Here is a 56,841-nt window from a genome sequence, read left to right as displayed (position 1 = left end):
GCTCGCCGCGTGGCTCGCGGGCACAGTGATCACGCTCCTCGACCAGGCAAGACACGACCAGCTGAAATTGCACCCAGGTCCAATGCCGTGCAGAGCTGCGTCAAGCGATACTCCTGCCACAGCAGTGCTTGAACTTGCGCCCGGTGCGCATCATGCACGGGCAGGGCGCGTTCCTCCGCGGGCGCGCCACGGCCAACGGCACAGTGCCGCCCACGGTCTGCCCGGAATCCATCGCCTGCAACAGGTAGGACATGTCGTCAGCGGCCATCCCCTGGAGGTTTCGGCCGACCACGATGATCAGCGTTCCCTCGCGGGCGGCCCGATACCAGTGGGGGAAGAAATTGAGTGGCATGCCGCGCAGCAAGGCCCCCGACGGTCCGGAGACAGAGAGCCTGTTGTCCTCCAGGCGGGCCTGAACGTCGCTGTCGCGAACTGCGGCGATGGTTCTGAGGTCCAGCACGTCGTCGTCCTTCAGGCCGTCGAGAACGCTCCGGAGATCGGTGAACCCGGCGGCGAGGTGGCTGTCTAGGACCAAGTCTTGGATAGGTCCACCGTCCACCGAACCCCATCCGCCGTAGCAGTCGACAAGGACGCCCGCCCTGTCACCTCCGAACAGAATGCACTCGACCTCGGAGGTGATCTTGGGTGCCTTTGGAGTCCTCCCGCCGAGCTGGATCACCTGGGACACGACACAGTGCGGGTGGGCCAGGCGCACCACCACGTGGTCGATCTCCGGGTGACGCAGCAGCAGCAATTCAGCCTCGCCGGTCTCGTCGATCACCAGGTTGCACCCTTCGCAGGTCTGTCGAGAGCTGGCGAGCCGGGCGAGCATTCGTGTGACGTCCCGGTCGGCCAGTTCCCGCCGGACCGACGATGCGATCTTGATGCGCCTCCTGTCCGGAGCGATCGTCGGCTGCGGGTCATGGCCAACAGGGGAGGGGAGGCTCCGGCCAGTGGGCTGCAGCCGGGTCCGAATGGATTCCAAGACGCGGCGGTCTCGCAGCTTCTGCGTGCCGAGCAGCTCTTCGATCGTGGGCTCAGTAGCGTCCGGTTCGCCGTCCGCGTGAAGATGGGCGAGCTCAAGGAGGGCTTCTCCAGCCTCCGACCAGCCTCCGATGCGTTGGTGGACACCGAAGGCCTCACGCGTGTGGCGCCGGGCGTCATCGATCTGGCCGAGAGCCTTATAGGAGCGAGCCAGGTTCATCAAGCAAGGCGCCATCAGAGTGTCGTCGTCGAGCTCCTCGATCAAGGCTCGAGCCTGGTTGAATCTTTCGAGGGCCGAGTTGTGTTCGCCCGAATCGGCGCAGCGCACACCGGTATTGACGTGGATGGCTACCTCTAGGGAGCGCATTCCCAGCTGCTGTGCCGACGGCAATAGAAGGTTGAGATCGGCAACGGCCTGCTCCGGATCCTCTCCGTACAGGAGGCACATGGCGGCCTGCGTCTTCGCGGTGAGCAGGACTTGAAGATCCTTTTGAGCTTCAGCGAGATCCTCGGCCTTGCGGTACTCGTTGAGTGCCTCTGGCCACTCCTTGTTGCGGGCGTGCATATTCGCGAGCGCCATTCTGGTACGGAGGACGGCCGCAGCATCGCCGGCGCGGTCGCATGCGTCGAGCGCTCTTGTGATCATGGTCTTGGCCTCCGCGTGGAGGCCACGGCGCGAGTAGAGGATGGCGAGCGCCCGGTCTGCTTGCGCTCTGGTGAGCGGCAATGCGTCATCGGAAGTGATGGAGGCGACCTGCTCCAGCATGCGGGCGCCTTCCTGCCACTGCCCTGAGACAAGGAGGGCTTCCCCCAGGGCAGTCCTCGCTTGCGCCCGGGCATGCTTGTGCTCGGTGTCTTCCAGCAGGGCAACGGCCTCGGTCAGTAGTGCCACGGCATGGCCGATTCGGCCTGTACGCCATACGAATTCGGCATTCTTCTGCAGAGCCTGCGCCAGTACGCCGGGGTTGCCGGTGTGGCGAGCCATGTCCTGAGCTTGCGCAAAGAAGGCTTCCGCTTCGTCCAGATGCCCGGCGCCCCCATGGTAGGACGCCAGGTAGGCCAGCGCCTGGGACGCATGGTCGTAGTCGCCGGTACCTGTCGCCAGCCGCGCGCATTCGCCCAGGTGTGCGGCAGCCGTGTCGATCTCTGCCCGCTCGGCGGCCTGACTGCCCAGACGGTACAGCGCCCGCACCTGGCCCTGGACATCTCCGGTGTCCCGGTAGATCGCCAGCGCTGCCTCGAGCGGATCTACGGGTGCAGAGTCCGGCCGGTCCTGCGGCGGCGTCTCGGCGAGTGCCATCAGGGCCGTAGCCTCCCACGCCCGGCTTCCCACCCCACGAGCCCGTTCGATGTCCTGAGCGGCCTGCTGCGCAGCCTCGGCCATACGGCCGCCAGCACGTAGGAGTGCGCCGAGCGCGCCGCGGTTCCACAGTTCCGCAGCGGTGCCGACCTTCAAAAGGCCGCGGCTGTTGCGCAGGTAGTGCTCGGCCCGGCGCACCTGACCGACGGCGAGGTAGGCCTGGCCCAGGTTGCCAAGGGCCTGGGCCAGCACCTGCTGGGAGTCGGTGATGCGCCAGTACGGCAGTCCGTGGCGCAAGTAGGGAATGGCGTCGCGGGCACGTCCAAGGTTGATGAGCAGGGAGCCCATCGCTAGCTCCGCGAGGTGCATCAGGTGCGGGTCGTCGGCGTCGTGGGCGGTCTGGGCTGCCTGGTGGTACAGGTCGGCGGCCCGCTGGCTGTCGCCGAGGTGGGCGGCGGCCATGGCGAGGTTGTGCAGGGCTGTTGCCGTCCACTCAGGGTTGTCGGACCGGGTGCCAGCTTCGAAGACGCACTGGTAGACACGGTCGATGTCACTCCAGTGGCTGCCATGCCACAGAGCGGCAGTGTGGTTGGCCGCGAGTGTGACGAGCGGCCCCCAGACCTGGTGGTCCCGGGCCAGTTCGGCTAGAGCGACCGCACCTGGCCGGTCGGCGTTCAGCTGCTGCAGGGCCTCCGGGTTGCTCGGCGCCGGGACGGTGGCTTCCTTGTCGGTAAAACCGATCGATTCCGTGGCCGACTGTGCGCGGGCGGCCGTCATCAGACAGGCATGCCGAATAACGGTATCGCGGCACTCCATCGTGGCCGGGGCGGACTTGAGGCGGGCGAAGCGGTGCAGGATCTCGTGAAAGACGTAGCGGTCTTCGTCAACCTGCTCAATGAGACTCAGCTCGAACAGTTCGTCAAGGAGTTCTGCCACGGCGTCGAGGCGGATATCGGCTAGTTGCTCCGATGAGGCATTGGCTGCGGCAGCGACGTCGACGGTGATGGACATGTGCGGCAGGATTCCGAGCACCGTGAACAGGTGCGCTTGCTCCAAGTCCAGAGCAGCGAAGCTTCGCTCAATCACAGGTTCGATCGCGGTCCGGCCGGCCCGCAAGGCCCGCAGTCCGTGGTCAGGACTCGCGATGTCCTGGATGAACCGGTCTGGGTCAACCTTCGGGCGCCTTGCCAGGTGGGCGGCCGCGATGTGCAGCGCGAGGGGATGTCCACCGCAGGCCTGGGCGAGATCCGATGCTTGAGCGTCAGTCAGCCTCGACGGCCCGGCGACGGCCCTCACAAGCGCCGAGCTGTGCTCGGTCGGCAGGGGACCGAGTTCGACGCAGTGGACGAGCCCGGCAAGGCCGCTGAGCTTAGCCCTGCTTGTGCACACTAGCGCGAAGGGGCCATCCATCTGCAGCACCTCCAACAACGCCTCCTCCGAGACGATGTCGTCCACCAGCAGTATGGCCCTACGGTCGGCCAGCGTTGCGCGCAGGAGCGCGCGACGCTGGCCACGCTCCTTGGGGAGCGGATCGCTGGCGGGCCGCAGAGCCTGAAGGAGCATCGACACCAGGTCGACCTCGGACCCTTCGCCGGCGGCCAGGACCAGATCGAGGTGGTACTGCCCGTCGGGGTAGTGCTCCTCCACCAAGTGCGCCAGCCTCAGAGCCAGACAACTCTTCCCAATACCCGGCCCGCCGGTGACCAGCACTGAGCGTCCGCTATCGGGATCGGGCGCTTGGAGGACTGCCAATGCTTCCGCGAGCGCTTCCTCACGCCCAATCAGCTGCCGCAGCTCTCGCGGCAGACCGTTGCCAGCTGGCGGTCCGGACGGCGTTCGAGACGCATCCAACTCCTGAAGCAATTGCGCGGGGATCACGATGTTCCCGTTCTCGAACACGTGGATGTCGCGGCCTGCCTGGTAGACCCTTCCTTGGTCGTGAGCATGGGCCTGCATGATCCTTCGGCCCCCGGCATCAGTCACGGCAAAGCCCTCCCCAGCGGTCCAACCCAACATCGGTGCATGTGTCCCGACTTCAGCATACGAAGCGTCCGTACGACCCCGATGTCCGTGCCATCAACTACCGTCAGACTGATTGTGACTCAGATGTTCTCAAGGGCAGGGCCGTTGCAGGCTCAGAGAGAGGAGGCGTGATGCTGCAGGAACTGATTCTGGCTGGCGGGACGACAGTGGTGGGAGCCATGGCGACCGATTCCTGGGCGGCCGCCCGGGAAGGTGTGGCACGGCTCTTCCGGCACCGCGGTCAAGAGCGGCAGTCGGCGATCGAGACGCAGTTGGAGAGCAACGCGGCGCTGGTCGCGCGGGCTGAGGACGTCGAGCGGACCAGGCGGAGCCTGGTTCCGCTGTGGGTGCTGGAACTGGAGTCCCTGCTGGCGGAGTACCCCGAGGCCGTCGCCGAACTCCGTACGCTGATCAGCGAAATCGAGGCGACCCGGGCGGCCCCGCAGGAGACCTGGGTGCAGACCAACGTCGCGCGGGACAACGGGCGGGTGTTCGCGTCCATGGGCGGCAACGTGATCGTGCACGAGGCGCCGATCAGCGGGCATTCGTCCCTCACCCGCGAGGCAAGGAGGGACGAGGGCACCGAGGAGACGCGATGAGCAGCCCGGGTGCCGACGGCCGGCCTGCGGACGGGCCCAATGCCCGGCAGACGCTCCGGGTGGAGCACGGGTTCGGCTACGCGGCCGTGGCCGCCGACCTGCACGTCTTTCCCGACCGAGGCCCGGTCTACCAGCTCGCCGAGTACCGTCCGCCCTCGACGGCCGAGGACGCGGCCTGGCTGACCGCGCAGCCCAGCCGCCTGCTCAACGCCCGCTTCGAGATCGTGGACTTCACTGGACGGGCACGGGAGCAGGCCGAGCTGGCCGCCTGGCGCGACAGCGGCGACCTGCGGATCTCCGCCACCTGGCTGCACGGGCCAGGTGGGCAGGGCAAGTCACGGCTGGCCGCCAGGTTCGCCGCCGAGAGCGCCGCGGCCGGCTGGAAGGTCGTCACGGCCGCCCACGGCCCCGGCGCGGTCCTGTCGGATCGTGGCAGCCAGGATCTGCGGTCGACCGGCGCCCGGGGCCTGCTGCTGGTCGTCGACTACGCGGACCGCTGGCCGCTCTCCCATCTGGCCTGGCTGTTCAGCAACAAGATGCTGGATCAACCGGTGCCGACCCGGGTACTACTGCTGGCCCGGTCGGTCGTCCCCTGGCCCGCCGTCCGCGCCGCGCTGGAGGACCTGCGGGCCGAGAGCCGGGAGCACGAGCTGCGGCCGCTCGACGAACAGGCCGATCCCGGGGCGCGCGAAGCCATGTTCACCGTGGCCCGCGACTGCTTCGCCACCCGCTACGGGCTTGCCGACCCAGCGGTCATCGGCCCGCCCGGTGACCTGCAGCGGCCCGAGTTCGGGCTGGTCCTCGCCCTGCACATGGCCGCCCTGGTGGCGGTCGACGCCCACGTCCACGGGCACCGGCCGCCGAGAGACATGCGAGGGCTCTCCGCCTACCTGCTGAACCGCGAACGCAGGCACTGGACGCGGCTCTACGAGAACCGCCTGGAGGGGCTGGATTACCAGACCCCGCCGAGCACGATGGACCAGGTGGTATTCACCGCGGTACTCACCGGCCCGACCACCCACCCGGGCGGCACCGCCGTGCTGACCCGGCTCGGCCTGGAGCAGCCCACACGGCTGCTGGCCGACCACGCCAGCTGCTACCCGGCCACGACCGCGGGCATGGTGCTGGAAGCGCTCTATCCCGACCGGCTGGCCGAGGACTTCCTCGCCCTGAGCCTTCCCGGGCACGGGCTCAGCGACCATCCCGCCGCCCCGTGGGCGGCAGCGACCGCCGCTGCGCTCATCGGCCGGGAGCAGGACGGCTCGGTTCCCGCACACCTCACCCGGGCGCTGACCTTCCTTGCCGCGGCCGCCGCGCCGGATCGCTGGCCACATGCCGCCGAGCACCTCGAACGGATCCTGCGCGCCGACCCGGCACTCGCCGTCGCGGGCGGCAACGCCGTGCTGACCGCGGTTGCCCAACTCGACCTCGCTCCCGCGGTCCTGGAGGGCATCAACCGTCACCTTCCCGCGCTCGGCCAAGTCGATCTCGACGCGGGGATCGCCAGCTTCACTGCGCGCCTTACCGCCCATCGACTCGCGGTGACCGGTGATCCGATCGAACATGCGCAGCTGTACCAGAACCTCGGGTTCCGGATGTCGCGAGCGGGCCAGTGGGAAGAGGCCGTGACGGTCACCGAGCAGGCGGTGGAACTCTTCCGGCGGCTGACCACCACCGATCCCGGGGCACACGAGGCGGATCTAGCCATGGCCCTGGTCGACCTCAGTGCGCACACATTCCGCTCGGGGCGTTCGCCGGCAAGCCGGCACGCGGCCGAAGAAGCGGTCGGAATCTTCCGCCGGCTGGCCACCGTCGATCCCGCCGCGTACGAGCCGGGGCTCGCCGTCTCCCTCTCTCATCTGAGTCAGGGCTTCTCCGACGCACGACGGGCCGAGGACGCCCTGGCCGCCACCCACCGGGCCGTCGGTATCTTCCAGCGGCTAGCGGTGGCCGACCCGGCCGCATACGAGCCAGGCGTCGCCATGGCGCTGGCCAATGTGGGCGCGTTCTCGTGGCGACTGCGCCGCTGGCATGACGCCTTGGCCGCCACGGAGCGGGCGGTGGAGCTCTTGCGGCGGCTGGTGGTGACAGCGCCCACGGCTCGTGTGTCCGGTCTGGCCCGGCCCTTGGCAGCGGACGAGTCCGACCTGGCGACAGCGCTGGCCAACCTGAGCGTCTTCCTGTGGGGAAACCGCCGCCGGACCGAGGCGGTCAGCGCGCTCCAGGAGGCGACCGAGATCAGCCGACGCCTCGCCGCGGCTACTCCTGCCGCACATGAACCCGACCATGCCCGAATGTCGCTCAGTCTCGGCACCTATCTGTCACGGTTGCAGAGCTGGCCGTGGGCTCTGGCCGCTACCGAAGAGGCCGCGGAGATCTACCGACGCCTCGCGGCCGCCGACGCCACCGAGTACGAGCACAGTCTTGCCAAGGCCCTGCAGGCGTCGGCCTGGGCACGAGTCGGCGGCGGAGCCGACCTGCGTCCGGCACTGCACGCGGCCGACGAAGCCGTGCGCATCTACCAACGACTCGCGGCGGAGCAGCCAACCGACTTCCGTGACCGGTTGGCGGCCGCCCAGGAGGCGCAGGAGGCCGTCCGCGCCGGGATCGAGGGGAAGCCCGTCAAGGTCAGCACGCGTTGGACGATGGAGGAGCACTGGATGACCCTCCTGAACCAGGACGAGGTCTGGCAGGACGGACAGGACCAGCGTCACCGCCTTGATGACATGCCTCCGCGGTACTGCGACAACGTGCTGAAGTTCATCCTGCGACAGGCCGACGCTCTCTTCGAAATGCTCCTCGACGGCCTCTTGGTCGCTCCCGAGTCACTCGGCTGGGAGGACGGGGACGATTCCGCGGCCTGGCTGAGCCGACAACCGCTCGTGACCGCCCTTCGGCGCCGCACCGAGGGCAAGCCCGCCCGATCCGAGCTGTGCTACTGCGGATACAGGATCCAGCCTGGCTGGAGTCATGAATACTGCTACCCCGGCATCATCGTGGACTGAAACCAAGCCACAGGCGGCGACAGCACAGTTGCCCAACCGTGATGGCAGGAGGCACACGAGGTCCGGGGTGGGCTGGCATCGGCCCTGTCGCTGCGCATTGCTCCGACAACGGAGAACGAGTTCGCTGCTGGTTGCAGTTTTGGTTGCATTCACCCGCGTCCGGCGCCGTTCGGAACCCGGTCAGCAGGCCGCTCCGTCGCAGGTCAGGACGCCTACGGCCGTCCCCGGACAGTCAGGCGAACATTTGGAAAGCGTGTTGGGGCAACCCCTCACGAGACGATCACATGGGACCTGGGGACAAGTGAATCGACGTCAGTACAGTCGCGCCATGACGACGACATTCACCGACGCCTTCTTCCGCACCGCCGAAGGCCATGCCGCCTGGGGAGCCGAGCAACTCGACGAGCTCGGCCGAGTGCTGCCCGGTGGCCCATGGACGGCCGACCTGGCCCAGTGCGTGTACCAGTCCGCCGGCCGCACGATACGGGTTGGCCTCCTCGGCTCGTACGACCTGTCCGAGCAGTCCTGGCTCTGGGGATGGGCCAATCCCGGACTGCGTGGCAGTGCGGTGGTGGCGGCCAGCGAGCGGATCGCCGAGTTCGGGCGTCTCAACGGGGTGCCCGAACTCCAGCACGCCGGCGTGGATCTGTCGGGCTTCGGCGATCCGCGCCAGGCCGCCGAAGCGATTGCCTTCGTCGGGATGGGCGTACTCGGTGCCCCGGGGTACCTCGGTGAATCGGCCGGACCGGAGACCCGGGTCTACTTCGCCCCGGACGACCCTCAGATCCCGCACGCGAAACTGGACTCGATCGCCATGCCGCGCTTCCTGACGACCGGCGCAGGGCTCTTCGGGCACTCCGCCCGCCAGGTGGTCAGCGGCTACTTCGCCCACCACGGCGTGACCGTCGAGGCGGGTGCCGATCGGATCAGCGCCCGCCTGCCCGACGGCAGCACCACCGAGATCACCTTCGATGCACTGGGCCGGATCGCGGCGATCAACTCCACGCTGGGTGGACGCTGAACTGCATCAAGCAGGTCCTCCCCGACCTGTCTGCACTGGCCGGCATCGCGCACGCGGCACCCCTCCCCACGTGATGCATCGAGAGATATACTTACGACGCGAGTTGATATCAGGAGGTGTACCGCATGAGCCGGACCGTGATCGATCTGGACGACGATCTGCTCGCCGACGTGGCTCAGGCTCTCGGCACCAGCACCAAGAAGGAGACGGTCAACACCGCTCTTCGCGAGGTGCTGGAGAACAGACGGCGAGCCCTCGCCCTCACACGGCTTCGCGCGGCGGCCGATGCCGGGGCCTTCGACCTTGAGATCTTCGAAGACAAGAGGAACTACCGTCGGTGAACGCGGCGCAATTCCTGATCGACACCAGCGCGCTCGCGCGTTTCATGCGCGGCGACGCCGAGCAGTACGGCTGGGACCAAGCCGCAGCAGCCGGCTTGATCGCCACCTGCCCCATCACCGAACTTGAGTTCTTCTACAGCGCACGGACGGCCGCCGACCGCGCTCAGGGGATCGAGGACATGCGTTTGGTGTTCGGCTGGGTACCGGTCGACGATCGCGCCTACGACCGCGCCTGGCAGGTCCAGGAGTTGCTGACCAGACGAGGCCAGCATCGCAGCGCCGGAGCCGTCGACCTGATCGTCGCCGCCACAGCCGAACTACAGGGCCTGACCCTCCTGCACCGCGACCGCGACTTCGAGTGCATCGCGAACGTCACGGGACAGGCCCTCCAGTGGTACGGGCCGGAAGCCGGCAAGTGAACGTTGCTGGATCCACTCCACGACTGGCGAAGGATGAGGGCCCTGATCCTGTGACCATCCGGCCGTGACACCGCAGATCACGGGTGCATCGTGGTTGCAGTTCTGGTTGCATTCACCCTCGTCCAGCGCCGTTCGGACCCCAGCCATCGATCTGCTCTACTGCAGGTCAGGACACCCACGCTCACCCCTGAACGGCTGGACGGACAGTTGGAAAGCGTGTTGGCGGCAACCCCTCACGAGTTCGGATCTCGTATCCTCCGCACCCGCCCGCCAGGGCAGATGTTGGCCCCGACCGTTCTGCAGTCGGGGCCAACGCCGTCTCTGGCCTCAGTTGCGGAGCTTCCGCGGCATCTCCGTGGGCGCCTGGACCTCCTCCTCTTCGAGCTTCGGGCCTTGGCGATCGTGGCCACGTTGTGGGTGAGATGGTCGCGCCGCACAGCCTCGTCGAGGGCGACACGGATCGTGCGGTGGCCTGGTGCGCAGTACTGGCGGCGCCTCCGGCGGCCTGCATCTTCCCGGTGGAAGCGCTCCAGGTGCTCGGGGTCCAGCTTTTCCAAGCGGTGCGCACCGAGACCGAGGACGAGGTGCACGCGGATGGCCACGTCGATTTCCAAGCGAGGGCCATCGGCTCTCACGATCTCTCGTCGGCCTCGGGGGCCGTCCAGGGCGTTCCCGGAGGTATCGACGAGATCTCGGGCGCCTGTTTTTGATCAAAGCCTTGACACAGGGGTGAACGAAGCCGTTCGATGTCACTCGCCGTGTTCGATATCGTCGAGTTATGGCGAGCAATGTTCACTTCTGGTAGTTGCTGGTACCTCAGTTCGTCTTCGCCATGGAGCTTCTGTCGGTGAGTCACGGCCTGGCAGCGGGCCGGGGCAGTCGGCGGCCGTCGTCCAGGTGGCAGGCGTGCCAGCGGTCCGGGAGGTTCAGTGGGCTGATTTCAGGGATTGGGGAAGCGGATGGCAGCAAGGACGAATCGGTCTTGGCGGCTGCGGCGGGCAGCCGTGGCGGCGGGGGTTCTGGTGGCGGGGGTCGGCGCGGTCCCGGCCGCGGTCGCTGCCACCCCGACACCGCTGCTCCAGGTTCCGCCCATGGGTTGGAACGCCTGGAACACCTACGGGTGCGGCGCGACCCAGTCGCTGATCGAGTCGGTCGCGGACAGCCTTGTCGCGAACGGCATGCGGGACGCCGGATACCGGTACGTCAACGTCGACGACTGCTGGATGGCCCGTGACGCGAACGGCAATCTGACCGGCAACTCCAACTACCCCGACATGAAGGCCCTCGGCGACTACCTGCACGCGCGGGGCTTCAAGTTCGGCATCTACGAGTCACCGGGTGCCAAGACCTGCGCGGGATACTCCGGTAGCGCCGGGCACGAAGTCAACGACGCCAACACCTTCGCGTCCTGGGGCGTCGACTACCTCAAGTACGACTACTGCGAGAGCGCCTCGTCGCTGTCCGCCCAGGTCGCCGACTTCGCCAAGATGCGCAACGCGCTGAATGCCACCGGCCGGCCGATCGTCTTCAGCATCAACCCGAACAGCGGCAGCAATACCGGGGCGGGCGTCACTCGGGACTGGGGCGACGTCTCCGACCAGGCGCGCAGCACCGAGGACATCGGGAACCAGTGGTGGGGCCAGAGTTGGCCCAACGGCATCGCCAACATCGTCACCGAGAACGCCACGCTGGCTTGGCGGGCCAAGCCGGGCTCGTTCAATGATGCGGACATGCTGGAGGTCGGCAACGGCGGGCTCACCACGACCGAGGAGCAGACCCACTTCGCCATGTGGGCGATGATGGCCGCGCCCCTGATCGCGAGCGCCAACCCGAGCAGCGTGAATGCGACTTCACTGGCACTGCTGAAGAACCCGCGGCTCATCGCGATCGACCAGGACGCGCTGGGCCTTCAGGCGAGGGTCATCGGCGGGAGCCGATTGATCAACTCCTCGGGGTCGCTCGTCCTCGCGAAGCCGCTCAGCAACGGTGACGTCGCGCTCGCGCTCTACAACGGGTCGGACAGCGCGCAGACCCTCAGCACCTCCCTCGCCTCGGTGGGCATCCCCGGCACGGGAACCTGGACCGACCAGTACACCGGCACCGTCGTCCAGAGCAGCGCCGCCGGCATCACCACCCAGGTCCCGGCCCACGGCACCGCGGTGTACCGGGTCACCGCGCCCAGCGCGCCGGCCTCCTGGTACACCGCGCTGATCAACCCCACCGCGGGTGCCCAGAGCTACGAGGCCGAGGACCCCGCCCACTCGATCGTGTCGGGCCGCTGGATCAACAATTCCGGCGCGGTCTTCTCGGCCTGCTCGGTCTGCTCGGGCGGCGAGAAGGTGAGCTGGATCGGCGGAACGAACAAGCTCTACATCAACGGTGTCTATGCCCAGAACGCCGGCACCTACCCGGTCACCGTCCAGTACGTGAACGGGGACGGGGATCGCTACGCCTCGATCTGGACCAACGGCGAGAACCTGCAGAAGGTCTCGTTCCACGGGAACGGCAACTGGAACTCGACCCAGACAGCGACCGTGGAACTGACGCTGAACGCGGGCTACAACACGATCACCTTCGGCAACGAGTACGGCGGTTGGGCCCCCGACATCGACAAGATCTCGGTGCCCGCCACCGGTTGACGTGCAGCGGTTGTAACAGTCTCCGTTTTGGGTCTCGTTCACCCCGGTCCAACGGGGTTCGGAGGACGACCAGGAGACCTCTGCCGCACCCGCCCGCCAGGGCAGCCGAAGGACCCGACCGCACTGCGGCCGGGTCCTTCGCCGTTTCCGTGACTGCAGTTCTTCGTTGCGCCAGCTCCGGATCAGTTGACGGTGAGCACCAACTTCCCCGTGGTCCTCCCGGTTTCACCGAGCTCGTGGGCCTTGGCGGCGTCCGCCAGCGGGAAGACGGCCTCGACGTGGACTTTCAGCTTGCCGGTCTCGACCAACTCCGTGAGGGCCAACAGTGCTTGCCGGTCGGGCTCGACCAGCATGAAGCCCGAGCGGATGGAGCGCGCGGCCGCGGCCGTGGCGAGCGCCTCGGTCTCGCGGGCCGCGAGAGTGATCAACGTGCCACCGTTCCGCAGCACCGACAGCGAGCGCTCCTGGTAGTCCCCGACGATCGGGTCGATCACCACATCCACATCGGAGACCACCGAGGCGAAGTCGACCGCCGTGTAGTCGATCACCTCGTCCGCACCCAGCTCCCGCACGAACTCGTGCTTGCCTACGCTGGCCGTGCCGATGACATACGCGCCGTACGCTTTGGCGACCTGCACCGCCAGGTGCCCCACGCCGCCTGCCGCGGCGTGCACCAGGACTCGCTGCCCCTCCTGCAGGGCCGCCGTGTCCACCAGGGCCTGCCAGGCTGTCAGCGCGGCCAGCGGCAGGGCCGCCGCCTGCACGTGGTCGAGTCCGGCCGGCTTGGGGGCGAAGTGGCGTGCCGGAGCGGCCACGTACTGCGCATAGGCGCCGACCAGCCGCGGAAAGCCCGGCATGCCGTACACCTCGTCACCCGGCCGGAAGAGCGTCACGCCGAGGCCGACGGTCTCCACCACACCCGAGACGTCCCACCCCACGATGCCATCACCAGGGACAAGCAGGACACCGGCCGCCCGGGTCTTCCAGTCCACCGGGTTGACGCCGGCCGCGTGCACCCGGACCAGGATCTCCGTCGGACCGGGTACCGGCCGCTCCCGTTCAACGACCTTCAGGACCTCCGGCCCGCCCGGCTCTTCGAAGGCCACGGCCATCATCTTCTCCGCCATCTGGACTCACTCCCCCGTCTCGTTCGCGGTTGATCAACAGCCTGACGCCACCCAGCAGCCGAAAACGAGTGGCCAGATTGCCAACGAGTGAGAGAATCCGGCCATGCAGCAGGCCATGCACCGCGTCGTCGTCCTCGCCCTCCCCGGCGTCTTCCCCTTCGAACTCGGCATCCCTGCCAAGGCCTTCGGCCTCGCCTACGGCCCGGACGGCGACCGGCTCTACGAGGTGCTCACCTGTACCCCGGACGGTCGGCCGGTGCGCACCAGCGAGGACTTCTCGATCGCCGTCGAGCACGACGCGGGCGTGATCGCCACCGCCGACACCCTGATCGTGGCGGCCATCGATGATCCGATCGGCGGCAGCGACCCGCTCCCCAAGCCGGTCGCTGCTGCTCTGGGCCAACTCCGGCCCGGCACCCGCCTGGTGTCGATCTGCACTGCCTCCTTCGTCCTCGCCGCCGCCGGGCTGCTCGACGGCCGGCCCGCCACCACGCACTGGATTCACGCCGAGCGCTTCCGCGAGCTGTACCCGCGGACCCCGCTCGACCCCGACGTCCTCTACGTGGACGACGACGACGTACTCACCTCGGCCGGCGCCGCCGCCGGGATGGACCTCTGCCTGCACCTGATCCGCCGCGACCACGGCAGCGAGATCGCCAATCAGGTCGCCCGCATATGCGTCGTTCCGCCATGGCGCGACGGCGGACAGGCCCAGTACATTGCCCGACCCGTCCCCGACGCGACCGGCAGCGACACCGCCGGGGCCCGCGAGTGGGCCCTCCGGCAACTCCACCAGCCCATCCAACTCGCCCAGTTGGCCACCCAGGCGGGCATGAGCGTGCGCACCTTCAGCCGTCGCTTCCTCGCCGAGACCGGCCAGACACCCGGCCAGTGGCTCACCGTCCAACGGCTCGAACTCGCCCGCAGGCTACTGGAGTCCAGCGATCTGCCGGTGGACCGGGTCGCCGAGCGCGCCGGGTTCGGCAGCGCCTCCTCGCTGCGCCAGCACCTGGCCGCCGCAATCGGCGTCTCACCCGCCGCGTACCGCCGTACCTTCCAGGGCCGGGACCACTGTCTGGCCGGCCGTCAGCCGGTGAAGGCTGCCGGCTGACCCTGACTCCTCTGTCGGACAGCCACGAGCCGGACGCGATCACCGCAGAGGTGTCCCCCTCGTAGGTGGCGGTCAGCCTGCCGCTCTCGCCGGCGGACGGCCCGTCCACTGTTCGACCCCGACTCATATGGGTGCCCACCTTCGACCAACCGAATGATTTTTCACACCCCTCACCGTCAGCACACCGCGCAGCAGACCCGCCCCTGGAGTCCGCGCACCTACTGTGCGCCGTGACCGCCCTGCAAAACGGGGCTTCCGACTCCAGAAACGGCTGGGCGAATGAGATCAAGGATCCGTGGTCGGCTTCGGGCCTGGGCCACCGTCGGCGTCACGCTCGCGGTCGTGGCCGGTACTGCTGCCGCCGCACCTGCGCGGGACTCTCACAGCGACCTCGGGCCCGACATCACGGCGATCATGAACAAGCCCGCGTACCAGCACGCGCAGTGGGGTCTGCTGGAGATCGACCCCCAGGACGGGCGGGTCATCCACTCCATGTACCCCGACCAGTTCTTCATGCCGGGCTCGACCATCAAGCTGATCACCATCTCCGGTGCCTGGCACGCGCTCGGCCCGGACCACCGCTTCACCACGCCGGTGAACGCGATCGGCCACATCGATGGATCGACGCTCACCGGGAACCTGGCGCTCGTCGCCCAGGGCGACCTCACCATGGGTGGCCGGACCAAGGCGGACGGGTCGGTCGACTTCACCCCCATCGACCACACCTATGCCGACGACGTCCCGGGCGCCACCCTCACGCCGGAGGACCCGCTCGCCGGCCTGGACCAGATCGCCCAGCAGGTCCGCGACTCGGGCATCACCACGGTCGACGGCGATGTCGTCATCGACCCGCGGCTGTTCACGCCCCCGCCGATCACCCCGCAGCCGACGCCGCTCATCATCAACGACAACGTCATCGACCTGCTGAGCACGCCGACCACCCCCGGGCAGCCCGCCCAGCTGAGCTGGCGCCCGCAGGTCGCGCCGTACCAGGTCACCTCCAACGTCCAGACGGTGGCGGCCGGCGGCACCACCGACATCCAGGTCGCCACATCCCCCGACGGCACGGCCATCACGCTCTCCGGCACGATCGCCGCCGACGCCCAGCCCACCCTGAAGAACTCCCAGATCCAGGACCCCAACGCCTTCGGGCGCACAGCCCTGATCGAGGCGCTGGGCCGCGCCGGAGTCACCGTCACCGCCCCACCGACCGGGCCCAACCCGGACAGCACGCTGCCCACCTCGTACAGCGATGATCCCCAGGTGGCCGCCTACGTCTCACCGCCGTACCGCGACTACGCCAAGCTGATCCTGAACGTCAGCCACAACCTGGGCGCCAACCTGGCCCTGTGCAACATCGCCGTGAACATCGGCAGCACGAACTGCTTCGACGCCTTCCCGGTCATCCACGACTTCCTCGCCCAGACCGCGAACGTCGACCCGACCCAGTTCCAGATGGCGGACGGACGCGGCGACGTCCCCGTCGACCGCGTCACGCCCACCGGGCTCAACCAGCTGCTCGCCTACTGGCTGCGCACCCCCGACGCGGACGCGTTCCGCACCTCACTGCCGATCCTCGGAGTGTCCGGCACGGGCGCTCTCTACTGCACCACCGACTGCCCGGCCAAGGGCAAGGTCTTCGCCAAGCCCGGCACCATCATCGGCGGCGACCTGCTCAACCAGGGGATCGCCATCAACGCGCAGACGTACGCGGGCTACCTGCAGGCCGACGACGGCCACCTCTACACCTTCTTCATCGGCGTCAACGGCGCGGCGGCACCGACCATCCAGGGATTCTTCGACACCAACGACGACGTCGACCAGATCGCCGTCATCCTCCAGCAGGAGGCATGCGCGGAACGCGACGCCGCCCGCTCGCAGCACAACGGCGTCAAGTCCGCGAGACGGCCCCTGTCCCGGATCATCCGACCGTCATCAGGGAGGGCACCGACTAGGTGACGGCCGGGCGGTCGGGTGCGAGGGAAGACCGAATGAGGCTCCCCGGCGGTTGAGCGAACTGTCTCGCCTCTCAACCAACCGTCCAGGGAGTCTTGTTGGTCGCCAGGTCCAAGGCGGCCGACGCCGGGTGCAGTTCGGTCGTCCGTGATCTTCCAAACCACGTGAGCGACCGCCGACATGCTTGCCCGTGGCAACCGTGACGAACGGGATTTGGTCGGCGGCCGTCACTCGCATGACCCGTCCAGCACCGTCCGGAGCCAAGCAGCTCGAAGGCCCCGACCGCTTCTGCGGTCGAGGCCTTCGAGCGTTGCCGGCCGCAGCGATGACAGCCGACCGGAAGTGGCTACACCTTGAGGTGGGGGTAGTTCGGGGACCGGTGCTGGAAGGCCAGCACGGCGGGGTTCTGGATGGCACCTTCGCGGATCTCGATGGCACGACGGATGGTCTCGTCCGCCTCCCAGCTGCTGGGACCGTCGAGGACCGAGCGCAAGTGCGGGATCAGCGCCTCACTGTTCTCCCAGGTGGCGGCGTTCCACAGGTAGGAGGGGCTGTGGTCCACGCCGTAGTAGTGCACGTTGTCGCCGACGGTGAACATCGGGTCGGTGAAGGTGGTCGGCCGTGCCCAGCTGAATCCCATGCCCTCGTCGCAGGAGACGTCGATGACGAGGGTGCCCGGCGCCAGCGTGTCGAGGTCCTCGTCGACCAGGAAGGTCAGCGGTGCCCCGGTGTCCTGGAGGACGCAGTTGACGATGATGTCGTGCCCTGAGAGGAACTCCGCCAGTGGGATCCGGCCTTCGTCGGTCAGGGCGTGGCTACGGCGGGGGTCGGCGGTACCGTCCGCCTCGTCGTGATCGAACTGGACGATTCGAGCGGAGTGGATCGGTGAGCTGACGGCGGTCACTCCACGCGCGGTGAGCACGTCGACGTTGTGCACGCCCAGGGAATTCAACGCCGTGACGGCCCCGCGGGCCGTCGCGCCGAAGCCGATCACGACCGCGCGCAACCGTCGGCCGTAGTCACCGGTCGAACCCCGCAGCTGCATGGCGTGCAGCACCGAGGCGTACCCGGCAAGCTCGTTGTTCTTGTGGAAGACGTGCAGGTTGAACGAGCCGTCCCTGGTCCAGTGGTTCATCGCCTCGAAAGCGATGAGCGTCAGCCGACGGTCGATGGCCGTCTGTGTGATCCTCTCCTCCTGGACGCAGTGCGGCCAGCCCCACAGGACCTGCCCCTCGCGCAGCTCGGCGACATCCTCCGGCATCGGCTTGGCCAGTAGGACGACATCGCACTGTGCGATGAGCTCCGTCCGTGGGAGCAACCCGGCGACGAGGGGGGCCAGTTGCTCGTCGGAGACACCGAACTTCTCTCCGTAGCCCAGCTCGAGGTGGATGCGTCCACGGAGGTCGAGGTCAATCCGCTCGAAGTGCGCGGGATGGATCGGCAGTCGGTGCTCGTTTTCCTTGCGTGACTGCGCCATGATTCCGAGATTGAGTTGGTGCAAAGTGCCCCTTTGATTGATTCAGGTGTAGCACGTCGCACCTAATCGCGAGTAGCGCAGCCAGTTGCCCAGAGGCCGGCTCCTACTGGAGCTTCCACTGCTGGTTCCAGGCGTTGTTGCAGGTCCAGACGCCCAGGGCCTTGGCGTCCTCGTCGTAGGTCAGGCAGTCCTGGTCGGTGATCCGGATCTGGTACTGGCCGCCGCCCTGGCTGACGAGCTGCCACTTCTGCTCGCCGGCGCCGGTCCACGGTTTGGCGTCGGCGTCGTAGGTCTTGGTGTTCTCGGTCAGCGCGAGGCCGGACACGGCACTGGTGATCTCGTAGCGGCCGTCGCCCACCGAGGTGAACTGCCAACCGGAGTTCTTGGCACCGCTGTTGCCAGCGAGGATCGAGGGACCCGAGGCGGACCCGGTGACGACCGGGCCCTGGCCGGTCTTCACCTTGGGGTAGACCAGACCGGCGATGGTGCCACCACCACCGCTACCGCCACCCTGGTGCGCCGGGATGCCGGGGGTGGGGTTGCCGCCCACGTTGACGCCCGGGGTCGTACCGGGGTTGGCGGGGATGCCGGGGGTGGGGTTGCCGCCCACGTTGACGCCCGGGGTCGTACCGGGGTTGGCGGGGATGCTCGGGGTCGCGGGGGTGCCGGTGTTGGGGTCGCCCGCGTTGGCCGCCGGCGTCGTGATCTCGCGGGCGGGGAAGTGGATGATCCGCTGGCTGTCGGTACAGGTGATCCGCACGCACGGCCTGCTGTTGGTCACGGTCCGGTCGGAGTCGTTGCCGACGAACGCCCAGTTCCCGTAGCCGCCGTCACCGTTGTTGGTGAAGGTCGAGTCACCCGAGAAGACCCAGATCCGGAAGTCGTCGTAACCGGTCGGGCCGCCCTCCGAGTCGTGGTGCTCCAGCTTGACGGTGGTGTCGACCAGCACCCCGTTCATGTCCGCCACGTAGGGGTTGTGGAACACGGGGCCGCTGCTGTAGAGGTCGGTTCCGTCGTACTTGAACACCATGATGTTGTAACCGGGTGCCGCAGCGCTCAGCTGGCCGGCCATCCCCTGGGTGAATGCTGCGTTGTCGGCCTGCGCGGTGAGGGCCGCGCTGCGGAAGCCTCCGATCATGGCACCGATCGAGTTGATCAGGGCCGAGTCGCAGTTGCCACCGCCCACGCTGTCCTGCCCTGAGCAGTCGTAGGCCGAAGCCTGCTGCGGCACGGCCATCAGCCCGGTCACGGCCAGGGCCGACAGGAGAGTGCCGGCGGCGACGCGTTGGGTGAGCGTGGTCGTCCGACGGGAGGAAGCGCGCATGCTGAAGTGCCCCGATCATTCGGTGTGGTGACGTTCGTCTGCGGAGGAGAGACGGTTCTTCGGAGGCTAGGGCCGCTCACAGCTCCCGCCCAGCGGCCTTGACGGCTCCCTGACGGAGTGCGGTGATCTTCTGCCCGTCCGGGCAACCGCGACCTGCGGGCCCGAGCTGGGACTCGCACTCGTCGTTCTCCGTCTCGGTCGGCCGCACCCAGCCGAGCTGGGCCCGGTCAGGGTGCGGACGCCAGGAGCCGTCGCACCGCCGTCGGCGTGTGGCCCAGGTGCTGGCGCATCGTCCGGGTCAGATGGGCCTGGTCGGCGTAACCGAGGTCGGCGGCGAGGGTGCTGAGACTCCGTTCGCCGGCCGCCAGGCGGTCGAGGGCCCTGCCGATCCGGACGCGGTGGCGGTAGCGAGTCACCGACACACCGAGTTCGTGCGGGAACGCCCGGCTCAGCCGGTAGGGAGAGACGCCGAGCAACTCGGCCAGCGAGAACAGCGTGTCGGAGGCCGGGTCTCCTTCGATGATCGCCTCGCGGGCGGCTGTCACGAGGCCCGGGTCGGGTCGGGCGCACGCTGCGGTGATCGGTGTTCGTCCGGTCACCGTCCGGCCGATGGCGGTCGACAGGAGAGCCAGCAGCTCCTCGGAGAGCGCGTAGTCGACATCACCCAGGTCCGCGGCGGCGAGCAGCCGGCGGTGGGCCAGGTCCAGGCGCGGGTCGACGTAGACCGTGTGCGCGACCGGGCCCGCGACGTCCCCGGCCAGGGAGCGCCACAGCTTCGGCGTCACGCTGATCGCGGTGCAGACATCGCCGCCGGCGGGATGGGCGAAGCACTCCTCCTCGCCCGGGGCCCCCACGTAGGCCAGGGTCGCGTCGATGTCGGCGGGCACGCCGGCGGCCATCCTGCGGAACCGGCCTCGGCGCACGAGCACCACGCGGTAGTCGCTGCGGACTTCCGGCATCGACCAGCGAGCGTGGTCGTCGCGGCAGGCCACCGCGCTGATGCCGAAGTCGGGACACGTGGCGACAGGAACGGCGGTGAGCACCCGTCGAACGCTACGTGGCGGGTCTGACAGCCGCGCAAGGATGTTCAAGACGCCGGCCTGCCGCCGAAAGCATGCTGGCGACGTGCGAGGGGCCGTTCCCTTCGTGCTTCGCCAGTACCGACATTCAGGAGTCATCGGCATGCCCGTTCTCAAGCAGCTCAGCACTGTCGTCCTCGACTGCGCAGATCCGGTCGCGCTCGCCGCGTTCTACCAGAAGGCCACCGGGTGGGAAATCACCTGCAGCGAGCAGGACTTCGTGTCGCTGGGCGACGGCGACAGCACCCCGGTCCAGCTCGCCTTCGTCCGCGTCGAGGGTTACCGGGCGCCGGGCTGGCCCGACGGCGCCAAGTACGTGCACCTCGACTTCACCGTCACCGACCTGGACGGCGCGACCGAGGAACTGCTCGGCTTCGGAGCTTCCCGGCCCGAGTTCCAGCCGGGCGACGGCGGGTGGGTCGTCCTCACCGACCCGGAGGGCCACCCGTTCTGTCTCGCCGCCGACACTTCCGACACCACCGGCAACTGAGCACCCCTCAGGGAGGAGAGCGACCCGTGGCATCGGGTCGCTCCGCCGGTGCTCACCGGTGCTCACCGGTGCTCGCCGTGGTCTGCGTGGGGCTCGTACGCTCCCACGCAGGCCGCGGCGAGGGGGGTGTCAGACGGCGATGCGTCCGCCGTCGACCGGCAGCACGGCACCATGCACGAAGCTGGACCGGTCGGTGGCCAGGTAGACGATGGCCTCGGCCACCTCCTGTGCGGTTCCCGGTCGGTGGGCCGGGGCCTGGGCGGCGAGGGCGTCCAGGGCTTCGGGCATCCCGGCGGTTCCCTCGGTCGCGGTGGGGCCCGGACTGACCGCGTTCACCCGCACTCCGCGCGGGCCGAACTCCGCCGCCCATGCCTTCGTCAGCAGGACCAGGGCGGCCTTGCTCGACCCGTACAGGCTCATGCCGTCCGCGCCGTACTCCGCGACCATCGTGGTGACGTTGACGATCGCGCCACGACCGCGCTCGGCCATGGCGGGGGCGAGCTCGGCGACCAGGAAGTACGGCGCCTTCACGTTCAGCCCGTACACCGCGTCGAAGTCGGCCTCGGCGACGTCGGCGGTCGGTCCGAACGGGAAGGCGCCGGCGTTGTTGACCAGGACGTCGATCTGCCCGACGAGCGCACTGGCCTGCCGGGCCAGCGCGCGGGCGGAAGCCTCGCCCCGCAGGTCGGCCGCTACGAAGTGACCCGCACCGCCGGCCGCCTCGATCTCCTGGACGACCCTCTTGCCGCGCTCGACATCGCGGCCCGACACCACGACGGTCGCTCCGAGCCCGGCGAGCGCCAGCGCGGTCGCCCGGCCGATACCGCTGGTCCCGCCTGTGACCAGCACCGAAGTACCAGAAAGCTCTGACATCACTACCCGCTCCCAGCTCTGTGTGTGCCCGTGAAGGGCCTGCCGGCCCAGCCGCTCCGTAGCGGTGGCGACTCGACCCGGGAGATGTAAGGCGCAGAGCTGCCGAGCACTTCCCCAGCGGTCAGACGCCCGGCCTATACCCCTCATAACTGCCACTTTGAGGTCGCTGACCTGGCTTTCACCGCCCCACGGCTGCCAGGCTCAGGCCTCCTGGGGCTGCTCCAGGGCCGCGATCAGGTGGCCGAGGTCGCGCCGGTGCGAGCCGGCGGGCCAGACCGCCCACGTGCGCCGCACGAGGGGGTGGCCGACCAGCGGCGACCAGGTGACGGTCGCGGGCAGGGGTTGGGACCAGCCAGGGGGAGCGAGGGTGAAGGCCCGGCCGGCGCCGACGGCGGCGAGTTTCACCTCGGCGATCAGGGACTGTCCCGTGGGGGGCTCGGGCCCGAGGTCGATGCCGTGGCTGCGCAGGATGGCGGTGAGGGCGTCGTACCAGGCGGGACTGCCGGAACGCGGGAAGCCGACCCAGTCCAGTCCGGTGAGCGCGTCCAGGCGGATCCCGTCCGGCCCGGCGAGCTTGGCGGCCAACTCCGTGGCCAGCAGCACGCCGAGGCGCTCCGCTACGACGAGCATCGCGTCGAGGTCCTGCCCGGTGGGGCGTTCGCGCAGCAGGCCGAGGTCGAGTTCGCCGCTGCGCAGCGCGGTGAGCTGGTCGGACGTCGACAGGTGGCGGGCCAGGACCCGGGTGACGGGATAGGCGTCGGCGAGGTCGGCCAGGGCGTGGGAGAGCAGCTCGGTGGGCAGTTCCAGCGGGATACCGATGCGCAGGACGCTGCCGTCGGCCGCGGTGTGGGCGGCCATGGCGGCCACGGCCCGGCCGTGGCGGGCCAGTACGGCACGGGCCTCGGTCAGCAGGGTCAGTCCGGCGTCGGTGGGCTGGACACCGGTGCTGCTGCGGACCAGCAGCTGAACACCGAACTCGCGCTCGAGGCCGACCACGGTCTGGGACAGCGCCGGCTGGCTGATGTGCAGCCGGCGCGCCGCCGCGGACAGGCCGCCCTCCTCGACGACCGCCACGAACGCACGCATCTCCCGCAGTTCCATGCGTCCATCGCATCACGGCTGCCACGACCGGCGCCATCACCGCCGGGTGCACCTCCCGCTCCGTCTCCGGCTGCGGCAGCGCGAACCCCTGGCGCGAGGCGCGTGTCCGGGATCACAGGGCGGTTCGCCACCTGGGCGAAATGCCGCGACCGCCGGAACGGTTGGCACCTGCACGCGTTCAATGCACGCGTGCACACCGTCTGGCACCTCCGAGGAGCACCCCCGTGACCGTCCCCGCGTCCTCCGTCTCCCGCTCGGCCGAGATCCTCTCCCGGCCGGTCGCGCTGAACGGCCTGACCGTCCCGAACCGCATCGTGATGGCTCCGATGACGCGCATGTTCTCCCCGGGCGGCGTCCCGGGTGAGGACGTGCGGTCGTACTACGCCCGTCGCGCCGCCGCAGGTGTGGGCCTGATCGTCACCGAGGGGACCTACGTCGGCCACGAGTCGGCCGGGCAGAGCGACCGGGTGCCGCGGTTCCACGGGGAGGAGCAGCTGGCCGGGTGGGCGAAGGTCGCCGAGGACGTGCACGCGGCGGGCGGCACGATCGTGCCGCAGCTGTGGCACATCGGCATGGTGCGCAAGCAGGGCGAGCCGCCCTACGCCGACGCCCCGGCCGTCGGCCCCTCCGGCATCCGCGTCGACGGCACCGAGGGCGCCGGCACGGCGATGACCCGGAGCGATCTGGACGACGTCATCGGCGCGTTCGCCGAGGCCGCCGCGGACGCCGAGCGCATCGGCTTCGACGGTGTCGAGCTGCACGGCGCCCACGGCTACCTCATCGACCAGTTCCTGTGGGCGGGGACGAACCGCCGCACCGACGCCTACGGCGGCGACTCCGTGGCCCGGACGAAGTTCGCGGCGGAGATCGTGGCCGCGGTCCGCGAGCGCGTCTCGGCCGAGTTCCCGGTGATCTTCCGCTACTCGCAGTGGAAGCAGGAGGCCTACGACGCCAGGCTCGCCGAGACCCCCGAGGAGCTGGAGGCGATCCTGGCCCCGCTCGTCGCGGCCGGCGTCGACGCCTTCCACGCCTCCACCCGCCGCTACTGGCTCCCGGAGTTCGAGGGCTCGGACCTGAACCTGGCGGGCTGGACCAAGAAGCTCACCGGCAAGCCCACCATCACCGTCGGTTCGGTCGGCCTCGACGGAGACTTCCTCCGCGGCTTCCAGGGCGAGGGCGCCCCGGTCCTGGGCATCGACAACCTCCTCGACCGCATGGAGCGCGACGAGTTCGACCTGGTCGCCGTCGGCCGCGCCCTGCTCCAGGACCCGCACTGGGCGGCGAAGGTGCTGGGGGAGCGGTTCGAGGAGCTGGCGCCGTACGACGCGGCGGCGCTGAAGACGCTGAGCTAGCGCCGGAAGCGGCCTGTCCGCACGGTGGGAAGCGTCGTCATGCTCTTCGTAGGGCATGACGGCGCTTCGTCATGACACGCGTTAGCGGCCGATCCTGTCCAGCTCGGCGAGTTCCTCGTCGGAGAGCGTGAGTCCCGCGCCGGCGACGTTCTCGCGCAGGTGCGCCGTCGACGAGGTGCCGGGGATCAGCAGGATGTTCGGCGACCGCCGCAGCAGCCAGGCCAGGGCGACCGACATCGGAGTCGTGTCCAAGCGGGCGGCTACGGTCGAGAGCGCCGAGGACTGCAGCGGGTTGAAGCCGCCGAGCGGGAAGAAGGGCACGTAGGCGACGCCCGCTGCGGCGAGCGTGTCGATCAACTCGTCGTCTTGGCGGTAGGCGAGGTTGTACAGGTTCTGCACGCACACGATCGGCGCGATCGCCTGCGCCTCGGCGACCTGTTGCGCCGTCGCGTTGCTCACGCCGAGGTGCCGGATCAGGCCCTGCCGCTGGAGTTCGACGAGCGTCTCGAACGGCTCGGCGAGCGAGCCGGGTTGGGGCCCCTGGGCGTTGCCGATCCGGAGGTTGACCAGGTCCAGCACCTCGAGGCCGAGGGCTTCGAGGTTCTCGTGGACGGAGCGGCGCAGGCTTTCCGGGTCTCGGGCCAGGGGCCAGCCGCCCTGCGGGTCGCGGGTCGCGCCGACCTTGGTCACGATGTGCAGCGATTCGGGGTATGGGTGCAGCGCTTCGCGGATCAGCTGGTTGGTGATGCTCGGCCCGTAGGCGTTGCTGGTGTCGATGTGGGTGATTCCGAGGTCGACGGCCGCACGGAGGACGGCGAGTGCTCCGTCGTGGTCGGCGGGCGGCCCCATGACCCCGGGGCCGGCGAGTTGCATGGCGCCGTAGCCGAACCGGGTGACGGTCAGGTCGCCCAGGGTCCAGGCGCCACCGGGAAGCGAAGTGGAGAGCGTGCTCATGCCGCTGCCTCTCGTGCTTTCGTGTTGGGCTGGATAGTGGTGCCCAACGGTTCCTTGCACCACTATGGATAGGCAGCTTCCTGACGGGAAGTAGGCACTCCGGAGTGCGTAAGTCACCCACGGGTGAGGGGAGCGGGCGATGGCGACGATGACGGCGGCCCAGAAGAGGGCGCAGACCAAGGCGGAATATGACGCTTTTCTGGCGGCATGCCCCAGCCGCAAGCTGCTCGACCGGATCTCCGACAAGTGGGTCACGCTGATCCTGGCCGCGCTGGGCAGCGACGGCTCGCACCAGCCAGGCATCGACTGCGCCGGTGAGCCCCGCTCGATGCGCTACTCGGAGCTGTCCCGCCTGCTGGCCGGCGTCGGCCAGAAGATGCTCACTCAGACGCTGCGCTCGCTGGAGCGTGACGGGCTCATCACCCGCACCGCGACGCCGACCGTGCCCGTCACGGTCTGCTACGAGCTGACCGACCTCGGCCTCTCATTGCACCAGATGATGCGCGGCCTCAAGTCCTGGGCCGAGATGAACATGGACGACGTGCTCGCCAACCGCGCGACGTACGACACCCGCGTCCTCTGAACCAAAGAGTGGGGGCGTCACCGACCGCGCCGAGGGCCGGGGCCGAAATATCTCCGACGAACGTTGAACTCCTCCCGAGCCGCGTGCGTGTTGAGGGTGCGAGCGTCACGAAGACGCACAGAGCGCCTCAAACCACCTCTCTTCTGGGGGAATTCGCCATGCCCAAGCTCACCGACCGCCGCATGCTCACCAGCCGCCGCCTGCTCGCCGCCTCCGGCATCTGCGTCCTGGCCCTTGCCGTCAGCGCCTGCGGCAGCAGTGCGAGCAGCAGCCACACCAGCGGCAACGGTGCGGCGGCCGCGCCCGGCCCCGTCGCGGCCACCGCCCCCGCCACCACGCCTGCCGCCCCCGCCACGCCCGGTGCCGGTGCCGGTGCGTCGGTCCAGCTCGTCGCGGTGAACTCCGCGCAGCTGGGCCCGATCGTGACGGATGCGGCCGGGCGCACCCTGTACCGCTTCGACAAGGACACCAACAAGCCGTCCGCCACCAACTGCACCGACGCCTGCGCGGTGAAGTGGCCGCCCGCCACCGTCGCGGACAAGGTGGAGGTCAACGGCGTCAGTTCGGCGCTGGTCGGCAGCGTCACCCGGCCTGACGGCAGCAAGCAGCTGACGCTGAACGGCTGGCCGCTGTACCGCTTCGCCGGTGACAGCGCGGCCGGCCAGGTCAACGGGCAGGGTGTGGGCGGCACTTGGTTCGCGAGCACGCCGGAGGGCAAGAAGGCCCAGAGCGCCGGACCGGGCTCCGCACCGGCGGCCTTCCCCAACTCCTCGCAGAGCAGCGGCTATTCGGGCGGTAACTCGGGCAGTGGCTCGGGTGGCTACTCGGGCGGTTACTGACGGATGGCCGTCAGCCGGCGGGCCTGCCATCCGGCCGGGCCCGCCGGCTGACCAGCGGTTCGCGCCCCGCGATCGCCTTGCTTCCCGGGCAGGCCCTGGACAGACTGTCGCAGGTGAACCAGCTCCGCCGCCACCCGTCGTTCGGACGCGCCGCACTGCCGACCGGCATCCTGCTCTGCCTGGTGCTGGGGCTGTCCCTGCTCTTCGTGCGCCTGTGGCCGACCGGCTCCCCAGATTCCCAAGGTTCCCCGGGCTCCCCCGACTTCGTCCCGATCGCGGCCGTGGCCACCCAACGGGCCGCCACCCCACCCGGACCGCAGGCGTCCACCGGCTCGTACCGCGAGGACTGCGGTCGCAACCAGGACGGGCACCGCAACGCCGACAACCTGGTGATCTCACCGGGGGTCGTCGGCGGCGCCCACCACGTGCACGACTACGTGGGCAACCTCTCCACCGACGCGCTGTCCACCGACGCGAGCCTGGCCGCCGCCGGGACGAGCTGCGCTGACGGCGACCGGTCAAGCTACTTCTGGCCGGTGCTGCGCCGCACCGACCGGAGCCTGCGCACGGACGGCGAGCACGGCAACGTGGGGGAGATCCTCACGCCGCAGGCGGTGTCGATCGAGTTCCTCGGCAACCCGTGGAGCCAGGTCGTCCCGATGCCCCGCTTCCTGCGGCTGCTGGAGGGGGACCCGACGGCAGCCACCGACGGCGGGGAGCAGGCCCGGGCGCAGTGGGGCTGCGCGGGCTTCCCCGGCCGGTCGACCAGCCGCTACCCGCTCTGCCCGGCCGGCGACCTGCTGACCCGCACCTTCGACTTCCCCAACTGCTGGGACGGGCGCAGCACCGACACGCCGGACCATCGCACCCAGGCGGTGTTCCCGGGCGGCTCGGGCGCCTGCCCGCACGACACCTTCCCGATCCCCCACCTACAGGTGACGGTGAGTTACCAGCCGCCGCCGGGCCAAGCGTTCGCCCTGGACGCCTTCCCGGAACAGCGGCACAGCCCGGTCACCGACCACGGCCTGTTCATCGACGTGATGAGCGACCAGCAGATGGCCGCCGTGGTGGCCTGCCTGAACCAGGACCGCGCCTGTGGTGACGACCGTTGAATCCGTTGAATCCGTTGAACGCGTTGAACGCGTTGAACCCGTCGGCCGCGCCGTACGTGCCTGCTTTGACGGATCCCGACGGAGGAGTGGGCGGATGGCAGGGGCACGATCCAGCGCCCGGTACGGTGCGGCTGACGAGGCGTTGATCCGGACGCTCTACGAGGAACACGGCGGCGCGCTGCTCGCCTACGCGATCCGGTTGACCGGTGACCGGGCGGCCGCGGAGGACGTGGTGCAGGAGACCCTGATCCGCGCCTGGCGGCACCCGGAGGCGCTGACCGAGGCTCGTGGCTCGGTCAGGGGCTGGCTGCTGACGGTGGAACGCAACCTGATCACCGACCGGTTCCGCGCCAGGGCCGCCCGGCCGCCGGAGGTCGCCGAGGTGTCCGAGGCGCTGGCGACGGTGCCGGTGGAGCGCGACCACGCCGACACGGTCGTCGAGTCCATGGCGATGATGGAGGCGCTGGAGCAACTCTCCGCCGACCACCGGGCGGTGCTGCACTCCATCTACTTCCAGGGGCAGTCGGTCGCCGAGGCCGCCGAGCAACTGGGCGTACCCGCGGGAACGGTCAAGTCCCGGGCGCACTACGCGCTACGGGCGCTGAAACAGTCGTACACGGGCAGGCCCAACGGGTGGAAGGGAGCGGTGGCATGAGCAGCGAGCAGCGGGAGCAGCGGGAGCAGCGGGAGCAGCGGGAGCACGGACACGAGCAGAGCGTGGAGTCGCTGGGTGCCTACGCTCTGGGCGCGTTGGAGCCGGCGGAGGCGGCGTCGCTGGAACGGCACCTGCTGAACTGCGAGTCCTGCCGGAACGAGGTGGCCGACATGCGGGATCTCGAGCGGATGCTGGGCGAGGTGCCGCCCGAACTGTTCGTGGACGGGCGCCCCGAGGGCGGTGACCTGCTGCTGCAGCGCACCTTGCGCCAGGCCCGCGCCGAGCGGGGGTCACAGCAGCGGCGGCGCTGGGTGCTGGCCGGTGCGGCCGCCGCGGTCGCGGCCGCGGCGGTGCTGGGTGGCGGTGTCCTGCTGGGCCGGAGCACGGCGCCCACCTCGCAGGCCGTCGCGATCGGCCCCGGGGCGTCGGTCAACCCGGTCCCGTCGAGCAGCGTCTCCCCGCCGCCGCCCGGCACCAGGACGGCCTCGGCGACGGACCCCGCGACGGGCGCGCGGATGACCCTCACCATGACCCCGGCGGCCGGCTGGGTGCGGGTCAGCGCGGCGGTCACCGGGATTCCCGCCGGCCAGCGCTGCCACCTGGTGGTCCACAGCGGTGGCGGGGCGAGCAGCGAGGCGGGCAGCTGGCTGGTCTCCACGGTCGGTGCCACCGCCGGCACCACCCTGGACGGATCGGCGCTGGTCGCACCAGCGGACGTCACGTCCGTGTCGGTGGTGAACGACTCGGGCCAGACGTTCGTCACCGTCCCGCTGTGAGGGCCACGGGACTCCCGCCGGAGCACCCCGCCCCGCCCGGATACTCCCCGCGCGGTACGCCAGGTGCCGCCGCCCGCACGACGCGCCGACCCACCCCCGCGCGGGACGCTCAAGGGAACGGACCCGGTAGGGCCGGGTCGAACCCGAGGAGATGGACCTGATGAACGCGACGACGGCGACAGCCCTGCTGGCCGACGGCCACTGGCACGGCGGCCCGTGGTTCCTGCTCTTCCCGCTGATCTGGCTGCTCTTCCTGGTCTTCGTCTTCGCGACCCTGCGCCGCACCGCCTGGCGCCGCGGCTGGCGGGGCCCTCACGGCCCCTGGGCCAACGGCGGCTCGCAGGCCTCGCCGCTGGCGGTGCTGGGGGAGCGGTACGCGCGCGGGGAGATCGACGAGGACGAGTACCGGGCACGGAAGGCGACGCTGACGGAGGACGAGCGGGGGGACGGGGGGAAGTAGGCGGCGTCCTCGGCCCCCACACGTGGGGGCCGAGGACGATCCCTACGACCCACCGTGGTGCCGCACAAGCTCCGATAAGCGGAACCTGTACCTACCGAAACGATTACTTTCCGTTACAATCGATCCCATGGAAACCCTGGATGTCGACCGCTCCGACGCCGCCTACCGCGCCTGGCTCAAGGAGGCGGTCCGCCGTGTGCAGGCCGATGCCAACCGCTCGGCCGACACGCACCTGCTGCGCTTCCCGCTCCCGGCCGAGTGGGGGATCGACCTGTATCTCAAGGACGAGTCCACCCATCCCACCGGCAGCCTGAAGCACCGGTTGGCGCGTTCGCTCTTCCTCTACGGGCTGTGCAACGGGTGGGTCCGGCCCGGCAAGCCGGTGATCGAGGCGTCCAGTGGTTCCACGGCGGTCTCCGAGGCGTACTTCGCGAAGCTGATCGGGGTGCCGTTCATCGCGGTGATGGCCAAGACCACCAGCCAGGCGAAGATCGACCTGATCGAGTTCCACGGCGGCAGCTGCCACCTGGTGGACGATCCCAGCGAGGTCTACGAGACCTCGAGTCGGCTCGCCGCCGAGACCGGTGGGCACTACATGGACCAGTTCACCTACGCCGAGCGGGCCACCGACTGGCGCGGCAACAACAACATCGCGGAGTCGATCTTCGCCCAGCTGCGCCTGGAGCCGCACCCCGAGCCGGCCTGGATCGTGGCGACGGCCGGCACCGGCGGCACCTCGGCAACCATCGCGCGCTACGTGCGGTACCAGCAGTACGACACCCGGATCTGCGTGGCCGACCCGGAGAACTCGTGCTTCTTCGACGGCTGGGTCAACCACGACCCGGAGGCGGTCTGTGAGCGCGGTTCGCGGATCGAGGGGATCGGTCGGCCGCGGATGGAGCCCAGCTTCGTGCCAGGGGCGATCGACCGGATGATGCGGGTTCCTGACGCCGCGTCGATCGCCGCGATCCGGGTGCTGGAGCGGGTGCTCGGCAAGCGCGCGGGGGCCTCCAGCGGTACCGGGCTGTGGAGCGCGCTCGCCATCGTGGCGGAGATGCGCGGGCGGGGCGAGCGCGGCAGCGTGGTCACCCTGATCTGCGATCCGGGTGACCGGTACCTGGACAAGTACTACGCCGACTCCTGGGTCGCCGCCCAGGGCCTGGACCTCGGCCCCTACGAGCGGGACCTGGAGGCGTTCCTGAGCGGAGCGAGCGGTGCTCGGCTGACTCGTCCGGGTGCTGCCGGGTCTGTCTGAACGACTGTCAGACCTCGGTGGCGGCGCGGGCGATGTCGCCGAGGAGGGCGGCCAGTTCGGCGGGCGCGGACAGGAAGGGGGAGTGGCCGGTGTCGAGTCGTTCGACGCGGGTGGCACGTGCGGACATCTGCTCCTGCCGCGCGGGCGGGAGTGCCTGGTCACGTTCGCAGACCACGTAGGTGGAGGGCACGGTCCGCCACGCCGCACGGGTCACCGGCTGCTGGAACGACCGCACGCTCTGCTCGACGAGCCGGCCGACGGCGTGCTCGGCCTGGTCGTCGGGCAGGTCCCCGTACAGCGAGGCGCGGGGGTCGTCGAAGATCCCGGGGTTGGTGCGGGTGAGGTCCTCTTCCTCGGGCCCGGAGATGGCGTGGCCGTGGATGCCGCCGAGGGAGTCGCCCTCCGCCGGCAGGTAGGCCGCGAGGTACACCAGGTGGGCGATGTCCGCCTGCTCGACGGCCGCCTGGGTGACCGGGAAGCCGCCGTACGAGTGGGCGACGACGACGACCGGGCCTTCCAGCTGCCGCAGCTGCGCCGTTATCTCCTCGGCGTCGTCGTACATGCCGGCGGTGGGCGTGCGCTGCGGGCCGGCGCTGGGCAGGTCGACCGTGTGGGACCGCCAGCCGCCGGCTGCGAGGGCCTCCCGCAGAGCGGTCCAGCAAGTGGACCGGTGCCAGGCGCCGTGGACGAGGAGGAAGGACGGGCGGACCGGGGCGGTCGACATGCTGCTGCTCCTGGTGGCGTGACGAACTGAACGGCCGAACCGGTGGGCCGCTCCAGCGAGTCTGGGCCGCCTGCGGCGATTCAGTAAGTCGGAGCCCTTTTTGTGCGCGGATCCGACATCCTGGACGCCAGGAAGACGAATCTCGACACATTCACCCCCGCCCCCGGGTGGCGCTCTAGTGCAGCAACTCCTGCCAGTTGGCGGGGACCTTGCCCCGCGGGCCCGGCGTCGGCTGGTCGGCAGGATGGGAGGTCGGCGGACTCAGGGGCGGGCCCTCGTAGTACTCGCCGGTCTCCACGTTCCAGAACCAGTCCTCGCCGGGTTCGAAGCTGGTCAGGAAGGGGTGTCCGGTCGAGCGCGCGTGGTTCGTCGCGTGCTGGCCGGGTGACGAGTCGCAGCAGCCGATGTGCCCGCAGGCCGCGCACCGGCGCAGGTGCAGCCACCACCCCTGACCGTCACCGCCCAGGCACTCCGCGCAGCCGTCGCCGCTCGGTGTGGCGCTCGGGTCGATGCCCGGGATCCGGTACTCCGTCATCGCTGCCTCCTCGGTCCTCGGCCGTCCTCACCAGCCTGACCCGGCGGGAGAATTGGTGCCAGCCCGGCGGCGCGCGAGGCCGCCCGTCCGCGGCCTACGCTGGGATGCAGGGGGCAGAGCTGCCTGGGAGCTGCGATGGCGACGGCAAGATGGTTCTTCGAGCCCAGCCACACCGGCGCGGAGTTCCGTGCCAGACACATGATGGTCACCTACGTGCGCGGTCAGTTCAAGAACGTGCACGGCTTCCTGGAGGTCGACCCGGAGGAGCCGGAGAAAGCCCTGGTCGAGGCGACGATCGACGCGACCCAGGTCTACACCGGCGCGCCCGAGCGTGACGCACACCTGCGCAGCGCCGACTTCTTCGACGTCGAGCACCACCCGACCTGGAGGTTCGTCGGGTCGCGAGTCCACCAGGTGAGCGCGAGCGGGTTCGAGGTCACCGGCGATCTCACCATCCGCGGCGTGACGCGACCCGTCGTCCTGGAGGTGAGCTATCTGGGCCAGTGGGACACGCCCTGGTGGGAGGGTGAGCAGAACCTCGGACCCAGGCGGCGTGCCGGGTTCACGGCCAAGACCCGGATCAACCGTCACGACTTCGGCGTGAGTTGGAACGACGGCCTCGACCGGGGCGGCGTGGTGGTCAGCGATACGGTCGACGTCGCGATCGACATCGAGGCCGTCCTCGAATCCCCCGGGACGACGGCTTCTTCGTCCTCGCCGCCGGCCTGACCGCAGTCAGCGCACGGCCCGGACACCCCCGGCGGTGAGCGGTTGGCCAGGCTCGGGGATGCGCACGGGAGCGGGCCGCGACGGCACCGTGTCGTCCGCCGGCGCGGTGGCGCGCGCGGCCACGCCTTCTCGCGCCACCGAGACGATGAGCTCCCGCAGCCGCTCGACGTACAACCGCATGTTCTTGTCCGCGACGCCGGTGTCTGGATAGCGGCTGGCGAACTGCAGGCCCTCGTGGAGCCTGGTGATCCACGCGCACACCTGGTCGCCGTACGAAACCCGCAGCAGCGAGTACGCCTTCAGGTCCTGCCAGCGCTCCGCTCCCGGGATGCCGCGCGCGTCGACGAACGAGACGATCGAGTACAGGTCCGGAGATGTGGGCCGGAAGTCGGAGCCCAGCAGCTGGAGCACACGGGCGATGGGCATCCTGGACAGCGGACGGTTCGCGCGCAGCGCCGCGCGCACCGTCTCCAACGCGCTGTCGAAATCGGGCGTCCGCGCCACGGGAACCTCGATCGGCGCGCCGCCCACGTACCAGCCCACCGAGTCCGTCCACTGGGAACGCGCCCTGGTGTGGAAGGGCACGACGGTGCGGTACACCTGCTGCCCGGCGTCCTCGCGGACGATGAGAGCGGTGGCCGCGAGGACGCCGCTCAAGCTCCCGCCGTACGGGCGGCAGTACGCCTCGAAGGCGGCCGCATCCGAGGCGTCCACCAGCATCTCGTGCATGAACTTCTGGGTCGGCAGCGGCCCTTCGGGGTCGAGACCGAGGTCGAGGGGGAAGTTCGGCAGCTTCCCGTCACACCGGTTGACGAACTCCCGCCAGCGAGTGACGACCGCGTGCGTGTCGTCGATCTGATCAGCGCTCGCGCGCTCGGTCGCGCAGAAATCGACGTAACTGGCGACCGGTGCCGCGTCCACGGCGCGGCCGTCGAGGCCGGCCGCGTAGAGTTCGTGAATCTCCGCGGTGATCCGCTGGAGCGAGTACGCGTCGACGTTGGTGTGGTCGAACGCCATGTAGACACTCGTGCTGTCGTCCCGGACGGCAGCGGCGAAGATGAAGTTCGGCCAGCTGAGCGCGTCCGCCGCGAGATCGAAGCGGTCCTGTAGGTACTGGGTCAGCCTCGCCGCGTCGGGGAAGTCGCCGATGTCCTCGCGGTGCAGCACGACGGCATCGGCATCCAGCGTGAAGCGTCGCATCTCGTCGCCGACCCAGCGCAACCCGCTGCGCAGCGTCTCGTGTCGAAGCGTCCAGGCCCGCAGCGCGCCTTCGAGGACGTCGAGATCGACCCGTCCCGGGATGTCGAACGCGGTGCCGAGCCAGGTCGGTACGAACAAGCCGGCTTGGCGTACCGCCCGCGCTGTTCGAACGTGGGCTTCCTGCACGTACGCGGGCGGGCGGGAATCGTCCGGCAGACCGGTCGCGACCTCGACGGCCGTCGGATGCAGGGTCCACTCGACGAGACGTCCGGGCCGGATCTCGCAACGCTGGATGTCGGTCACTCGCACGAGGTCTCCGTTCGCATGCCCCGGGACACGGACGGGGTGAGGGCGGACACAGGTGAGCGCGAGGTAGCGGCCGTCGGCCGCGCCGGGAGGTGTCACCGCCACGCGGGTCGCCGTCGATCCACGCCCGGAGGGCATCGCTCAACGGCACAACCAGCCCAACGATCGGATGATCCCGGAGAAACGCCCAGACCGATTCGGGCTGACCTCGCCGGTTCACCACCGGACGGGGGCGCGGCGCCCTAGCCGAGCCCACCGAACGGGCCGCGGCGCCCTGGGGCCTCTCTTACGGATCTTGCCGGGCGCGCGACGCCGGGCATCCCGCCTGGACGCACCGGCGAATCATCCAAGTACGACCCAGTACGAGGACGATCCGCCGGCACGCCCAGCCGGGCGCCCACCGCCGTGCGCTGATCCGACAAGATCCGTAAGAGAGGCCCTAGCCGAGCCCACCGGACGGGGCCAGCACCAGCTCCCGCACCTGCTCCCGAGCCGCCTCGCCCGCCTCGGGCGACAGCGCCGCGTCGGTGACCCAGGTGTCCACCTCGGCCAGCTCGGCGAAGGTCGACAGGCCGACCACGCCCCACTTGGTGTGGTCGGCCACCACCACGACCCGGCGGGCCGAGGCGACGAAGTTCCGGTTGGTCTCCGCCTCGGCCAGGTTCGGGGTGGAGAGCCCGGCCTCGGGGGAGAGGCCGTGGGTGCCGAGGAAGAGCAGGTCGAAGTGGAGCGAGCGGATCGCCCGGTCCGCGACGGGGCCGACCAGCGAGTCCGAGGGGGTGCGCACCCCGCCGGTCAGCACCACGGTGGTGCCGGTCCCCTCGCCCTGGCGCTGGGCCCGCTCGAAGACGTCGGCGACCCGGACCGAGTTGGTCACCACGGTCAGCGGGCCGATCGTCACCAGGTGCTGGGCCAGCGCAAAGGTCGTGGTCCCGCCGGAGAGCGCGATCGCGCTGCCCGGCGTCACCAGCGCGGCGGCCGCCCGGGCGATCTCCTCCTTGGCCGAGAGCTCGAGGGTCGACTTCGCCTCGAAGCCCGGCTCATGGGTGCGGGCCTCCTCGACCGGCACCGCGCCGCCGTGCACCTTCTCGATCGCGCCGACCTTGGCCAGCGCGTCCAGGTCCCGGCGGATCGTCATGTCCGACACGTTCAGCCGTCGGGTCAACTCGTTGACCCGCACTCCGCCGCGCCGTCGTACTTCGTCCAGGATCAGCGCCCGGCGCTGCTCGGCGAGCAGGTTGCTGTTGTCGGCCACGTACGCCGCCCCGCCTTTCGTCGTTCCGTTCTTATAGTCATCCTGCCACGTCGGCTCACCCGCGCGGGAGCGGCAGGTCGGCGGGAACCAGGAGTTGGAGGTCCTCGGTGGACGGGTCCGGCAGCTGGGCCACCCGCATCGCGTGGCGCTCGATCATCGTCTCGAAGACCTGCCGGGCGGTGCGGCCGTTGCCGAAGCTGGGGCCGCGGTGCAGGGTGGCGAAGTGGCCGAGCAGCGCCTGCTCGGTGGCCTCGGCCAGCTGGTACTCGTGTTCCACGGCCTGGGTGCGGGCGATCGCCAGCAACTCGGCGTCGGTGTAGTCGGGGAACGCGATGGTGCGTGAGAAGCGCGACGAGACACCGGGGTTGGAGCTGAGGAAGCGCTCCATCTCGGCCGTGTAGCCGGCCACGATCACCACCACCTCGTCGCGGTGATCCTCCATCAGTTTCACCAGGGTGTCGATCGCCTCCCGGCCGAAGTCCCGGGCGCCGTCCTCGGGGGCCAGCGTGTAGGCCTCGTCGATGAACAGCACCCCGCCCCTGGCCTGGTCGAAGGCGGCCTGGGTGCGGATCGCGGTGGAGCCGATGTGCTCGCCGACCAGGTCCACCCGGGCCACCTCGACCAGGTGGCCGCGCTGCAGCACCCCGAGTGAGGCCAGGATCTCGCCGTAGAGCCGGGCCACCGTGGTCTTGCCGGTGCCGGGGGAGCCGGTGAAGACCAGGTGGCGGCGGAGCGAGGGCGCCTTCAGCCCGGCCTGCCGGCGCCGGCGGCCGACCGAGATCAGGTCGATCAGGGTCCGCACCTCCTGCTTCACGGTGGCCAGCCCGATCAGCGCGTCCAGCTCGGCCAGCGCCTCGTCGGCCGGGCGGCAGTCCGGGATTGGCGTGATCTGCGGCGGGGCGACGAGCGCGGGGGACGAGGTCAGCTGCGCGGTGCGCGGGCCCGGCACGTTCTCCGCCGGGGCGGGCGCCGCAGCGGACCTGGCCGGGGCGGTGCTCGCGGCCGCCACGTCGTCCGAGGTGCAGGCCTCCACCACCGGGCCCGGCTCGGCGAACTCGAAGCCGGCCCGCCCGTTCTGCTCGGCCCGGCAGCGGGTCAGCGCGGTGCGGCAGCCGTCGATCACATGGAAGCCGAAGCCCTTGCCCTGCACCGCCCGGCAGTCCTCGAAGCTGCCCCGGCCCTGCGCCGAGACGTACACCGCCGCTTCGGTGCTGCCGCGCACCACGCAGTCGCGCAGCACCGGATCGGCGCCTTTGGTGACGATCACACCGGTGGCCACGTCCGAGATCTCACAGTCCGTCAGCAGTCCGCCGCTGCCGTGGTCGCGGAACCAGAGCCCGGTGCCCGCCGAGCGCACCTTGCAGCGCTCCAGCGCCACGCTCGCGCCCGAGCTGACCGAGACGGCCGAGCTGCGGATCTCGCTGAACGAGGTGTCGGCGACGGTGGCCCGGGAGTCCCGGTCCAGCACGAAGAGCGCGTCCGGCAGGTTGTGCAGGGTGCAGTCGGTCAGGGCCAGTCGGGCGCCGTCGCTGACCCAGATCGCCGGGTAGTCGCCGGTGCTGTCCTCGATCACGCAGCTGGTCGCGGTGGCGCTGGTTCCGGTGTCCCAGACCGAGAGCGCGCCGCGGCCGAAGGCCCGCACGGTGCTGCGCTCCAGCGTCAGGGTGGCCCGGTCCCGCAGGTCGGCGGCGTTCTCCGGCAGCTCGTGCAGCCGGCAGTCGACCAGGTGCAACTCGGCCTCGGTGTCCAGGGTCAGGCCGTTGCCGGTGACCCGGTGCACCGAGCAGTCGGTCAGCCGGCCCACCGCCCTGGCCTCGGCCTGCACGCCGCTGCCCTTGATCTCGTACAGCTCGCAGCCGGTCAGCTCGGCCAGGGTGCCCGGGTCGGTGAGCAGCACCCCCGCGCCCACCGTGTGGTGCAGCCGGCAGCGGTTCAACCGGGCGGTGGCGCCTTCCAGCACCGCCAGGCCGGCCTGCCCGGCCTCGGTGATCTCGCACTCCTCGAACCGCGCGGTGGCGCCGCCGCGCAGCCGCAGGCCAAGGCCCGACGGATTGCTGACGGTGCATCCGGTCAGCCGTGCCTCGGCCTGGTCGGCCACCTCCACGCCGACCGCCGAGTGGGTGTCCACCCGGCAGCCGATCAAGGTGGCGTCCGCCTCCGGGCCCTCGATCCGCACGGCGGCGGCCGAGCTGTTGAAGCCCTCGATCACCAGGTCGCGCACGGTGGCGGCGGCGGTCACGGTGAGCGGCACACCGGCGGGCGGGTCGATCCGCACGGTGCCGGGGCCCTCGGCGGGCAGCAGCGTGACCGCCTTGTCGAGCAGCACGTTCTCCCGGAACACGCCGGGACGCACCGTGACCGTGTCGCCGGGCTCGGCGGCGGCCAGCGCCTCGGCCAGCGTCTGGTACTCCCCGGCGCGACGCCGCCAGCGCGAGCCGCTGTCCTGCGTGACCCGGACCCTGTGCTCACTCATGACGGTGCTCACTCATGACGCTGCGTCGTCCCGCCTTCCACTGCTCCTGCCGTGCGCCTCACCGTAGCGTGCTTGCCTGGGCCTTCCGCTGCTAAGCGGCTGGGAGCCGCTCGCCCCGGGCCAGCACCGTGACCTGGTCGCCCACCCGCAGGGTGCCGAGCGCGGGCCCGGTCACCAGGTCGGGGCGGTCGGGAATCAGGTTGACGCCGAAGACCGCCTTCTTGTCGAAACGTCGGCGCTTGTTCAGGGTGCGCAGCGGCTCCTGGCCCAGCCGCTCGCCGCTCTCCTGGTCGGTGGTGGTCACGATGCAGCGCCCGCACAGCTTGACGGCGCGGAAGGTCAACTCGCCGACCCTGACCCGGCGCCAGCCCTCCTCCTCCCAGGGCTCGGTGCCGTCGATCACCAGGTTCGGGCGGAACCGCTCGGTGGGCAGGGCGGGCCGCTCGGCCTCGGCCAGCCAGGCGTTCAGCGCGGCCAGCGAGGCGGTGGTGGTCGCCAGCAGCGGGTAGCCGTCGGCCATGCTGACGGTCTCGCCCGGCGCGCCGAAGGCGGGATCGATCCGCCGGGCCAGCGGATCCTCAAGGCAGAGCAGCCGGACCTCGCCCAGCTCGTGCGGGCCCAGCCGCTCGGCGAACCAGAGCTGGGCCTTCGCTTCGGCCTCGACGGCGGCGAACCGGTTGCCCCACACGTCGCCCTCGGCGGGGATGGCGCCGTCCTGCGCCCGGGGCACGGGTATCCGCAGCTCGTCGCCCTCGGGGGAGGTGACCAGCAGGGCGTCGTCGTCGGCGAGTTCGATCCGGTACCGGGCGAGTTCGGGGAGGTCGCGCTGGGTGACGGCCAGGCCGCCCGGGCGGGCGAGCATCCAGCGCCGGTCTCCGCGCAGCCCCCAGGGTTCCACGACGGCGTGCGCGAGGTCCTGCCGGTACATCGATTTGACGGGGTATCGGTGCAGTCCGGTGAGGAGTGGCATGTGCCCATCCTGCCAGCTCGCGAATGCGCTCCTGACCTGCCGCCGCCCGGTCGCCGGTTTCGGGCGAATACGCACGGGCCGCCCGGCACACCGTACTTCGGTGTTCCGGGCGGCCCGTGAATGACCGTCCCCCTGGTTGTCGCCTGCTCAGCAGACCGGCTGCCGCATGGCTCAGTAGGCCTGCCCCTGGTAGGGCTGGCCCTGCTGCGGCGCCTGGCCGAACTGCGGCTGGCCCATGGGCTGCTGCTGACCGAAAGGCTGCTGCTGGCCGAACTGCGGTTGGCCGAACTGCTGCTGACCGGCCGGTTGCTGCTGCCCGGCGTAGCCCTGCGGCGGTTGCGGGGCCGGCGCCTGCTGGCCGCCGAACTGCTGGCCCGGCTGCTGGAAGAACTGCTGCGGCGGCATCGGGCGGACCGGAGCCACCGAGGCGGGCGTCATCGGCCCGCTCGGCCGGAAGGCGCCCGGCTGCTGGTCCCAGGGCTGCGGCGCGGGCGGCTGGGCGTAGCCCTGCTGCTGCATCGGCGCGCCGGGCACCCGAGGACCGGGCACGTACGGCTGGCCGCCGAAACCGGGGCCGGGCTGCGCGCTCTGGTAGCCGGGGCTGCTGGGGCCCGGGCCGAGCGCCAGTCTGGCCGGCGGCAGGGCGGGGAGCAGGCTGGTCGACTCCAGTGCCGAGCCGCCGTAGCCGCCCGCCATACCGGGCGCCGGGGGGAGCGCGGCCGGCACGTTGATCGGCGCGATCTGGGGGACTCCGCGCTCTGCGACCAAGCTGTCGTAGATGGGCGTGCCCGACGAGAAGGACGGAGGGTAGTAACCGACTCCGTCGTAGGAGCGGGGCGAGGTCATGGGGCATACCGTAAGCCCAGAATGCGCCCCTGAGGAGTCTGGGAGGGGTGGCAGTTCGAGTGTTTACGCAACCTTCGCCAAGGCAAACCTGGCGAACGGTCAGAGAACGGACATTTTGCCGATGTTTTTCGGTCAATCTCGGTCATGAGAACGGAGTGAGCCCCCCGCACCGGGGGGCTCACTCCGGCGCACGCCGTCATCGCGCGACACCGGCCTCGGGCCTCTGATCAGCTACGCTGCAGTGCCTGGGCGGGGAAACCCGGCTGCGCGACCACCTCGGCGGTGCAGAACGCGCAGCGCGAGGCGGCGGCCGGAATCCGGCTCAGGCACTGCGGGCAGTCCGCCTTGGCCGACTCGGTCGCCTTCGGCTTCTCCAGCCGCGCCTGCAGCCGACCCACCGGCAGCACCACCGCGAAGTAGATCACCGCGCTCACCAGCACGAAGCTGAGCAGCGCGTTCAGGAACGCGCCGTACGGGAAGCTGGTCCCGGCGATCGCGAAGCTCTCCTTGGTGAAGTCGCCCACCGCACCCATCGCCACCCCGATCAGCGGCGTCAGGAATGCCGTGACGAAGCCGGTGACCACGGCGGTGAAGGCCGCGCCGATGACGATGCCGACGGCCAGGTCGACGACGTTTCCGCGCAGCAGGAAGCTGCGAAAGCCCTTGAACACGGCACTGACTCCAGGGGGATCACGCGGGGCGGTGGCCCGGCCCGCTTTCGGGGCTCATCCTGACCGGGCCGGGGCGTGGTGGTCCACTCAGGATCACCCGCTCTGCCCAATGCTGGTACGGAAGTTGACGTGCCGTCAGGCGATCCGCATACGCACCCGCCGGGTACGGCGGGGAGCAGCGGCGCAAGCGGGCGTGCGGGCGGGTGGTGGTCCTGGCCGCCACCGTGTTGACGGCTGCGGCGCTCGGGTCGGACCGGTTGGGGAGGGACTCTCTCGGTCCCGACCACCGGCGATCCCGACCGAGGCCTGTCGCCCCGCCCTGGTCGGGCGCATACTGATCCGCACGGCGCGTGCCGTGCGACCGGACCTGCGGGGGCCCGGCGCGGCGGGCCGTCGGAGGGGATGGGCGAGTTCTCGATGCCTGGCGTGATCATCGCTGTGGTGGTGCTCGGGGTGCTGTTCCTGGCCAGCAGCGTCCGGGTGGTCCAGCAGTACGAACGTGGTGTGGTGTTCCGGCTCGGGCGGGTGCGCAGCAAGGTGCGCGAGCCAGGGCTGACGGTGCTTCTGCCGGTGGCGGACCGGATGCGCAAGGTCAATGTCCAGGTGATCACCATGCCGGTGCCGGCACAGGAGGGGATCACCAAGGACAACGTCACGGTCCGGGTCGACGCGGTGCTCTACTACCGGGTGGTCGAGCCGGTGCGCGCCACGGTGGACGTGCAGAACTACGCCTTCGCGATGCTGCAGGTCGCGCAGACCTCGCTGCGGTCGATCATCGGCAAGAGCGAGCTGGACGACCTGCTCTCCGGGCGTGAGCAGTTGCACCGGGGCCTGGAACTGATGCTGGAGAGCCCGGCGCTCGGCTGGGGTGTGCACATCGACCGGGTCGAGATCAAGGACGTCGCGCTGCCCGACTCGATGAAGCGCTCGATGGCCCGTCAGGCCGAGGCCGACCGCGAGCGGCGGGCCCGGATCATCACGGCGGACGGCGAGTTCCAGGCCGCCGCCAAGCTGGCCGAGGCGGCGCACACGATGTCCGAGACGCCGGCCGCGATGCAACTGCGGCTGTTGCAGACGGTGGTGGAGGTGGCGGCGGAGAAGAACTCGACGCTGGTGCTGCCGTTCCCGGTGGAGCTGCTGCGGTTCTTCGAGAACGCGGCGGGTCGGGCCGGTGCGGCCGGTGCTCCCCAGGCCGCCGCTGCCCAGGCCGCGGCCGAGGCCGTTGCCGAGCCGGTCGCCGCCGAGGCCGGTCCCGCCGCGGTCGACCAGGCCCCGGTGGCGCCCGCCCTCGAGGCCCGTCCGGATCAGCCGGCTACGCTCGATCGGGCGAACCTGAGCGAGGCAACTGGCCTGTAGCGCAGGGGAACTGGCACGGTGGCGGGCATGAAGCCCGTCACCCGTGCCGTTGTTCTGCTGGTCTCGGTCGCCTGCACGTTCGGCGCCGCCGTCCCCGTCAGCGATGCCGCATCCGCGGACACCGCGTATGTGAACCTGCGTCATCCGCAGCCGGTGCGCGACAAGGCCAAGCGTGAGGTGGTCGAGGTCTTCTGGTACGGCTGCGTGCACTCCCAGCTGCTGGAGCAGCCGCTGGAGCAGTGGGCCGCCCGGCAGCCCGCCGATGTGGTGCTGCGCCGGCTGCCCGCCGTGTGGCCCGGCGAGTCCGACCAGACGGTGGAGCGGGCGCACGCCCGGCTCTACTACACGCTGGAGCGGCTCGGCGAGGTGGACCGGCTGCAGGGCGCCGTCTTCCACGCCGTGCGCGACGAGCACCAGGACCTGACCACCGAGGCGGCCGCCGCCGACTGGGCGGTGAGCCAGCAGGTGGACCGGACCCGCTTCACCACCGCCTACGAGTCGGACCAGGTCGGCCAGGAGGTCGCGCAGGCGCCGAACGACCTGGCGCGCTACGAGATCACCGAGCTGCCGAGCGCCGTGGTGCAGGGGCAGTACCTCACCTCGCCGACCCGGGCGGGCGGGGTCGACGCGATGCCCCAGGTGCTCGACCAGCTGCTCGAGCGGGTGCGGGCCGGGCACTAGGCCCGGTCCGGTCAGTAGGTCCGACCCTTCCAGGCCGCGCCCCGCCCCCGGTAGTGCTGCACCGCGGAGTCCACCGTCATCAGCAGGTAGAGCAGCGCGGTGAACGGAAGCAGCAGCGCGGCCGGGGCGGGCCGGTCGTAGTAGCGGGTCATCGGCAGGTAGGTGGCGGTCATCAGCGCCCAGGCGGCGGCCCCGGTGGCGAGCAGCGGCCAGGCACCGGTGGCCAGCCCCGCGACGGTCGCCACCGGCGGCACCAGGTAGATCAGGGCCAGTCCCAGCACCGTGCCGAGCAGCAGCGGCGGCGAGTGCCGCAACTGCGCGTACGCGCTGCGCGAGACCATCCGCCACAGCGGCGCCAGCCCGGGGTACGGGCGCACGCTCCGCACTGCCAGCGTCTCGGTCCGCTCGGCCAGGCCCAGCCAGGTCCGCCCGCCGGCCCGCTTGACGGCGCGGGCCAGCGAGACGTCGTCGATCACCGCACCGCGGATCGCTGCCACCCCGCCGGCACGTTCCAGCGCCGCCCGGCGCACCAGCGAGCAGCCGCCGGCCGCGGCGGCCGTCCGGCTGCCGGGGTGGTTGCTCCGGCGGAACGGGTAGAGCTGGGCGAAGAAGTAGACGAAGGCCGGCACGATCAGCCGCTCCCAGCCGGTCTCGGTGCGCAGCCGGGCCATCTGCGAGACCAGGTCGAGCCCCTGGGCCTGGGCGCCGGCCACCAGCGCGGCCAGCGTCTGCGGGCCGTGCGCGATGTCGGCGTCGGTGAGCAGCAGCAGTTCCACGTCGCCCGTCTCGCAGGCCAGTTCGACGCCGTGGCGGACCGCCCAGAGCTTGCCGGTCCAGCCGGCCGGCAGCGGCGGCGGGGTGGTGACGGTCAGCGGTAGGCCGTCGGGGATCTCGGCGGCCAGCTCGCGCGCCACCTGCGCCGTGCCGTCGGAGCTGTGGTCGTCCACCAGGATCACCCGGGCCCGCCCGAGGTACTTCTGCCCCAGCAGCCCCGGCAGGCTTAGCGGCAGCACGGCGGCCTCGTCCCGGGCCGGCACCACGATCGCGACCTCCGGCGGCCGATCCGGATCGGTGCGGTCCGGCGGCAGGCGCAGGTCGGTGCGCCAGAAGAGCCCCTGGCAGCAGGTCAGCCAGAGCCAGCAGAGCAGCGACAGTCCGGTCACTCCGGTCAGCACGGTCACTCCGGCAGTCTGCCGCAGCGGCACCGCCTGGGCGGGCAGCCTGGCCGGATCGGCTAGGGTCATATGTCGTGAAGATCGCACTGATTGACTCCGGAATCGGCCTGCTCCCGGCGGCGGCCGCCCTGCGGACCCTGCGTCCGGACGCCGATCTGGTGCTCTCCAGCGACCCCGACGGCATGCCCTGGGGCCCGCGCACCCCCGCCGACCTCACCGAGCACGCACTGGCCTGCGCCCGGGCCGCCGCCGCGCTGGGTCCGGACGCGCTGGTGGTCGCCTGCAACACCGCCTCGGTCCACGCGCTGGCCACGTTGCGCGCCGAGTTGGAGCCCGAGTTGCCGGTGATCGGCACCGTCCCGGCGATCAAGCCGGCCGCCCTGGCCGGCGGCAAGGTCGCGATCTGGGCCACCCCGGCGACCACCGGCAGCGCCTACCAGCGCGGGCTGATCGCGGAGTTCGGCGGCGACGCGGAGATCACCGAGGTCAGCTGCCCGGGCCTGGCCGACGCCGTGGAGCACGCCGACGAGGACGCCCAGCGGGCGGCGATCGCCGCGGCCGCCGCGCTCACGCCGCCCGGGACCACTGACATCGTGCTCGGTTGCACGCACTACGAGCTGGTCGCGGAGCCGATCCGGGCCGCCGTCGCGTCCGTCGCGCACCCGGACCTCGTGCTGCACGGCTCGGCCGACGCCGTCGTGGCCCAGGCGCTGCGCCGGGTGCCCGCCGAGGCCCTGGCCCGCACCGGCGGCGGCACCCTGACCGTGCTGCAGACCGGCCGGGTCAGCCAGCTGCCCACGGCCGCCACCCGCTACCCGCAGGCGCTGGCGCTGCTGACGGCGGGGACCGCGGTCGGCGTGCGCGGCATCAGCGGTTGAGCGCGGGCGGCAGCAGGGGCTGACCGTGCGCGGCATCAGCGGCTGAGCAGGTCCTCGATCGCCCGCAGCACGGCATCCTGGCGCTCCTCGTGCAGCCAGCCGTGCCCGGCATCCGTGACCACCCGGTGCTCGCCGTGCGACACCGACGCGGCCAGCTCGGCGTGCAGCCGCTGCTTGCGCTCGTTCGTCAGGCGAACGACCTCCTCGGACCACATCTGCGACTGGTTGGCGTCCGGGCCCAGCGCGCTGATCACGATCATCGGGACATCGGGCAGCGCCGGCCCGTCCCGGAGCTCGTCGGTGACCACGTCGTAGAGGTTCCTGCTCTCCAGCAACCCGGTCCGCCAGGCGCTGAGGTGATGCTCGATCAGCGGCTCGCGCACCGCCTCCGGCCAGCTCGCGAAGTGCTCGCGCAGCACCTCGCGGGAGCGCTGGACCTGCTCCTCGGTCGCCTCGGGCAGCTCCAGGTCCTTCAGCTCGGCCAGCCGGTCCAGCACCTCCTGCGGCGCGCCGGTGGTGAGGTCCTCGTGGAACGGGTCCAGCAGGAGCAGGCCGGCCACCTCGAGGGGGAAGCGCTGTGCGAAGCGGCGCGCATGGGCGCCGCCCAGCGAGTGGCCGACCAGCAGGTAGGGGCCGGGCAGGCCGGCCACGTGCAGCAGCTCGCGCAGTTCGTCGGCGACCTCGGCGGCGGTGCGGGGCAGTTCGATCCAGTCGCTCCAGCCGGTCCCCGCGCGGTCGTAGAGCACGCTGGTGGTGAGCTCGGCGGTGCGGTGGTGCAGGTTCAGGTAGTCCAGGCCGACCAGGTTGGCGCCCGGGAGGACGACCACGGTCGGGCCGCCGCTGCCGGAGCGGTGCAGCAGTAGCCGCCGGCCCCCGACCTCGTACCGGCGTCCCAACGGCGGTGTCTCCAGTGGCGAGTCCAGTGGTGCCTCTGACATGGGTCCTCCCCGTGATGAACGGTCTCAACTTTGAGAAAGGTATCGAAGGTGAGACCGTGTGTCCATGGACACCGTGGACCTGCTCCTGCATCCCGTGCGGCTGCGCCTCGTGCACGCCCTGTCGGGCGGGCGGACGCTGACCACGTCTCAGCTGTGCGCCCTGCTGCCCGATGTCTCGAAGGCCACCGTGTACCGGCACGTCGGACTGCTCGCCGAGGGCGGCCTGCTGGAGGTGGCCGAGGAGCACCGGGTGCGCGGCGCGGTCGAACGCGAGTACCGGCTGCGCCGGGAGCGGGCGGTGATCGGGGCCGGCGCGGCCGCGGCGGCCTCCCGCGACGACCACCGGCGGATCTTCGCGGTGGCGATGGCCACGCTGCTGGCCGAGTTCAACGCCTACCTGGACCGGGACTCCGCCGACCCGGCCGCCGACCTGGTCGGCTACCGCCAGCACGCGCTCTGGCTCAGCCCGGCCGAGCTGGCCGAGCTGATCGGCGAGTTGCGCGCCGCGATCGTCTCCCGGATCGGGAACGAGCCCGCACCCGAGCGCACCCGGCACCTGCTCAGCCCGATCATGTTCCCGGCCGAGCAGTCACCGGAGTGAGAGCGGCGCGCGATCGGCGTACGACCGCGCGCGAGCAGCGCCAGCGAAGCGTCAGACGCCCCGCCAGCGCCGTACCGCCGGGTGCAGTCCCGACAGCACCGCCTCGAACTCGGCCTTGTCGCAGCTCGCGTCGACCGGCAGCCGGCTGACCCGCAGCGCCTCGCGGGGCAGCCGCGGGCTGAGGCGGTGGTCGCTCACGAAAGCGGTGGGGTAGCCGAGTTCGGTCAGCAGCCGGGCGGCGCGCGGGTCGTGGTTGCCGCCGGGGTAGGCGAAGGCGCTGGGGGCGCCGCCGAGCCAGTCGGTCAGGGCCTGGTGGGCGGTGCGGATCTCGACCTGCACGGTGGCGTCGTCGCAGCGCCGCAGGTCGGCGTCGCCCAGGGTCTGGTTGCCGATCACCACCTGACCGGCGGTCAGGCGGCGCAGCTGTTCCGGCGTCAGGCGTTCCCGTCGCGGCGGCCGGGCGGGCGAGCTGACCCGCAGTTCGTGCAGGCTGCGGCGCCGGTCCGGGTCGGGCAGCGCGGCGAGCCGGGCCAGCCGCCCGGCGAGGCCGTCGCCGGTGACGGACCGGGCGTGGCCGCCGTTGGCGAGCAGGAACGCGGCCTCCTGGCGCCAGGACGGACGGTCGGTGCCGATCAGCTCGGTGACCACGAAGGCGACCGCGGGCAGCCCGCGTGCCGCCAGCGCCGGCAGCGCGTGGTCCAGCACGCCGCGATCGGCGTCGTCGAAGGTGATCAGCACGCTGCGCGGCGGCAGCGGCCGGCCCTCGCGCACCGCCTGCTCCAGGGCGGGCAGCGAGATCGGCACCGCGACCCGGCACAGCCGGTCCAACTGGGCGCCGAAGGCCCGGCGGTCGGTCACCCGGCGGTAGGCCAGCACCACCAGCCGGCGGGCCGCGTGCGCCCGGAAGAGCGGCTGCGCCGGCGAGTGGCGCAGCCAGTGGACCAGCCGGTCGGCGGCGGCCGGCGCGGGCGCCTCGCTCGGCGCCCTGTACTCCTGCGTCCTGTGCTCCTGCGTCGTGAAGTCCTGCGTCGTGAAGTCCGGTGTCCTGAAGTCCGGTGTCCTGGTGTCCGGTCGCGGCACGGGTGCCCCCAAGGCATGGCCGGGCGCACCCGGCGAGAGATCGCTCGATGTACTACGGACTCCCAGGTCCTGCGGATGGTTGTACGCGACAGGACCGACACCGAGGCAGAAGTCGGTGCGGGCGGCGCGGTGCGGCTACGGCTGCCGGTCGCGGAACCAGCGCGCCGTGCGGGCCGGCCCCACGCGCAGCGGCACCGGCACCGGTGCCAGGTCGGGGAACAGCTCGCGCCGCCGCCCGATGCCCGCCACCGAGTCACGCACGTCGCCGGCTCTGGGCTCGATGGGCGTCACCTCCAGCGGCCGCCCGAGGACCTCGCCCCGGTGGCGGGGCAGCGGATCGGCCGGCGAGCGCGACGCAAGATCATCGGCGCCGCCGATGCCCGCCTCGAGCAGGGCCGGATCCAGGATCGAGCCCTCGAACAGGGGCACCGCGAGCCCGACCTGGTCGGCCCCGATGAACCCGGCTCCGCCGGTGACGACCACGCACATGACGAGGTTCCTCCGGGCGTTCGGGGACAGGTCGGGCGGTCGGACGCGGCTGATCGTAGCCGACCGGACACGTTCCGTGTAGTCCCTCAACGGGCTGTTCATCTGATCGTTCGCCAGCGGTGGCGCCCCGACCACCCGGTGACCCGATCGATCGCACTCAGAGCTTGCGCTGCCGGTAGGTCTCCTCCGCCGCCTCGACCACCGCCGCCAGATCCCCGCCCGCCGAGGCGGTCTGCACGGCGACCACCGCGCCCTCCACGAACGGCGCGTCGGCGAACCGCACCGGGAACGGCAGCCCGTGCTCGTCGGCGGCCGCCAGCACCGCCAGCACCACTTGGACGGCCGACGGCAGATCGGCCAGCACCGCCACCCCGTGCCCCTGGTCCACCCGGCGGGCCGCGGCCGCGATCAGCAGCGCACTGCTGCCCAGGCCGTCGCCGGGGTGCCCGCCGGTGGCCGCCACCGCGGCCGGGTCGTCGGTCGGCGACACGGCCTTGGCCAGGTCGGCGGTGTCCTGCGCGAGGTCCCGGCTGTGCGAGACCAGCACCACGCCGACCCGGCCCAGCGCCGCCGACCGGATCGGCGACTGGCTCGGTACCCGGGCGGCCGAGGGCGCCTCCCCGATCGGGATGACATCCGCCCCGCCTGTGCCCCGAGGGCTGATCTGCCCCATCGGCTGCTCCCTCCCAGCTCTGCTGCCTGCGACCGTGCCGACTCTCGCTGCCCACTCTCGCAAACCGGGCGCGCCGCTCCCGCCCGCCGCGCCGGAACGCGATGCGTCCCAGGGCGTGTCTCGCTGACTCCCGCCAGGCGCGAACCAGCGAGACGCGTCCTAGCACGCCGCCGCCGCCCGCGGCGCCCGGTCCGCGCGGACTCCGCTCGACCGGAGGAGTACCGAAGAGCGTGGCCCGGGCGGCGGTGCGGACGGATACGCTGACCACCCTGAAGGACGTTCGGGAGGAGCAGGACCAGTGACAACCGAGACCAGCGCAGACGAGACCGCCCAGGGCGGTCCGGCCGTCCCGCCGGCGCGCAAGCCCAAGTTGGACACGACCGGGGCCGAGTGGCTCTCCGCCAAGCAGGAGGACGGCTCGCCCGGTGACGTCCAGATCGCCTTCGTGGACGGCTACATCGCGATGCGCGACGGCCGCTTCCCGGACGGGCCGGTGCTGGTGTTCACCCCGGAGGAGTGGCGGGCCTTCGTGCTCGGCGCCCAGGACGGCGAGTTCGACCTGACCTGAGTTCAGCTCGACTCCCAGGGCCGCCGGTTCCCGAGACCGGCGGCCCTTTCGTCTGCCGGTTCGTACGCCGGTTCGTCTGCCGGGTCGCACCCGAAAAGCAGCCAGGCGCCGTGCCGACCGCCCCCACGCGGTCGTGCACGGCGCCTGCTGTACGGCCCGGTTCGCGAAACCGGGCTCCTCCGGCTGTCCCCGATGCCGGTCCGCGAAGACCGGCGCCGCCGGGAGGCAGGTGACGGGGCCGCGAGGGCCCAGGCCACCGGTGCCCGGGATCCGAACGCCCCCACGCGTCGGTGTCCCGGGCGCGGTCCGTGGGTGCGACGGAGTCGGGGAACCCACGAACCAGGCTTTGGGTGAAGGGTTGCGAAGCTTGAAAACGTTGCATGGATCAACGAACTGCGTTGGTGCACAAGAACCGCAGCCGCTGCACGACCTGTGCCAAGGGTGGCAAGGGTGGATGGGCGCATGCGAATGCGCCACAGCAGGCCACCCCCACGTGGAACGGGTCCACAGCAGCTGCCGTACATCCGCGACCGTAGCCCGGACGGTTGCTCAGCGTCAACATTCGTCTCGGAGCGTGGAGCTCGCGCATTTGTGAACGCTCGGCGAGCGCGCCTCGGCGCCGCCCCGTGCGGTCGCGCGCCCCCGGGCACGTACGATGGCGACATGTCATTTCTCCGCCGACGCTCCGGCACCCCCGCGGGCCCGGACTTCGACGTCCTCGCGATGGACCCGGGCGACTGGCCCGGCCTCTTCGGCGCCGCGGTGATGACCGGCCCGGACGGCTCCTGCCAGGGGATCTTCCTGCGCTACGACCTGTTCGGCGGTCGCGGCCCGGCGATGTTCATCGGCAACCTGCCCGAGAGCTCGCCGGCGCGGGACCCCGAGGACGGGGTGCCGTTCGAGATCAGACAGCTCCTCGCGGCACTCGAACTGGAAGAGCCGGTGGAGTTCGTCTCGGCCGAGGACTTCCCGGTGATGCTCGGCGACGACCTGCTGATCGTGAAGAAGGTCAAGGTCTCCGAGGAGCGGGTGTTCTGCGCCCAGTTCGACCGCAGCGACCAGGTCCAGGTCACCATCGCCAGTTGGGACCGACCGATTGCGGACGACCTCTACCAGTTGCTCAAGCCGCTGCCCGCGGACCTGTTCCAGCAGGGCTGAGAGCCGCCGCGCAGTCGGGTCACACCGCCGGCGGTGCGATCGCTGTTCGGGCGTTGCTTGACGGTTTGGATCATTGCTTCGTACAGTCACCAGCATGCCGTCCCGCCGCCCGCTGCTGGTCCGCCGCAGCTATCTGGACCTGCGGCGGACCGCCAGCGCGCTCTGTCGCTAGGTCCTGTCGTCAAACCCCGTTCTGCCCGGCGACGCCAAGCCGCCCTGCGGGCGAACGAAGGGGGTTTGACGACAGGCCCCAGGGCCGCGCGGGTCCCGACCGACCCGCGCCCCGGCCGAGGACGACCGCGCTGCCCCGATGCCAGATCGGCCGCGCCTCGCGTTCCCGCACGCCCCACCGCCGTGCAGCCGACGCCGGCTGCCGAGCCCCCACGCCGGCCGCCCGGAGGCAGCAGCGCCATGACCGCTCGAACCGACCGTTCCGACCGCACTGACCGTTCCGACCATGCGTCAATCTCCGACAGCCGTACGCCGTCGGACGTCCCGGCGCCGGCGGCCGAGGCGCTGGCCAGGCTGCCCCGGGTGGTGGACCTGCTGGCCGCGCGGGCCGAGGAGCACGACCGGGACGCGACCTTCCCGTATCAGGGCATCGAGGCGGTGCACGAGGCCGGCCTGCTCACCCTGACGGTCGGTCAGCGCTTCGGCGGCCCGGCCGGCACGCTCGCCGACACCGTCCGGGTGCTGGCCGAACTCGGCCGGGGGGATGCCTCGGTGGCCCTGGTCACCGCGCACACCCTGCTGCTGCACGCCGAGCAGGACCGCACCGCGGGCTGGCCGGCCGCGGCCTACCGTCGCCTGCTGACCGAGTCCCGGCGCGGGCCCGCGCTGGTGAACACGCTCGATGCCGAGGCCCCCATGACCGATCCGCGCGACGCCGATCCGCGCGATCTCGAACCGGGCCGGCGGCCGCTGCTGGCCCGGCGGAACGGGGCCGGCTGGCAGCTGACCGGCCGTCGGAGCGGCTGTACCGGCGCCGAGGCGCTGGCCTGGCTGGTGGTGCGGGCGATCACCGACGAGCCGGCGCCGCGTACCGGCCTCTTCCTGGTCCGGGGTGAGAGCCCGGGAGTCGAGGTCGACCCGGTCGGCGACCAGGTGGGCCTGCGGGCCGCCGCGGGCCACGACGTGGTCTTCACGGAGGTCGCCGTGGCCGCCGAAGCGGCGCTCGGGCTGCGCCCGCTGGACGCCGCGCCCGACCCGGCGGGCGTCACGGCCGCTGAGCTCGGTGGCGCGTGGAGGGACCTGGCGCTCGCGGCGGTGCAGCTCGGCGTGGGCCGGGCCGCCCTGGACTGGCTGGTCGGGTTCCTCAGCCGGCGCACTGCGGCCGACCTCGGCGAACCCCTGGGCGGGCTGCCGCGGTACCAGGTGGGTCTGGGTGAGGTGGCGAGCGCGCTGGTCGGGGCGGAGGAGCTGGTGGTGGGCCTGGCGGCCCGGATCGATGCGGGCGAGACCGGCGCCGCGGCCCGGACCGGCGCGGCTCGGCTGCTCGCCGACCGCGCGGTGGTCGACGCGGTGCAGCGGGCCGTGGCGCTCACCGGAGCGCCGGGGCTGAGCCGGCGCCACCCGTTGGAGCGCTACCTGCGCGACGCGCTCAGCGGCCGGCTGGACGGGTGCGGCGAGGAGCGGGTGCTGGCCGAGGTCGGCCGCGCCGCCCTGCTGGCCGGCGCGGCCCGGCCCCGCGGCGCGGCCTGAGCCCTGCGCCGACGCCTGTCGGGCCGGCGCCGACGCTGGTCGGGCCGCGGCCGCCGCCGAGGCCCCGGCGGCGCCGCTCAGCGGGTCCCCACCGCGGCCCGCACCGCGCGGCGGGCCAGCGCCGCGTCGTCGTACAGCCGACGGATCATCAGCCGCTGCTCCTCACCGGCACCCGGCACGTCGTAGATCCGCAGCTCGCGCATCAGCACCAGCACCAGGTTCACCAGGAACGCGTCGCGGGCCACCGTGCCGCCGACCTGGGCCAGTTGACTGATCTGGCGCCGGGCCGCGGTGTCCCCCGAGAGCACGCTCCACAGCACCGCCAGGTCGTAGCCGGGCAGGTACCAGCCGGCCTGCTCCCAGTCGAGCACCACCGGTCCTGAGGGGGCCAGCATGATGTTGCTGAGCAGCGCGTCGCCGTGGCACAGCTGCCAACCGGTGTGCGAGAGGCCGTACATCAGCTGTCGCAGGTCGCCCGCGTCCCGGTCGGTCAGCTGCCCGACCGAGTGGTACCGGCCGATCTCGAACTGGTAGTCGAGCGGCTGGTGGAAGACGTCGACCGGCGGGCGCCACAGGTTGAGCGAACGGATCGAGCCCAGGATCGCGCGCACCTCGCCGGGCGTCGGCGCGTTGGCGGGGTGGCGTTCGACTGCGGCCGGCCGGCCCGGGATCCGCTCCAGCACCAGCACGCAGCGGTCGTGGTCGGCCGCCACCAGGCGCGGCATCCGCACCGGCGGGCGGTGCCGCACGAAGGTCCGGTAGATCGCCACCTCGCGGCGGAACCGCTCCACCAGCACGGCCCGCCGGTCGCTCTGCACCGCCTGCGGGGAGAGGCACTTGGCGACCACGGCGGTGCGCCCGATCAGCCCGGTGATCAGGATGTGCGCCCCGTCCTCGCGCAGCACCTGACGCGCCGAGAAAGCGGGACATATCCGGGTGATGTGGGCGAGCGCGGCCCGCACGGCCGGGGTGGCGAGGGCGGCGGTGTCCACCCGGCCCCAGCCCTCGGCCGCCGGGGCACCCAGGCCGTTGGTGCCGGCGTACTGGGGCGCACGGGGGCGCAGCAGGCGCTCACCGGCGCGCGGCAGATGGGCGGGTGCCTCGATCCGCCCGGCGGGACGGGCGGGGACGGCAGGCTTCGGCCCGGGCCGGCGGACCGCCACGGAGGACGGCGGTCGCTGCGGGATGCCGGTCCGGGGCGCGGTGGGGGAAGTCGCGGAGGAGTACATGAGGGGGAGGGATTCCCTTCCTTGCCGACGGCATATGACAGCCAAGGCGGCGGCCCTGGCGGGGTCAGACGGTGGTGCCGTGGAGCCCGGTCGTAACCCTGTACGACCTGGCTCGCCAGCGTGTGCGACGGCGCACCTGGGGCGTGCTCCGGCGTACCCGGTTGCGGTGACCGCCCAAGGGGGGTGGGACGGACGGCCGGTGGCGCTGGGCGGAGCGGGTGCCGGGACCGGCCGGCCGAACGAGCCAACGCACCCTGGGGAAATGCGCTGGTCCGTGCGGTCGGCCGGGCCCGGCACCGACGCGCCACCCGGTCACGCCACCCCCCTTCGCCAGGCCGGTGGGCGGCCCGTCGACGACCCTGGGATCCCCTCCCCGGCCGCTGTTTCCAGGGCTCGGAGCGATCCCGAGCCCCGGGTGGGGGTTGCGCATCTCTACCTGACACCCCGGACGCACTGGCTTTCCAGCTGGCGCACCCTGGCGGACCGTGGCGAATGCTCGCCTGGCATGTGACAGGCCATTAGGCTCGAACCAGCCGAGGAGCCTGGGGGCTTGATGTGAGCAGTGGATCCAACACCAGACTCGCTGACCTGTTCGCCCTGACCGGTTGGTCGAAGGGGGAGCTGGCCAGGCTTGTCAACCGGCGCGGTGCGGCGATGGGGCAGCAGCAGCTGTCCACCGACACCTCGCGGGTGCGGCGGTGGATCGAGCGGGGCGAGATCCCGCGCGATCCGGTGCCGCGGGTGCTGGCTGCGGTGTTCACCGAGCGGCTCGGCCGTGTCGTCTCCATCGAGGACCTCGGTCTGGCGCGACACCGGCGATCAAGTTCGGCCAAGGCGGGTGCTGCCGAGGCCGAGGAGCCGGAGCGGACGGCCGAGATCCTCACCGAGTTCACGGGAATGGATCTCATGCTCAACCGACGCGGACTGGCCGATACCGCCACGGAGATGCCGGGCGCCTCCGTCATCCCCGACTCCCTCTACCGCTGGCTCGCCGGTGACGACGTCGCCTACGCGGCGGCGCGCCCCGGGCCGCGCCAGGTGATCACCGGCACCCCGGGCCGACCGATCGTGGACGTCTACGAGCCGGGCCCCGCGGGCCAGGAGGAGGTCGCGGCGCTGGAGTGCTCGTTCGAGGTCTTCCGGGCCTGGGACGCCTCCCGCGGGGGCGGGTTGCAGCGCAAGGCGGTGATCGGCCAACTCAACGAGGTGGGCGGGCTGCTGACCCACCGGCATCCGCCCGAGCTGGCCCGGCGGCTGTGGCTGGTGGCGGCCAACCTGGCGGCGCTGGCCGGCTGGATGTCACACGACGTGGGCCTGGAGTCGACCGGGCAGCGCTACTTCGTGATCGCCGCGCAGGCCGCCAAGGAGGCCGGTGACCGGCCGCGGGCCGGTGAGGCGATCTCGCGCTGCGCCCGTCAGCTGCTGCACCACGGCCGGGCCGCCGAGGCGTTGGACCTGATGCGGATGGCCCACGCCGGCGCCGGTCCCGGCACGGGGCCGCTGACCCGGGCGATGCTGAACACCGTGGAGGCCTGGGCGCAGGCGTCCCTGGGCCGCACCCAGGAGGTGGCGCGGCTGCTCGGCGAATCGGAGGAGTACTACACCCAGGGCGCCGGGGACCCGCAGCCGAGCTGGATGCAGGTCTTCAACGAGGCCGAGCTGCACGGCATGCAGTCCCTGGTCTACCGCACGCTGGCGGAGCACGATCCGAATGCCGCCGAGCTCGCCGTGGCGCATGTCCGGGCCGCGATCCGGCTGCGCGCGGGGCAGGGCCAGGAGCGCTCCACGGTGCTGGACCTGGTCACGCTCGCCTCGGTGCACTGGCTCACCGGGGAGCCGGAGGAGGCCCAGCGGCACACCCGCCAGGCGCTGACACAGATCGGCGACACCTCGTCGCACCGGACCTGGGACCGGCTCTACCGGATGGACCGGCTGGCCGCCCGCTACCAGGCGCTGCCGGGAGTGGCCGAGCTGCGAGCCGAGCTACGGGCCGAGATCAGGGCGGCGGTGCCGCCGGCCCGCCGCCCCGCTGACTGATCCAATGGTCGCTTGATGAGGTTCTCCTCCGCTACGGGCGGGTGCCACCTCGTACCTCGGCGACCCCCACCCTTCGCTGCGTCGAACCTCAGCCGCTCGGGTGTCAGGCTCAGAGGGTGTCGACGGCGGCGCTGTGCACCTGGTCCCAGGCCTCCTGGACGTAGCGCTCGCGCTCGACCAGGGTCAGCGTGGGGAAGTACTCCTTCAGCCGCTCCACCACGATCTGCTCGGGCTCGTGGCACTCGTGCAGCAGGAACGCGGCCTTGTGAAGAATCTGGCTGTCCATGGAACGGTCCTCCCTAGGTGCAGGTCCGCCCTGTGCCGACGCTGCGCCGCACAGCATATGTCGCGCGGGGGAGCCGCCGATCGCGCAGGGCGGCTCGACACGAGGCGGCCCGAGCGCGCGCGGGGCGGACCCGCTCGGAGCGCGGGTCAGCTCAGCAGGCGCGGATCAGCATCCGCAGCGAGACCACCTGACCGTCCGGGCCGAGCACCGGGCGCCCCGAGCAGTGCACGGCCGCGCCGGTGCCGCCCGGCTGGTGGATCCGGACCACGCCGTCCAGCGGGCGGCCGTGCACCAGGGCCTCGGTCATCATCCGGCTGAGTGCCGGACGATCCTGCGGGACCAGCTGGCCCGGCAGTTGATCGAGCGTCAACGGACCGAGGCCGGGGTCGCGGGCCAGTATGGGGTAGGCCTCGGCGGTCCAGCTCACGGTGTCCTGGACCAGGTCCCACTCCATGGCGGCCGTGGCCTTGGCCGGAGGTGCGGTACGCAGGGGGAGACTCATCGGCGGTCCCACGGGGGCTTGGTGGCGGTGGCGGGCGGGGTCGGGGGAGTGGTGAGACGACTGTTGCACAGCCTCACGCTCCGTGTGGGAAGAATGGCAGAAACGGAGCGAACTTTCATCTGGCATATGCCGAGCGGGCATTCGAAGATCCGGTAGTCGCCCGGGACGGAACCGGATCGGATTGAGGTGTGTGCGTCACGGGCAGGCAGGCGGTAACCTACGGTGATTCCGGCGCCCGGGCGCCCGCCCAGCGTGACCACCAGACCCCCGGCGACGGAAATCCCGTTGCCTCGACGACCGCCGCAACGGATGCTGACCTCATGTTCGAGCCCGTGATAGCCCCCAGCAACAGCCTCCTCGGCCTGCTCCAGCGAGGACGCGGTGACGGGCAGTTGCATGCGCTCGCAGCCGACCGTGACGAGGCCATCGCCGCCCTGGAGGAGTGCGTCACCAGCGACCCCCGCGGCGACTGGCAGGTGGAGAACCGCTCCCTTTACTACGCCCGCGTCTTCATGGAGCTGGAAGCCCCGCTCGGCGGCATCGAGCGGCACCTGGGCCACCCCGACGACCTGCTCGACCTGGACGAGCAGCGCACCGGCCTGGCCCTGGCCGTCCTCGGCCACCTGGCCGGCTACGGCCGCCGCGACGCCCTGCTGCTGCTCCGCCAGTACGCCGCCACCGGCGGCAACTGGGCCTGGGCGCTGGACGAGCTGGGCCTGCGCGACGAGGACGCGGCGCTGCTCGCGCTGGCTCCCGCCGTGCTGCGCCGCTTCCCCGAGACCCCGCAGGGCGAGGCCGACCTGCGGGCCGCGATCCGCGCCGCCTACGAGCCGCGCCCCTGGCGCCTGTGGGCCGAGCGGCATCCGCGGGTCGCCGCGGCCGGCGAGCAGTCCCCCTTCGACCTCTGGCAGCGCCAGCTGGGCCGC

At 71.2% G+C, this 56,841-nt stretch carries 52 protein-coding genes (1 of these 52 cut by a window edge); 28 read left to right on the top strand and 24 right to left on the bottom strand.

What is annotated here, in order from left to right; translation table 11 throughout:
- Window positions 1-100 precede the first annotated feature (100 nt).
- On the bottom strand, window positions 101-4,267 hold the full coding sequence (locus tag ABH937_RS25725; protein WP_370219619.1) for a tetratricopeptide repeat protein: 4,167 nt from the start codon (window positions 4,265-4,267) through the stop codon (window positions 101-103).
- Between the two features lie 218 nt (window positions 4,268-4,485).
- On the opposite strand from ABH937_RS25725, the gene ABH937_RS25720 reads away from it, so the two are divergent.
- The 7 genes from ABH937_RS25720 (at window position 4,486) to ABH937_RS25690 (ending at window position 12,330) form a co-directional block, all read left to right on the top strand.
- Window positions 4,486-4,905, top strand: coding sequence for a hypothetical protein (locus tag ABH937_RS25720; protein ID WP_370219618.1), 420 nt, complete (start codon window positions 4,486-4,488; stop codon window positions 4,903-4,905).
- Window positions 4,902-7,910, top strand: coding sequence for a tetratricopeptide repeat protein (locus tag ABH937_RS25715; protein ID WP_370219617.1), 3,009 nt, complete (start codon window positions 4,902-4,904; stop codon window positions 7,908-7,910). The genes ABH937_RS25720 and ABH937_RS25715 overlap by 4 nt, the downstream gene beginning before the upstream one ends.
- Window positions 7,911-8,238: 328 nt before the next feature.
- Window positions 8,239-8,931, top strand: a complete 693-nt coding sequence (locus ABH937_RS25710) for a DUF6882 domain-containing protein (RefSeq protein WP_370219616.1) — start codon at window positions 8,239-8,241, stop codon at window positions 8,929-8,931.
- 125 nt (window positions 8,932-9,056) lie between these two features.
- Window positions 9,057-9,272 (top strand): type II toxin-antitoxin system VapB family antitoxin, encoded by a 216-nt coding sequence (locus tag ABH937_RS25705; protein WP_370219615.1) that lies wholly within the window; start codon window positions 9,057-9,059, stop codon window positions 9,270-9,272.
- Window positions 9,269-9,691, top strand: coding sequence for a PIN domain nuclease (locus tag ABH937_RS25700; protein ID WP_370219614.1), 423 nt, complete (start codon window positions 9,269-9,271; stop codon window positions 9,689-9,691). The genes ABH937_RS25705 and ABH937_RS25700 overlap by 4 nt, the downstream gene beginning before the upstream one ends.
- 413 nt (window positions 9,692-10,104) lie before the next feature.
- Window positions 10,105-10,401, top strand: coding sequence for a hypothetical protein (locus tag ABH937_RS25695; protein WP_370219613.1), 297 nt, complete (start codon window positions 10,105-10,107; stop codon window positions 10,399-10,401).
- A gap of 294 nt (window positions 10,402-10,695) precedes the next feature.
- On the top strand, window positions 10,696-12,330 hold the full coding sequence (locus ABH937_RS25690) for an alpha-galactosidase (RefSeq protein ID WP_370219612.1): 1,635 nt from the start codon (window positions 10,696-10,698) through the stop codon (window positions 12,328-12,330).
- Window positions 12,331-12,512: 182 nt separating this feature from the next.
- Here the strand turns inward: ABH937_RS25690 and ABH937_RS25685 are convergent, their stop codons facing one another.
- Complete coding sequence (locus ABH937_RS25685; RefSeq protein WP_370219611.1) at window positions 12,513-13,457, bottom strand: NADP-dependent oxidoreductase; 945 nt, start codon at window positions 13,455-13,457, stop codon at window positions 12,513-12,515.
- 103 nt (window positions 13,458-13,560) lie between these two features.
- Here ABH937_RS25685 and ABH937_RS25680 point away from each other — a divergent pair, with 103 nt between their 5' ends.
- Entirely contained in the window at window positions 13,561-14,568 is a 1,008-nt protein-coding gene (locus ABH937_RS25680; protein WP_370219610.1) for a GlxA family transcriptional regulator, read from the top strand.
- Between the two features lie 279 nt (window positions 14,569-14,847).
- Window positions 14,848-16,527, top strand: coding sequence for a D-alanyl-D-alanine carboxypeptidase/D-alanyl-D-alanine-endopeptidase (gene dacB / locus ABH937_RS25675; RefSeq protein ID WP_370219609.1), 1,680 nt, complete (start codon window positions 14,848-14,850; stop codon window positions 16,525-16,527).
- A gap of 343 nt (window positions 16,528-16,870) precedes the next feature.
- Here dacB and ABH937_RS25670 read toward each other — a convergent pair whose 3' ends face one another.
- The 3 genes from ABH937_RS25670 to ABH937_RS25660 all read right to left on the bottom strand — a co-directional run bounded on the left by ABH937_RS25670 (window position 16,871) and on the right by ABH937_RS25660 (window position 20,368).
- Entirely contained in the window at window positions 16,871-18,025 is a 1,155-nt protein-coding gene (locus tag ABH937_RS25670) for a N(5)-(carboxyethyl)ornithine synthase (protein WP_370219608.1), read from the bottom strand.
- A gap of 79 nt (window positions 18,026-18,104) precedes the next feature.
- A complete protein-coding gene (locus ABH937_RS25665; protein ID WP_370219607.1) occupies window positions 18,105-19,325 on the bottom strand; it encodes an RICIN domain-containing protein in 1,221 nt (406 codons plus the stop codon).
- Between the two features lie 227 nt (window positions 19,326-19,552).
- Window positions 19,553-20,368, bottom strand: a complete 816-nt coding sequence (locus ABH937_RS25660) for a helix-turn-helix domain-containing protein (RefSeq protein WP_370219606.1) — start codon at window positions 20,366-20,368, stop codon at window positions 19,553-19,555.
- A 139-nt stretch (window positions 20,369-20,507) separates the two neighbouring features.
- Between ABH937_RS25660 and ABH937_RS25655 the strand changes: the two genes are divergently transcribed.
- Window positions 20,508-20,894, top strand: a complete 387-nt coding sequence (locus tag ABH937_RS25655) for a VOC family protein (RefSeq protein WP_280694200.1) — start codon at window positions 20,508-20,510, stop codon at window positions 20,892-20,894.
- A gap of 129 nt (window positions 20,895-21,023) precedes the next feature.
- Here ABH937_RS25655 and ABH937_RS25650 read toward each other — a convergent pair whose 3' ends face one another.
- Window positions 21,024-21,770, bottom strand: a complete 747-nt coding sequence (locus tag ABH937_RS25650) for an SDR family NAD(P)-dependent oxidoreductase (RefSeq protein ID WP_370219605.1) — start codon at window positions 21,768-21,770, stop codon at window positions 21,024-21,026.
- A gap of 198 nt (window positions 21,771-21,968) precedes the next feature.
- Complete coding sequence (locus ABH937_RS25645; protein WP_370219604.1) at window positions 21,969-22,868, bottom strand: LysR substrate-binding domain-containing protein; 900 nt, start codon at window positions 22,866-22,868, stop codon at window positions 21,969-21,971.
- A gap of 224 nt (window positions 22,869-23,092) precedes the next feature.
- Here ABH937_RS25645 and ABH937_RS25640 point away from each other — a divergent pair, with 224 nt between their 5' ends.
- A complete protein-coding gene (locus ABH937_RS25640; protein ID WP_280694197.1) occupies window positions 23,093-24,220 on the top strand; it encodes an NADH:flavin oxidoreductase in 1,128 nt (375 codons plus the stop codon).
- Between the two features lie 81 nt (window positions 24,221-24,301).
- Here the strand turns inward: ABH937_RS25640 and ABH937_RS25635 are convergent, their stop codons facing one another.
- Entirely contained in the window at window positions 24,302-25,174 is an 873-nt protein-coding gene (locus ABH937_RS25635; protein WP_370219603.1) for an aldo/keto reductase family oxidoreductase, read from the bottom strand.
- 139 nt (window positions 25,175-25,313) lie between these two features.
- On the opposite strand from ABH937_RS25635, the gene ABH937_RS25630 reads away from it, so the two are divergent.
- From ABH937_RS25630 to ABH937_RS25600, 7 genes are all read left to right on the top strand, one after another.
- Window positions 25,314-25,757, top strand: coding sequence for a winged helix-turn-helix transcriptional regulator (locus tag ABH937_RS25630; RefSeq protein WP_370219602.1), 444 nt, complete (start codon window positions 25,314-25,316; stop codon window positions 25,755-25,757).
- 158 nt (window positions 25,758-25,915) lie between these two features.
- Complete coding sequence (locus tag ABH937_RS25625) at window positions 25,916-26,596, top strand: hypothetical protein (protein ID WP_370219601.1); 681 nt, start codon at window positions 25,916-25,918, stop codon at window positions 26,594-26,596.
- A 113-nt stretch (window positions 26,597-26,709) separates the two neighbouring features.
- Window positions 26,710-27,708: a DUF1996 domain-containing protein gene (locus ABH937_RS25620; RefSeq protein WP_370219600.1), complete on the top strand. Its 999-nt coding sequence runs from the start codon at window positions 26,710-26,712 to the stop codon at window positions 27,706-27,708.
- Window positions 27,709-27,802: 94 nt separating this feature from the next.
- Window positions 27,803-28,363 carry a sigma-70 family RNA polymerase sigma factor gene (locus ABH937_RS25615; RefSeq protein ID WP_280694191.1) on the top strand — a complete coding sequence of 187 codons (561 nt, stop codon included), beginning with the start codon at window positions 27,803-27,805 and terminating at the stop codon, window positions 28,361-28,363.
- Window positions 28,360-29,139 carry an anti-sigma factor gene (locus ABH937_RS25610; RefSeq protein WP_370219599.1) on the top strand — a complete coding sequence of 260 codons (780 nt, stop codon included), beginning with the start codon at window positions 28,360-28,362 and terminating at the stop codon, window positions 29,137-29,139. Before ABH937_RS25615 ends, ABH937_RS25610 begins: the two co-directional genes overlap by 4 nt.
- Before the next feature lie 160 nt (window positions 29,140-29,299).
- Complete coding sequence (locus tag ABH937_RS25605; RefSeq protein ID WP_370219598.1) at window positions 29,300-29,599, top strand: SHOCT domain-containing protein; 300 nt, start codon at window positions 29,300-29,302, stop codon at window positions 29,597-29,599.
- Window positions 29,600-29,726: 127 nt separating this feature from the next.
- Complete coding sequence (locus ABH937_RS25600) at window positions 29,727-30,854, top strand: PLP-dependent cysteine synthase family protein (protein WP_280694188.1); 1,128 nt, start codon at window positions 29,727-29,729, stop codon at window positions 30,852-30,854.
- A 7-nt stretch (window positions 30,855-30,861) separates the two neighbouring features.
- On the opposite strand, the gene ABH937_RS25595 is transcribed toward ABH937_RS25600, so the two are convergent.
- The gene (locus ABH937_RS25595; RefSeq protein WP_370219597.1) at window positions 30,862-31,578 is read right to left on the bottom strand and encodes an alpha/beta hydrolase; all 717 of its coding nucleotides are present in this window, start codon (window positions 31,576-31,578) and stop codon (window positions 30,862-30,864) included.
- A 175-nt stretch (window positions 31,579-31,753) separates the two neighbouring features.
- Entirely contained in the window at window positions 31,754-32,113 is a 360-nt protein-coding gene (locus tag ABH937_RS25590; protein WP_280694186.1) for a UBP-type zinc finger domain-containing protein, read from the bottom strand.
- 135 nt (window positions 32,114-32,248) lie between these two features.
- Between ABH937_RS25590 and ABH937_RS25585 the strand changes: the two genes are divergently transcribed.
- Window positions 32,249-32,842 (top strand): YceI family protein, encoded by a 594-nt coding sequence (locus ABH937_RS25585; protein ID WP_370219596.1) that lies wholly within the window; start codon window positions 32,249-32,251, stop codon window positions 32,840-32,842.
- 6 nt (window positions 32,843-32,848) lie between these two features.
- Here the strand turns inward: ABH937_RS25585 and ABH937_RS25580 are convergent, their stop codons facing one another.
- The 6 genes from ABH937_RS25580 to mscL form a co-directional block, all read right to left on the bottom strand.
- The gene (locus ABH937_RS25580) at window positions 32,849-34,351 is read right to left on the bottom strand and encodes a condensation domain-containing protein (protein WP_370219595.1); all 1,503 of its coding nucleotides are present in this window, start codon (window positions 34,349-34,351) and stop codon (window positions 32,849-32,851) included.
- Window positions 34,352-34,787: 436 nt separating this feature from the next.
- Window positions 34,788-35,603 (bottom strand): DeoR/GlpR family DNA-binding transcription regulator, encoded by an 816-nt coding sequence (locus tag ABH937_RS25575; RefSeq protein ID WP_280694183.1) that lies wholly within the window; start codon window positions 35,601-35,603, stop codon window positions 34,788-34,790.
- 55 nt (window positions 35,604-35,658) lie between these two features.
- Complete coding sequence (locus ABH937_RS25570) at window positions 35,659-38,076, bottom strand: right-handed parallel beta-helix repeat-containing protein (RefSeq protein WP_370219594.1); 2,418 nt, start codon at window positions 38,074-38,076, stop codon at window positions 35,659-35,661.
- Window positions 38,077-38,167: 91 nt separating this feature from the next.
- A complete protein-coding gene (locus ABH937_RS25565) occupies window positions 38,168-39,046 on the bottom strand; it encodes an MOSC domain-containing protein (RefSeq protein WP_280694181.1) in 879 nt (292 codons plus the stop codon).
- A gap of 171 nt (window positions 39,047-39,217) precedes the next feature.
- On the bottom strand, window positions 39,218-39,892 hold the full coding sequence (locus ABH937_RS25560; protein WP_280694180.1) for a DUF6643 family protein: 675 nt from the start codon (window positions 39,890-39,892) through the stop codon (window positions 39,218-39,220).
- 227 nt (window positions 39,893-40,119) lie between these two features.
- Window positions 40,120-40,563, bottom strand: coding sequence for a large conductance mechanosensitive channel protein MscL (gene mscL / locus ABH937_RS25555; protein ID WP_370219593.1), 444 nt, complete (start codon window positions 40,561-40,563; stop codon window positions 40,120-40,122).
- Window positions 40,564-40,980: 417 nt separating this feature from the next.
- Between mscL and ABH937_RS25550 the strand changes: the two genes are divergently transcribed.
- A complete protein-coding gene (locus tag ABH937_RS25550; RefSeq protein ID WP_370219592.1) occupies window positions 40,981-41,919 on the top strand; it encodes an SPFH domain-containing protein in 939 nt (312 codons plus the stop codon).
- A 27-nt stretch (window positions 41,920-41,946) separates the two neighbouring features.
- Window positions 41,947-42,600: a thiol:disulfide interchange protein DsbA/DsbL gene (locus tag ABH937_RS25545; protein ID WP_280694177.1), complete on the top strand. Its 654-nt coding sequence runs from the start codon at window positions 41,947-41,949 to the stop codon at window positions 42,598-42,600.
- Window positions 42,601-42,611: 11 nt separating this feature from the next.
- Here the strand turns inward: ABH937_RS25545 and ABH937_RS25540 are convergent, their stop codons facing one another.
- Window positions 42,612-43,844, bottom strand: a complete 1,233-nt coding sequence (locus tag ABH937_RS25540; RefSeq protein WP_370219591.1) for a glycosyltransferase — start codon at window positions 43,842-43,844, stop codon at window positions 42,612-42,614.
- Between the two features lie 5 nt (window positions 43,845-43,849).
- Here ABH937_RS25540 and ABH937_RS25535 point away from each other — a divergent pair, with 5 nt between their 5' ends.
- A complete protein-coding gene (locus tag ABH937_RS25535; RefSeq protein WP_370219590.1) occupies window positions 43,850-44,653 on the top strand; it encodes a glutamate racemase in 804 nt (267 codons plus the stop codon).
- Window positions 44,654-44,688: 35 nt separating this feature from the next.
- Here ABH937_RS25535 and ABH937_RS25530 read toward each other — a convergent pair whose 3' ends face one another.
- The gene (locus ABH937_RS25530; RefSeq protein WP_370219589.1) at window positions 44,689-45,591 is read right to left on the bottom strand and encodes an alpha/beta fold hydrolase; all 903 of its coding nucleotides are present in this window, start codon (window positions 45,589-45,591) and stop codon (window positions 44,689-44,691) included.
- 64 nt (window positions 45,592-45,655) lie between these two features.
- Between ABH937_RS25530 and ABH937_RS25525 the strand changes: the two genes are divergently transcribed.
- A complete protein-coding gene (locus ABH937_RS25525; protein WP_280694173.1) occupies window positions 45,656-46,192 on the top strand; it encodes a helix-turn-helix domain-containing protein in 537 nt (178 codons plus the stop codon).
- 51 nt (window positions 46,193-46,243) lie between these two features.
- On the opposite strand, the gene ABH937_RS25520 is transcribed toward ABH937_RS25525, so the two are convergent.
- From ABH937_RS25520 to ABH937_RS25510, 3 genes are all read right to left on the bottom strand, one after another.
- A complete protein-coding gene (locus tag ABH937_RS25520) occupies window positions 46,244-47,272 on the bottom strand; it encodes a polysaccharide deacetylase family protein (protein WP_370219588.1) in 1,029 nt (342 codons plus the stop codon).
- A gap of 135 nt (window positions 47,273-47,407) precedes the next feature.
- The gene (locus tag ABH937_RS25515) at window positions 47,408-47,761 is read right to left on the bottom strand and encodes a hypothetical protein (protein ID WP_370219587.1); all 354 of its coding nucleotides are present in this window, start codon (window positions 47,759-47,761) and stop codon (window positions 47,408-47,410) included.
- Between the two features lie 157 nt (window positions 47,762-47,918).
- Entirely contained in the window at window positions 47,919-48,434 is a 516-nt protein-coding gene (locus ABH937_RS25510; RefSeq protein WP_348533715.1) for a PTS fructose transporter subunit IIA, read from the bottom strand.
- Between the two features lie 298 nt (window positions 48,435-48,732).
- Here ABH937_RS25510 and ABH937_RS25505 point away from each other — a divergent pair, with 298 nt between their 5' ends.
- The 3 genes from ABH937_RS25505 (at window position 48,733) to ABH937_RS25495 (ending at window position 51,861) form a co-directional block, all read left to right on the top strand.
- Window positions 48,733-49,002 carry a DUF397 domain-containing protein gene (locus ABH937_RS25505; RefSeq protein WP_370147056.1) on the top strand — a complete coding sequence of 90 codons (270 nt, stop codon included), beginning with the start codon at window positions 48,733-48,735 and terminating at the stop codon, window positions 49,000-49,002.
- A 663-nt stretch (window positions 49,003-49,665) separates the two neighbouring features.
- Complete coding sequence (locus ABH937_RS25500; protein ID WP_280694170.1) at window positions 49,666-50,160, top strand: hypothetical protein; 495 nt, start codon at window positions 49,666-49,668, stop codon at window positions 50,158-50,160.
- A gap of 411 nt (window positions 50,161-50,571) precedes the next feature.
- Window positions 50,572-51,861 carry an acyl-CoA dehydrogenase family protein gene (locus tag ABH937_RS25495; protein WP_370219586.1) on the top strand — a complete coding sequence of 430 codons (1,290 nt, stop codon included), beginning with the start codon at window positions 50,572-50,574 and terminating at the stop codon, window positions 51,859-51,861.
- Between the two features lie 77 nt (window positions 51,862-51,938).
- Here ABH937_RS25495 and ABH937_RS25490 read toward each other — a convergent pair whose 3' ends face one another.
- Entirely contained in the window at window positions 51,939-53,090 is a 1,152-nt protein-coding gene (locus ABH937_RS25490; RefSeq protein WP_280694168.1) for an aminoglycoside phosphotransferase family protein, read from the bottom strand.
- Window positions 53,091-53,645: 555 nt separating this feature from the next.
- On the opposite strand from ABH937_RS25490, the gene ABH937_RS25485 reads away from it, so the two are divergent.
- Window positions 53,646-55,127: a hypothetical protein gene (locus ABH937_RS25485; RefSeq protein WP_280694167.1), complete on the top strand. Its 1,482-nt coding sequence runs from the start codon at window positions 53,646-53,648 to the stop codon at window positions 55,125-55,127.
- A 109-nt stretch (window positions 55,128-55,236) separates the two neighbouring features.
- Here the strand turns inward: ABH937_RS25485 and ABH937_RS25480 are convergent, their stop codons facing one another.
- Window positions 55,237-55,413 (bottom strand): hypothetical protein, encoded by a 177-nt coding sequence (locus ABH937_RS25480; protein WP_280694166.1) that lies wholly within the window; start codon window positions 55,411-55,413, stop codon window positions 55,237-55,239.
- 151 nt (window positions 55,414-55,564) lie between these two features.
- Window positions 55,565-55,915: a hypothetical protein gene (locus ABH937_RS25475; RefSeq protein ID WP_280694165.1), complete on the bottom strand. Its 351-nt coding sequence runs from the start codon at window positions 55,913-55,915 to the stop codon at window positions 55,565-55,567.
- Between the two features lie 320 nt (window positions 55,916-56,235).
- Between ABH937_RS25475 and ABH937_RS25470 the strand changes: the two genes are divergently transcribed.
- On the top strand, window positions 56,236-56,841 hold the start of the coding sequence (locus ABH937_RS25470; protein ID WP_280694164.1) for a HEAT repeat domain-containing protein. It continues 828 nt past the right edge of the window; only the first 606 of its 1,434 coding nucleotides appear in the window; its start codon is at window positions 56,236-56,238; its stop codon lies off the right edge, out of view.

The sequence above is a fragment of the Kitasatospora sp. GAS1066B genome, from assembly GCF_041262605.1.
In the GTDB taxonomy this organism is placed as follows: domain Bacteria; phylum Actinomycetota; class Actinomycetes; order Streptomycetales; family Streptomycetaceae; genus Kitasatospora.
Note: the sequence above shows the minus strand (reverse complement) of the source record. Positions and strands in the feature narration are given on the sequence as shown.

Coding starts and splice junctions, on each gene's coding strand:
- ABH937_RS25720 (WP_370219618.1), top strand. CDS start 4,486: ATGGCGACCGATTCCTGGGCGGCCGCCCGGGAAGGTGTGGCACGGCTC.
- ABH937_RS25715 (WP_370219617.1), top strand. CDS start 4,902: ATGAGCAGCCCGGGTGCCGACGGCCGGCCTGCGGACGGGCCCAATGCC.
- ABH937_RS25710 (WP_370219616.1), top strand. CDS start 8,239: ATGACGACGACATTCACCGACGCCTTCTTCCGCACCGCCGAAGGCCAT.
- ABH937_RS25705 (WP_370219615.1), top strand. CDS start 9,057: ATGAGCCGGACCGTGATCGATCTGGACGACGATCTGCTCGCCGACGTG.
- ABH937_RS25685 (WP_370219611.1), bottom strand. CDS start 13,457: ATGGCGGAGAAGATGATGGCCGTGGCCTTCGAAGAGCCGGGCGGGCCG.
- ABH937_RS25680 (WP_370219610.1), top strand. CDS start 13,561: ATGCAGCAGGCCATGCACCGCGTCGTCGTCCTCGCCCTCCCCGGCGTC.
- dacB (WP_370219609.1), top strand. CDS start 14,848: ATGAGATCAAGGATCCGTGGTCGGCTTCGGGCCTGGGCCACCGTCGGC.
- ABH937_RS25665 (WP_370219607.1), bottom strand. CDS start 19,325: ATGCGCGCTTCCTCCCGTCGGACGACCACGCTCACCCAACGCGTCGCC.
- ABH937_RS25655 (WP_280694200.1), top strand. CDS start 20,508: ATGCCCGTTCTCAAGCAGCTCAGCACTGTCGTCCTCGACTGCGCAGAT.
- ABH937_RS25645 (WP_370219604.1), bottom strand. CDS start 22,868: ATGGAACTGCGGGAGATGCGTGCGTTCGTGGCGGTCGTCGAGGAGGGC.
- ABH937_RS25635 (WP_370219603.1), bottom strand. CDS start 25,174: ATGAGCACGCTCTCCACTTCGCTTCCCGGTGGCGCCTGGACCCTGGGC.
- ABH937_RS25630 (WP_370219602.1), top strand. CDS start 25,314: ATGGCGACGATGACGGCGGCCCAGAAGAGGGCGCAGACCAAGGCGGAA.
- ABH937_RS25625 (WP_370219601.1), top strand. CDS start 25,916: ATGCCCAAGCTCACCGACCGCCGCATGCTCACCAGCCGCCGCCTGCTC.
- ABH937_RS25615 (WP_280694191.1), top strand. CDS start 27,803: ATGGCAGGGGCACGATCCAGCGCCCGGTACGGTGCGGCTGACGAGGCG.
- ABH937_RS25610 (WP_370219599.1), top strand. CDS start 28,360: ATGAGCAGCGAGCAGCGGGAGCAGCGGGAGCAGCGGGAGCAGCGGGAG.
- ABH937_RS25605 (WP_370219598.1), top strand. CDS start 29,300: ATGAACGCGACGACGGCGACAGCCCTGCTGGCCGACGGCCACTGGCAC.
- ABH937_RS25600 (WP_280694188.1), top strand. CDS start 29,727: ATGGAAACCCTGGATGTCGACCGCTCCGACGCCGCCTACCGCGCCTGG.
- ABH937_RS25595 (WP_370219597.1), bottom strand. CDS start 31,578: ATGTCGACCGCCCCGGTCCGCCCGTCCTTCCTCCTCGTCCACGGCGCC.
- ABH937_RS25590 (WP_280694186.1), bottom strand. CDS start 32,113: ATGACGGAGTACCGGATCCCGGGCATCGACCCGAGCGCCACACCGAGC.
- ABH937_RS25585 (WP_370219596.1), top strand. CDS start 32,249: ATGGCGACGGCAAGATGGTTCTTCGAGCCCAGCCACACCGGCGCGGAG.
- ABH937_RS25570 (WP_370219594.1), bottom strand. CDS start 38,076: ATGAGTGAGCACAGGGTCCGGGTCACGCAGGACAGCGGCTCGCGCTGG.
- ABH937_RS25565 (WP_280694181.1), bottom strand. CDS start 39,046: ATGCCACTCCTCACCGGACTGCACCGATACCCCGTCAAATCGATGTAC.
- ABH937_RS25560 (WP_280694180.1), bottom strand. CDS start 39,892: ATGACCTCGCCCCGCTCCTACGACGGAGTCGGTTACTACCCTCCGTCC.
- ABH937_RS25550 (WP_370219592.1), top strand. CDS start 40,981: ATGCCTGGCGTGATCATCGCTGTGGTGGTGCTCGGGGTGCTGTTCCTG.
- ABH937_RS25545 (WP_280694177.1), top strand. CDS start 41,947: ATGAAGCCCGTCACCCGTGCCGTTGTTCTGCTGGTCTCGGTCGCCTGC.
- ABH937_RS25540 (WP_370219591.1), bottom strand. CDS start 43,844: ATGACCCTAGCCGATCCGGCCAGGCTGCCCGCCCAGGCGGTGCCGCTG.
- ABH937_RS25530 (WP_370219589.1), bottom strand. CDS start 45,591: ATGTCAGAGGCACCACTGGACTCGCCACTGGAGACACCGCCGTTGGGA.
- ABH937_RS25525 (WP_280694173.1), top strand. CDS start 45,656: ATGGACACCGTGGACCTGCTCCTGCATCCCGTGCGGCTGCGCCTCGTG.
- ABH937_RS25515 (WP_370219587.1), bottom strand. CDS start 47,761: ATGTGCGTGGTCGTCACCGGCGGAGCCGGGTTCATCGGGGCCGACCAG.
- ABH937_RS25510 (WP_348533715.1), bottom strand. CDS start 48,434: ATGGGGCAGATCAGCCCTCGGGGCACAGGCGGGGCGGATGTCATCCCG.
- ABH937_RS25500 (WP_280694170.1), top strand. CDS start 49,666: ATGTCATTTCTCCGCCGACGCTCCGGCACCCCCGCGGGCCCGGACTTC.
- ABH937_RS25495 (WP_370219586.1), top strand. CDS start 50,572: ATGACCGCTCGAACCGACCGTTCCGACCGCACTGACCGTTCCGACCAT.
- ABH937_RS25490 (WP_280694168.1), bottom strand. CDS start 53,090: ATGTACTCCTCCGCGACTTCCCCCACCGCGCCCCGGACCGGCATCCCG.
- ABH937_RS25480 (WP_280694166.1), bottom strand. CDS start 55,413: ATGGACAGCCAGATTCTTCACAAGGCCGCGTTCCTGCTGCACGAGTGC.
- ABH937_RS25475 (WP_280694165.1), bottom strand. CDS start 55,915: ATGAGTCTCCCCCTGCGTACCGCACCTCCGGCCAAGGCCACGGCCGCC.